At 66.1% G+C, this 57671-nt stretch carries 41 protein-coding genes and 1 tRNA gene (1 of these 42 cut by a window edge); 16 read left to right on the forward strand and 26 right to left on the reverse strand.

Going from position 1 to position 57671, the window contains the following annotated elements:
- Positions 1 to 217: 217 nt before the first annotated feature.
- The 10 genes from bcsG to ACSQ3O_RS06780 form a co-directional block, all read right to left on the reverse strand.
- Positions 218 to 1795, reverse strand: a complete 1578-nt coding sequence (gene bcsG / locus ACSQ3O_RS06735) for a cellulose biosynthesis protein BcsG (protein ID WP_436138286.1) — start codon at positions 1793 to 1795, stop codon at positions 218 to 220.
- Positions 1792 to 4311 (reverse strand): UDP-forming cellulose synthase catalytic subunit, encoded by a 2520-nt coding sequence (gene bcsA, locus ACSQ3O_RS06740; protein WP_436138287.1) that lies wholly within the window; start codon positions 4309 to 4311, stop codon positions 1792 to 1794. Before bcsA ends, bcsG begins: the two co-directional genes overlap by 4 nt.
- Positions 4308 to 5096: a cellulose biosynthesis protein BcsQ gene (gene bcsQ / locus ACSQ3O_RS06745; RefSeq protein ID WP_137746089.1), complete on the reverse strand. Its 789-nt coding sequence runs from the start codon at positions 5094 to 5096 to the stop codon at positions 4308 to 4310. The genes bcsA and bcsQ overlap by 4 nt, the downstream gene beginning before the upstream one ends.
- 25 nt (positions 5097 to 5121) lie before the next feature.
- A complete protein-coding gene (locus ACSQ3O_RS06750; RefSeq protein ID WP_137746090.1) occupies positions 5122 to 5301 on the reverse strand; it encodes a hypothetical protein in 180 nt (59 codons plus the stop codon).
- Positions 5298 to 7085, reverse strand: a complete 1788-nt coding sequence (gene bcsE, locus ACSQ3O_RS06755; RefSeq protein ID WP_436138288.1) for a cellulose biosynthesis protein BcsE — start codon at positions 7083 to 7085, stop codon at positions 5298 to 5300. The genes ACSQ3O_RS06750 and bcsE overlap by 4 nt, the downstream gene beginning before the upstream one ends.
- A 1-nt stretch (position 7086) precedes the next feature.
- Positions 7087 to 11007: a cellulose synthase subunit BcsC-related outer membrane protein gene (locus ACSQ3O_RS06760; RefSeq protein ID WP_436138289.1), complete on the reverse strand. Its 3921-nt coding sequence runs from the start codon at positions 11005 to 11007 to the stop codon at positions 7087 to 7089.
- Entirely contained in the window at positions 11004 to 12155 is a 1152-nt protein-coding gene (gene bcsZ / locus ACSQ3O_RS06765; RefSeq protein WP_436138290.1) for a cellulose synthase complex periplasmic endoglucanase BcsZ, read from the reverse strand. Before bcsZ ends, ACSQ3O_RS06760 begins: the two co-directional genes overlap by 4 nt.
- On the reverse strand, positions 12148 to 14532 hold the full coding sequence (gene bcsB, locus ACSQ3O_RS06770) for a cellulose biosynthesis cyclic di-GMP-binding regulatory protein BcsB (protein ID WP_436138291.1): 2385 nt from the start codon (positions 14530 to 14532) through the stop codon (positions 12148 to 12150). The genes bcsZ and bcsB overlap by 8 nt, the downstream gene beginning before the upstream one ends.
- 471 nt (positions 14533 to 15003) lie before the next feature.
- Positions 15004 to 15079: transfer RNA gene (locus tag ACSQ3O_RS06775), tRNA-Lys, on the reverse strand.
- Between the two features lie 87 nt (positions 15080 to 15166).
- Positions 15167 to 16051, reverse strand: coding sequence for an NAD(P)-dependent oxidoreductase (locus ACSQ3O_RS06780; RefSeq protein WP_436138292.1), 885 nt, complete (start codon positions 16049 to 16051; stop codon positions 15167 to 15169).
- A 147-nt stretch (positions 16052 to 16198) separates the two neighbouring features.
- Here ACSQ3O_RS06780 and ACSQ3O_RS06785 point away from each other — a divergent pair, with 147 nt between their 5' ends.
- Positions 16199 to 17080, forward strand: a complete 882-nt coding sequence (locus ACSQ3O_RS06785; protein WP_436138293.1) for an alpha/beta hydrolase — start codon at positions 16199 to 16201, stop codon at positions 17078 to 17080.
- Positions 17081 to 17135: 55 nt separating this feature from the next.
- Here ACSQ3O_RS06785 and ACSQ3O_RS06790 read toward each other — a convergent pair whose 3' ends face one another.
- Positions 17136 to 18113 (reverse strand): GMP reductase, encoded by a 978-nt coding sequence (locus tag ACSQ3O_RS06790; protein WP_137746096.1) that lies wholly within the window; start codon positions 18111 to 18113, stop codon positions 17136 to 17138.
- A 260-nt stretch (positions 18114 to 18373) separates the two neighbouring features.
- On the reverse strand, positions 18374 to 19081 hold the full coding sequence (locus ACSQ3O_RS06795) for a hypothetical protein (RefSeq protein WP_436138294.1): 708 nt from the start codon (positions 19079 to 19081) through the stop codon (positions 18374 to 18376).
- A 44-nt stretch (positions 19082 to 19125) separates the two neighbouring features.
- Here ACSQ3O_RS06795 and ACSQ3O_RS06800 point away from each other — a divergent pair, with 44 nt between their 5' ends.
- Both ACSQ3O_RS06800 and ACSQ3O_RS06805 read left to right on the forward strand, forming a co-directional pair.
- Positions 19126 to 21579: a UvrD-helicase domain-containing protein gene (locus tag ACSQ3O_RS06800; RefSeq protein ID WP_436138295.1), complete on the forward strand. Its 2454-nt coding sequence runs from the start codon at positions 19126 to 19128 to the stop codon at positions 21577 to 21579.
- Entirely contained in the window at positions 21580 to 22125 is a 546-nt protein-coding gene (locus tag ACSQ3O_RS06805; RefSeq protein ID WP_436138296.1) for an AAA family ATPase, read from the forward strand.
- A 196-nt stretch (positions 22126 to 22321) separates the two neighbouring features.
- On the opposite strand, the gene ACSQ3O_RS06810 is transcribed toward ACSQ3O_RS06805, so the two are convergent.
- The 9 genes from ACSQ3O_RS06810 to ACSQ3O_RS06850 all read right to left on the reverse strand — a co-directional run bounded on the left by ACSQ3O_RS06810 (position 22322) and on the right by ACSQ3O_RS06850 (position 33042).
- Positions 22322 to 23458 carry a DUF1513 domain-containing protein gene (locus ACSQ3O_RS06810; protein WP_436138297.1) on the reverse strand — a complete coding sequence of 379 codons (1137 nt, stop codon included), beginning with the start codon at positions 23456 to 23458 and terminating at the stop codon, positions 22322 to 22324.
- Positions 23448 to 24560 carry an imelysin family protein gene (locus tag ACSQ3O_RS06815; protein WP_436138298.1) on the reverse strand — a complete coding sequence of 371 codons (1113 nt, stop codon included), beginning with the start codon at positions 24558 to 24560 and terminating at the stop codon, positions 23448 to 23450. The genes ACSQ3O_RS06810 and ACSQ3O_RS06815 overlap by 11 nt, the downstream gene beginning before the upstream one ends.
- Positions 24557 to 26038 carry a di-heme oxidoredictase family protein gene (locus ACSQ3O_RS06820; RefSeq protein WP_436138299.1) on the reverse strand — a complete coding sequence of 494 codons (1482 nt, stop codon included), beginning with the start codon at positions 26036 to 26038 and terminating at the stop codon, positions 24557 to 24559. The genes ACSQ3O_RS06815 and ACSQ3O_RS06820 overlap by 4 nt, the downstream gene beginning before the upstream one ends.
- Before the next feature lie 2 nt (positions 26039 to 26040).
- A complete protein-coding gene (locus ACSQ3O_RS06825; protein ID WP_436138300.1) occupies positions 26041 to 27246 on the reverse strand; it encodes an imelysin family protein in 1206 nt (401 codons plus the stop codon).
- Positions 27247 to 27549: 303 nt separating this feature from the next.
- Positions 27550 to 29499: a PhoX family protein gene (locus tag ACSQ3O_RS06830; RefSeq protein ID WP_436138301.1), complete on the reverse strand. Its 1950-nt coding sequence runs from the start codon at positions 29497 to 29499 to the stop codon at positions 27550 to 27552.
- 260 nt (positions 29500 to 29759) lie between these two features.
- The gene (locus tag ACSQ3O_RS06835) at positions 29760 to 30575 is read right to left on the reverse strand and encodes an iron dicitrate transport regulator FecR (protein WP_436138302.1); all 816 of its coding nucleotides are present in this window, start codon (positions 30573 to 30575) and stop codon (positions 29760 to 29762) included.
- A complete protein-coding gene (locus ACSQ3O_RS06840; RefSeq protein ID WP_436138303.1) occupies positions 30529 to 31377 on the reverse strand; it encodes a BPSS1780 family membrane protein in 849 nt (282 codons plus the stop codon). Before ACSQ3O_RS06840 ends, ACSQ3O_RS06835 begins: the two co-directional genes overlap by 47 nt.
- 254 nt (positions 31378 to 31631) lie before the next feature.
- Complete coding sequence (locus tag ACSQ3O_RS06845) at positions 31632 to 32582, reverse strand: homoserine kinase (RefSeq protein WP_436138304.1); 951 nt, start codon at positions 32580 to 32582, stop codon at positions 31632 to 31634.
- A gap of 100 nt (positions 32583 to 32682) precedes the next feature.
- Positions 32683 to 33042 carry a hypothetical protein gene (locus ACSQ3O_RS06850; protein ID WP_137746107.1) on the reverse strand — a complete coding sequence of 120 codons (360 nt, stop codon included), beginning with the start codon at positions 33040 to 33042 and terminating at the stop codon, positions 32683 to 32685.
- A gap of 64 nt (positions 33043 to 33106) precedes the next feature.
- Between ACSQ3O_RS06850 and polA the strand changes: the two genes are divergently transcribed.
- The 5 genes from polA to ACSQ3O_RS06875 all read left to right on the forward strand — a co-directional run bounded on the left by polA (position 33107) and on the right by ACSQ3O_RS06875 (position 39760).
- Positions 33107 to 35905, forward strand: coding sequence for a DNA polymerase I (gene polA / locus ACSQ3O_RS06855; protein WP_436138305.1), 2799 nt, complete (start codon positions 33107 to 33109; stop codon positions 35903 to 35905).
- Positions 35906 to 36187: 282 nt separating this feature from the next.
- Positions 36188 to 37069 (forward strand): hypothetical protein, encoded by an 882-nt coding sequence (locus tag ACSQ3O_RS06860; protein WP_436138306.1) that lies wholly within the window; start codon positions 36188 to 36190, stop codon positions 37067 to 37069.
- Between the two features lie 117 nt (positions 37070 to 37186).
- Positions 37187 to 38092 carry a glutathione-dependent disulfide-bond oxidoreductase gene (gene yghU, locus ACSQ3O_RS06865; RefSeq protein ID WP_436138307.1) on the forward strand — a complete coding sequence of 302 codons (906 nt, stop codon included), beginning with the start codon at positions 37187 to 37189 and terminating at the stop codon, positions 38090 to 38092.
- 22 nt (positions 38093 to 38114) lie between these two features.
- Positions 38115 to 38747, forward strand: a complete 633-nt coding sequence (locus ACSQ3O_RS06870; protein ID WP_436138308.1) for a glutathione S-transferase family protein — start codon at positions 38115 to 38117, stop codon at positions 38745 to 38747.
- A gap of 86 nt (positions 38748 to 38833) precedes the next feature.
- Entirely contained in the window at positions 38834 to 39760 is a 927-nt protein-coding gene (locus tag ACSQ3O_RS06875; RefSeq protein ID WP_436138309.1) for a LysR family transcriptional regulator, read from the forward strand.
- Between the two features lie 64 nt (positions 39761 to 39824).
- Here ACSQ3O_RS06875 and ACSQ3O_RS06880 read toward each other — a convergent pair whose 3' ends face one another.
- Positions 39825 to 41048, reverse strand: a complete 1224-nt coding sequence (locus tag ACSQ3O_RS06880; RefSeq protein WP_436138310.1) for a D-amino acid dehydrogenase — start codon at positions 41046 to 41048, stop codon at positions 39825 to 39827.
- Positions 41049 to 41384: 336 nt separating this feature from the next.
- On the opposite strand from ACSQ3O_RS06880, the gene ACSQ3O_RS06885 reads away from it, so the two are divergent.
- Positions 41385 to 42275, forward strand: coding sequence for a transporter substrate-binding domain-containing protein (locus ACSQ3O_RS06885; protein WP_436138311.1), 891 nt, complete (start codon positions 41385 to 41387; stop codon positions 42273 to 42275).
- 12 nt (positions 42276 to 42287) lie between these two features.
- On the forward strand, positions 42288 to 43076 hold the full coding sequence (locus ACSQ3O_RS06890; protein ID WP_436138312.1) for an aspartate/glutamate racemase family protein: 789 nt from the start codon (positions 42288 to 42290) through the stop codon (positions 43074 to 43076).
- A 70-nt stretch (positions 43077 to 43146) separates the two neighbouring features.
- Here the strand turns inward: ACSQ3O_RS06890 and ACSQ3O_RS06895 are convergent, their stop codons facing one another.
- Positions 43147 to 45537 carry a PAS-domain containing protein gene (locus ACSQ3O_RS06895; RefSeq protein WP_436138313.1) on the reverse strand — a complete coding sequence of 797 codons (2391 nt, stop codon included), beginning with the start codon at positions 45535 to 45537 and terminating at the stop codon, positions 43147 to 43149.
- A 286-nt stretch (positions 45538 to 45823) separates the two neighbouring features.
- Here ACSQ3O_RS06895 and ACSQ3O_RS06900 point away from each other — a divergent pair, with 286 nt between their 5' ends.
- Positions 45824 to 46720: a dienelactone hydrolase family protein gene (locus ACSQ3O_RS06900; RefSeq protein WP_137746117.1), complete on the forward strand. Its 897-nt coding sequence runs from the start codon at positions 45824 to 45826 to the stop codon at positions 46718 to 46720.
- Between the two features lie 145 nt (positions 46721 to 46865).
- On the forward strand, positions 46866 to 47702 hold the full coding sequence (locus tag ACSQ3O_RS06905; protein WP_436138314.1) for a ZIP family metal transporter: 837 nt from the start codon (positions 46866 to 46868) through the stop codon (positions 47700 to 47702).
- Positions 47703 to 47867: 165 nt separating this feature from the next.
- Here the strand turns inward: ACSQ3O_RS06905 and ACSQ3O_RS06910 are convergent, their stop codons facing one another.
- The gene (locus tag ACSQ3O_RS06910) at positions 47868 to 48617 is read right to left on the reverse strand and encodes a LytR/AlgR family response regulator transcription factor (RefSeq protein ID WP_436141085.1); all 750 of its coding nucleotides are present in this window, start codon (positions 48615 to 48617) and stop codon (positions 47868 to 47870) included.
- Positions 48618 to 48625: 8 nt separating this feature from the next.
- Complete coding sequence (locus ACSQ3O_RS06915; RefSeq protein WP_436138315.1) at positions 48626 to 49885, reverse strand: sensor histidine kinase; 1260 nt, start codon at positions 49883 to 49885, stop codon at positions 48626 to 48628.
- A gap of 52 nt (positions 49886 to 49937) precedes the next feature.
- Here ACSQ3O_RS06915 and argH point away from each other — a divergent pair, with 52 nt between their 5' ends.
- The 3 genes from argH (at position 49938) to ACSQ3O_RS06930 (ending at position 54181) form a co-directional block, all read left to right on the forward strand.
- Complete coding sequence (gene argH / locus ACSQ3O_RS06920) at positions 49938 to 51428, forward strand: argininosuccinate lyase (RefSeq protein WP_436138316.1); 1491 nt, start codon at positions 49938 to 49940, stop codon at positions 51426 to 51428.
- Between the two features lie 167 nt (positions 51429 to 51595).
- Positions 51596 to 52588 carry a Bug family tripartite tricarboxylate transporter substrate binding protein gene (locus ACSQ3O_RS06925; protein WP_436138317.1) on the forward strand — a complete coding sequence of 331 codons (993 nt, stop codon included), beginning with the start codon at positions 51596 to 51598 and terminating at the stop codon, positions 52586 to 52588.
- 150 nt (positions 52589 to 52738) lie between these two features.
- A complete protein-coding gene (locus ACSQ3O_RS06930) occupies positions 52739 to 54181 on the forward strand; it encodes a diguanylate cyclase domain-containing protein (protein ID WP_436138318.1) in 1443 nt (480 codons plus the stop codon).
- Positions 54182 to 54222: 41 nt separating this feature from the next.
- Here ACSQ3O_RS06930 and ACSQ3O_RS06935 read toward each other — a convergent pair whose 3' ends face one another.
- Positions 54223 to 54825, reverse strand: a complete 603-nt coding sequence (locus ACSQ3O_RS06935) for a hypothetical protein (RefSeq protein WP_436138319.1) — start codon at positions 54823 to 54825, stop codon at positions 54223 to 54225.
- Between the two features lie 314 nt (positions 54826 to 55139).
- On the opposite strand from ACSQ3O_RS06935, the gene ACSQ3O_RS06940 reads away from it, so the two are divergent.
- Positions 55140 to 57671, forward strand: partial view of an alpha-2-macroglobulin family protein gene (locus tag ACSQ3O_RS06940; RefSeq protein WP_436138320.1) — the 5' end (the start) only. The gene runs 3465 nt beyond the window's last position; 2532 of the gene's 5997 nt are visible here — the first part of the coding sequence; it begins with the start codon at positions 55140 to 55142; its stop codon lies beyond the right edge, outside the window.

Raw genomic sequence — 57671 nt, forward strand, 5'->3', positions numbered from 1 at the left:
GCGGGATGCAGCATGTGCCTGTTGGCTCAACGCCAGCAATGCACGACTGAGGGCTTCGTGGGCCCGGAGGGGGTGGAATTTACCGAATCCAACGCCATCCTAGACCCCTGCGATGTGTGCACAGCCCTCGCCTGTAACGCCGTGCAAGCCGCGAAATAGCCGGCCCACCGCGAGGGCGCCGCCCTCTTTGGGGGACGGTGTGAAGCAATTCAGGGGCTTAGTAGGAATACGGAATCCACTCTCCGTTGCCTGATTTCATGAGGTACTTGCCCGCAGCGTTGCGCATCACGATCACATCGGCGTTCTCCGACACGAACGACGTTGTTTCGGGTGTCTGAAGTCGTTCGGACAGGGGGCGCGCAGAATCTGCGTAAGGGCTGTCACTCAACATGTCTCCGAGCAGTGTGAACAGGCCCAGGTAGCTCATGGGCTGGTTCACCACCAGGGGGGCAGGGGGCTCGGTGCTGGCGGGCTTTTTCAGGCCCACCAGTTTCACGGCGGCTGGCACCAGCGTGATCCGAGGCCCGGGAATCTCGCGCATGCCCGAGATTTGAATCTTGTCGCCACGCAGCGATGCGCCGTGCTCGGGCACCAGCACTACCACCACCGGTTTGCCCGCAGTTTCCAGCTCCGTTATGAACTTGTCGAAGTCAGCCATCAACTGGACCAGACGAGGCTTGTAGGTGTCCAGACTGCTGCGGGACGTCATACCCGGCACCCGGTTGCCGTCGTGCAGCGAGATGGTGTTGTAGTACAGCGCCACAGGGTTGTTCCCCCGCTCGCTGCTGCGCTTTTTCCACCATTGCGACAGTAGCGCATGGTCGTTGTAAATCGGCGATCCGTCGAAGTTCTGCATGTGGACTGGTGCACTCTGATTGGGTTGCAGCTTGCCAGTCAAACCGCCACGCTGCTCCAGCGCGTGGGCAAACTCCTCGTACACACCGTCGTGGTTGAGCAGTGCTGCAGTCTGGTAGCCCACTTTCTCCAGGTTGGGAAACACATAACACTGTGGGTCGATGCCTTCGTACAGCTTCTTGTGGGGCGTTTGCCCACAGGAGCCGTGCAGTACGCGCAGCGACGCCGGTCCGCTGTAGCTGGCGGCGCTGTTGAAGTTGGTGAACAGCACGTCAAAGCGTTTGAGCAACGGGTTGTCGCGTTGGCCCACAAACTCCATGTCGTCCCAGGAGAGTGAGCACACATGCAGCAGGATGATGTCGAACGGCGGCGCCCCACCCCCTGTGCTGAACTGCATCCGTTTCTGGCTTTCGCTGGCATAGAACTTCTGCAACAAGGCGTCGGGGTCCGCCGGGTCGGCTCCAGCCACGGGGGTGCCGTCGCCTGGATTGGCCTGCACGCGGCTGTCATTGCGGATCTGTGCTTCACGCTCCTGGAGGGTCGCCACCAGAGGAACGCTCAGGATGCCAGCCAGGGCAAAGGTGGCAAAGCGCACTCGACGTGCCAATGCTGCATACAGGAAGACAGCGGCTACAGCCACCACCACCGCGGTGGGGTTCACCAGACGTCCGGCCAACTCTATCCAGTAGTCCGCGCTGAAGCCCGCAAGGGCCTTGATCTGTGAAAGCACACGCCCCAGGGTGGGCAGGTAGGAGTCGTAGTAGAGCAGTGCAATCGCCGCCGGCCAGGTCAGCACGGCGCGCGTGCGCCGCAGCAGTCGGTGCTTTATGGTCGGTAGCAGCGCCAGCCACAGTAACAGGTTCAGCCACCAGCTAAAACCGATGTAGCCCGTGAAGTGCAGGCCGACTTTGACCAGGAAGTACAGGTTCCAGTAGCTCATGCGCCCAGCCCCTGCCGCCCAGGTTGGCGCCCCCGGTTCCAGCGGCTACGGGCAGCCTCCAGAAGCGAGCCCCAGAACTTGCGGTAACCGAGCACACCGAGCTGGGCGATCTCTTGCAGGCCGTGCAAGGGGCGGTCGATGTCATGGCTGTCGTTCCATTGCTGCCAGGTGTCGGGGCGGGCAAAGGTGCATTGCACCAGGTCGATTTGTTGTTCGCGGGTCATGGGATCGAATTGCAGGCCCGTGGCGCCCTGGCCCCGGTGCAGCATGATGGTGGCCGGAAAAGTGCATTCGGAATGACCGCGCCACAGGCCCACCTGGACTTTTTCGCCCACTGCCAGCCGGGTGCCCTCGGGTAGCTCCAGGCCCACACCCGTCATGGAGAAGTCGATGCAAACGGCCTGGAGCACCGTACCGTCATCCTGGTACAACGTGGCCTGCAACCGGGTGGCCACGCGGTGCATGCGGCGCACCTGGCGCGCCTCGGAGGCCACACCCAGTGCGGCACCCAGCATGAGGATGCTGTAGACCGTCCACAGCAAGTTCAGCAGCACGGTGGCCGTTTCTTCCGTATTCCAGAAGAACAGGCGCACGATTCCCATGCCAAAGGCTGCAAAGTTCAGCAGCACCAACACAGTGTAGGGGCGTGAGATGGCCCAGTCGAAATAGGGCTCGTCCACCAGCCCGCCCTTGGCCGTGACGTTGAACTTGCCCAGGCGCGGGTTGATGAGCGCCACGGTGGTGGGCAGGGCTACGTACCATGCCAACACCGTCTCGTAGACCTCTGCCCAGAAGGTGTGCCGGTGCTCGCCTTGTACGTGGGCGTTGGCGATGTTGGACTGCAGGATGTAGGGCAGCACGTACAGCGCGATCATGATGGCGCCCGCGTTGATGATGTGCCACTCGAAGAACAGGAAGGCCATGGGCGCAGTGAGGAACACCAGCCGGGGCAGCCCAAAGAAGAAGTGCACCATGGCATTGGCATAGCAGATGCGCTGCCACAGCGTGAGGCCTTTACCCAGGAAGGGGTTGTCCACGCGGAAGATCTGCGCCATGCCGCGTGCCCAGCGGATGCGCTGGCCCACGTGGGCGGACAGGCTTTCCGTCGCCAGGCCAGCCGCCTGCGTTTCGTTGATGTAGGCCGTGGTATAGCCGCGCCGGTGCAGCTTGAGCGCGGTATGCGCATCCTCGGTCACGGTCTCCACTGCGATGCCACCCACCTCCAGCAGCGGGCCGCGCCGTATTACCGCGCAGGAGCCGCAGAAGAAGGTGGCGTTCCAGAAATCGTTGCCGTCCTGGATCAAACCGTAGAACAGCGCGCCTTCGTTGGGTACACGACGGAAAGTGCCCAGGTTGCGCTCGAATGGGTCGGGCGAGAAGAAGTGGTGCGGCGTCTGCAGCATGGCGCACTTCGGGTCGCGCTGGAACCAGCCCACGGCCGTGGTCAGGAAGGAGCGTGTGGGGATGTGGTCGCAGTCGAAGATGGCAATGAGTTCGCCGTCGGTCTTGGAGAGCGCGTGATTGAGGTTGCCAGCCTTGGCGTGGTTGTTGTCAGGGCGCACGATGTAGCCCACACCCATGGACTCTGCGAACTCACGGAATTCCTCGCGCCGACCGTCGTCTAGGATGAAGACCTTGACCTTGTCCTTGGGCCAGTCAAGTGCCATGGATGCGAGCACCGTGGTTCGCACCACGCTCAGGGGCTCGTTGTAGGTAGGAATATAGACATCGACCGTGGGCCAGGATGCGGGCTGTCCCTGCAGGTCGGCCGGGCGGCGGTGCAGGGGCCAGGCGGTCTGGATGAAACCGAGCACCACCACCAGCCAGGTGTAGGCCTCGGCAGCCAGCAGACCGTAGCCCAGGAAGGATTCAATGGCCGATTCGAACTCGATGGACGAAGTGATCCGCCACCAGGCATAGCGCCCCATGGCCAGCAGGCTGATGGCTGCCAGCGCGAGCGAGGGGTAGCGCCCTGGCAGGCGGCGCAGTACCAGAGACAGCGCCCAGCAAAGCAACATGAACAGCGTCTGCCCGAACCAGTTGAACGGGGTAGTCATCACCACCAGCCCAGCCAGCAGGCCCACGGTGAGCACCACCCACCGCAGCCCAGGGATTTCCATGACAGGAGACAGCACCTGGTCGGCCAGGCGCATGCCTTTCTCCACGTTGACATGGGCGGCCAGCCTGTCCATCGCGCGCAGGAAGAGGCGGATGGGCCAGAACACACCCTTCAGCAGCAGTGTGAGGCCTTTCCAGCTCCAGCGCAGCACAAGCCCCAGCCCTGCGAGCAGCCAGGGCACCGGTTGCAGTAACCAAGCCAACAGGGCGCGCTCGGGCGTGGCCGGCAGCACGATGCAGCGCCACAACCACATCCACCACGGAGCACCAGGCGCCACTTCCAGCTGTTGTGCCAGCCAGTGTTTCCAGCGGCCGATCCAGCCTGGCCCGGAGCCCTCGTTTGCAGGCTCTGATGCGCCTGCGTGGGGTACTGCACCCGTATCGTGCAGGTGGGTCATGGTTGGGTGACGCCAGGAATCAGCATGGACGGAGGGGCCGCATGCTGGCCCATCAGCCAGTTGCATACGCCCTGCAGGTCGTGGGCGGACTGTGCCTGGGGCGCCAGGTGGCCCACACACATTGCGCGGGCCAGCGCGCGCGCGATGTTCTCGTCCTCATGCAAGGTGTAGGGGATGAGGCGATCGCCCCATTGTTCGCGCAGGGTCTGCAAGGCCTCGCGGTGGGAAACCCGGCGTGGGTCAAAGCGTGTGACCAGCACACCTTGCTCACTGGGAGCTGCTGCTGTGCTGCGCAGCAGGGTCTGCACGCCGTTCAGGGCCGAGCAGGCACGGGCAGAGGCTTCCAGTGCAACCAGCACGGTGTCGGCGCAGTGCAGTGCGGCCTGGGCCCACGGAGAGGGCCACAAGGGGGTGTCCAGCAGCACAACGCAATCGGAGGCAATGTCCAGCAGTTCGATCTGGTCCTGCAGCCAGCGTGGCTGCACCTGCAGCATCTGGTGCAGGGTGTGGAGAGTTTCCAGGGACGACTCGCCAAAAGGCAGGACTCGCACGCCGTCCGAGTTGTCAAATCCGCCATCGGCCCACCACTGCCCATTGGCGGCAGCGCGCGCCCAGCCCGTAGCGCTGGCCTCGCGCATGCCAAGGTGCCTACCCAGCAGGTTCTGGGCGCACAGTTCCACCGCCAGACTGCGCTGTCCCTGGCGTGCCAGGAGCGTAGCCAGGTGGGCGGTCAGGGTGGTTCGTCCCGCTCCTCCGAGTGGCGATACAACGGCAATCACACGCATGCAAAGTCTCTGTTCATTCGTTCATTCAGGAGGCGGGCGGCGCCGTTGGCGTGTCGCTTGCACCCGTCTGCGGCAGTCCAGGCCGGTAGGGTTTTACGCAGCGCAGTGGCTGGCGTGCACGTTGTGCTCTGCGCAGCAGCAGCCAGCAGGGCCAGGCCAGCAGGGCGCCCAGCAGCATGTAGAGCAGCAACATCAACAGCGTCATGCGATGGACCTCGTGGAAGGGCGTGGCACGGCTCGCCGTGCAATGGGGCGGTGCTGCACGCTGGGGCCTACCGCGACATGCGCGCCGCCAGTGTCCGCAGGCAGTGTGGGTGAAGAAGAGGGCGGCGCGGAGGTTGGCGCTGTAATAGCGACGGCTGCTGCCGCCGGGGCATGGTCCAACAGCGCACTGTAGTCTGGCAGGCCTTTGCGCAGGGCTTCTTGCAGGTGCCCTGTCATGGCTCGGATGCCTGTGTCCGAGCAGTCGATGGCCTCAGAAGAGAACAACTGGGCCAAGGGCAAGGCAAAAAGACGGTGCAATGCCAAGCCCACATCGGGTTCGCGGCAGGCGAAAAGGAAGACATAAACCGATTCATGGTCTGCTGTGAACAGATCGCCGTCGCGTGCGGTGTGGCACGCGCGCAGCGCATCCAGGTGCGGGATCTGCGCCAGCACGTTCAGTCGCACCAGGCTGTGCGACAGGCCAATCGCCTGCGTACGGTCCAGCATGCTGCGCACCAGGGCGCAGAAATGTGCAGGGGGTTGGTAGCCCCGCTCGCGTGCCGGCATGAAGCTGTCCAGTGCCTGCTCGTAGTCGGGGTGCACCTTGCGACTGTGGCTTTGGGCGTTGATGTCCTGCAGCAATTGCAAGAGCCGTGAAAACCCGACTTCCTTGTAGACCACGGCACTGGCACCCAGTTGCAGCAGGGCCTGCTCGCTGTGTGTGCGCAGCTTTCCCAGGTTTTCCCGCATCACTATCTTGAGTGTGAGCGGGCGAGACAGGCGCAGGTGGTGCACCAGGCGCGCACGTGGCTCGAAGTCCGATGCCTGGCCTGCATCCAGGAGCACTGTGGCAGCCACGCTGGCGGCGGCCGCTATCTCCATGTCGGCCAGACTTTCGACGATGCGCCAGTGGCCCGGCACGCCACGCTGGCCTTCGACCGAAGCGCGCGTGGCGATGACCTCGGACTGGTCCGCAGCTTCCACCAGTTCGCGCACAGCGCCCCGGGTGCGCGTTCCGTCCGCTGCGAGGCGGCCCGATGCCTCGTTGCGCAGCAGCCCAAAGGCCGTCTGGAAGAGGGCGCCTGCGTCCGTGTTCCAGCGCTCCAGGCCCAGGCTCCAGCGGTCGGCATCGGTGCGCAAGGTGGCAATGTGCATGGACATCTGGCACAGGTTGCGCAAGGCGGGCAGAAGCACCTCGGGCTCCAGCGGCGGGAAGAATCCCAGCACTACAGGGCGTGCGCGTTCGCGGCACAGGGTGCTGAGCTGGCGGCTCACCCGGGCCAGCTCTGTCACGCTGAGTCCGGCAAGCAGGCCCTGGGCGTCGCAGACAAACAGCGCATGTGCATCGCTCAATCCTGTGCGTTCCAGTTCCTGCATCAGGGACAGGAGCCCATGGCGCCGAACCTCGGCCTGCAGGCCGGGCGAGAGCACCCACAGCTGCAATCGGCCAGCATGGTAGGCGGCCCGCAGGGGGGGGCGGTGCAACAGGCCGTCCACCCACGATGCGTCGGACGCGGCCAGCCCCACGGGGCCTGCGGCGAGGGCGTCCTCCAGCAGCGCGGGGAACCAAAGCGCTGCACTGGGCGCATCGGCCGCAACCAAGGAGACAGGGACGTGCACTGGCAATTGACCAACGCCATCGGGCAGGCCCTCGATGCCGATCTGTGTGGCGGTTGCGTCACCATCAGGCCCTTGGCCGGATGCCAGGCGCAAGCGCCGGAGCCAGGCGCGCGCGCCCCCAAGGGACGGAGTGCCTTTGCGCGTGGAGGAAAGGGCGGTGGACATCTCAAAAACTCGAATAGGACTGGACGGGGCGTGGGCGGTTTTCCAGCGGCGCCAGCACCGGGTCAAAGCGGTAGCGGCCATACACCATTAGATTGGTGGGCGCGTAGTAGGCAGAGCGGTCCAGCTCCAGCTGGGCTCCGAGCGAAAGATTGCGTGTGACCTGGTACTCCAGCACGCCCCGGAACGACCGGCCAAACCCCGAGCCTGAACTGCCCGGGTACACCGGCACATTGCCGCTTTCCACCAGGCGCGTACGCGCCAAAGCCTGCAGCAGCGCGCTCTGGGGGAAAAAGTCGCTATCGGCGCTGCTGCTGCGCGATACCGATACCGAACCCCGCGCCAGCCAGGTGAGGGCACCGCTGCGACCGCTCCATTCCACAGGCAGCGCAATCGATGCGTAACTGCGTGGACTGTAGTAGCCGCCGTGGCCGAAGCTGTACTCCGACAGGTCTTTGCCGTAGTGCCACGCCGAGAACGTCACGCCCATGTTGACCAGGCTGTGGCTGCCGCGCCAGATGTCGCGGTCCACGGCCACACGCAGTTGGGCGCGGGTGTTGTTTTCCACGTTCTTTCCAGTGAGGGCTGCGAGGTTCAGGGCCACCGAGCTGCTGTAGGGACCGAAGTCGGTGGACAGGCGCGCGGCGGCACCCGTGGCCACGACTCCACCCCAGATCTCACCGGACACCGGGTCGCGGGCACCTGCATAGGACAGCAGGCTGCCTGTGATGGGTCGCCGGAAGGCTTCGAGCTTGTAGCTGTAGCGGCCCAGATTGCCAGTTTGGGCCAGTCCCCCCACCACATTGGTCACCGGGAAGCCAACGCCAGTGGTGCCGATGTCCCATTGAACATCGTCGCCCACAAAACCGAAGCCCAGGTTGGTGCCCGAGCCACGCTGGCGGCGGTAGGGCAGGGGCGAGCCCGGGGGCAGAGCGGCCATCTGGCCAAAGTCCAGCAGGTCCGAGCCGTCGGCAGGCAAGTCGCCAGCATTGAGCTTGACCCGATCCACATGCAAAAAATAATGGCCGTCGTAGCCACGTGGCATCCAGGCGACGAGGGGGCGTTCCCAGCCCCGCAGACTGGAAATGCCCTCGGTGGAGTTCTTGCGCAGACCGGTGTGTGCGGCCTCGATCCATACCTGTCGCCGAGCCTCGATGGCATCGATTTCGCCCTGAATCTTGGCCACCACCACTGGATCCACGGGCAGCGAAAGCATGTAGCTCTTTTGCAGCGCCAGTGGGGACTCGCTATCCATCGCCTCGGTGGGCGTGGGTTCGGCGGTGGCAGGGGAGGCACCACGTGTCTCCAGCATCAAAGCGCTGCGGAAGAACACCAGCGCCTGCGCATAGTTGCGGCTGGCGCGCTCCAGCCGCGCTGCATGCAGCAGGACGTCGCTGTCCTGCGGAAAAGCCTGCAGCAAACGTGTGGAGAGGGCACGGGCCTCTTCCATGCGGCCTGCGCGTTGCCAGATGCGCAGCAGCGCCAGCTGCTGGCTGGCGTTATCGGAGGGCAGATGGTCTTGCAGCCACAAAGCGTGCTCGGTGGTGCCGCGTGCATCGCCCAGGCGAGACAGCGCATCTGCCAGGGCCATGCGCAGGTCCAGGCCATCGGGCTGCGCTTGGACCAGCGGTGCAAGCAGCCGGGCTGCGTCGGCATACTCACCCGCAGCCATCAGCAGGCGGGCCTGCGTCTGTGCACGCTGTTGGGCCGCACTGGGAGAGGCGGCAGTGGCTGGCAGCTGCAGGGGTTGGCGCGCCATGCGCACGGCCTCGCTAAGGTTTCCAGACTGGCGCTGCTGTTCGATGAGCCGCTCGCGGTGGGCGGTGTAGAGGGCCACGAGGCGTGCTTCTTGTTCGATGCTCCAGCCCGGTGATTGCAATAGTCGGGTCAGGTGTTCAGCCAGTGTTGCATCGTCCTGCGCGCGGTTGAGCAACTGGGCATGGTCGAGCTGCGCCTCCAGCTCCATGCGGGACACTCGGGCTGCCAACCGGTTGAAGACAGCCACCCCTTGCTGGGGCTGCGCCCGGCGGAACCAGGCATTGGCCACGGTGTAGAGCAGCTCGGCATCGTTGCCTGCGGTTTGCTCGGCCTGGGCGAGTAGGGCCCGTGCCTCGGCGGGCTGGCCGCTGGCGGTGGCCTGCGCCACCAGCGACTTGATGGTGGCACGCTGGGTCAGCGCCTGCATCGATTCGGTGCGGTCGCCGGATGGAATCTGCGCCAGATCGGCCAACGCCCCTCGGTCGTCATCCACCGCAGAGCGGATCAACGCCCGCGCGTACAGCATGGAACTGCGGTCCGTTCCCGGTGGCGTGGCTGCGGAGCGCGCCATGCCCTCGTCCATGACATTGAGTGCTTCCTTGGGCAGGTTCAGCCGCAGGTACAACCGTGCCAGGCGATGCCGCACCCAGGCGTCGCCAGGGGTCAGTACCACGGCGGATTCGAGGGCGCGCAACGCAGCGCTGAGACGCTGGGCCTGCAGGTGCTCGTCGGCCTGGGCTACCAAGATGTCGGCCTGCGTGCCAGCCAGCTTTTCTCCCAGGGCTGTGTCACGGGTGGTGGCCTCGGTCAGCAAGGCCAGTGCTTTGGCCGATCGTTGGGTGCGGGCATACAGGCCAGCCAGCCCCTTGACGGCAGCGCTGCTGCTGGCTTCATGCCGCAAAGCGTCCAGATACAGGTTTTCGGCCAGCGCATGGTCACCTTGCAGGTCGCGGATGCTGGCCAGCGTGGTCAGTGCCTCTGCGCTGCCGGGTTGCAGGGCCAACGCCCGTTCCGCGAGGCTCGCTGCCGTGGACAGCTCGTTCTTCTCGATGGCCCGATCAGCCTGCCGCAGAAAGCCCCAGAACCGGGCTGTCTCCTGCAGCTCTTTCCATTTGCCCTGGCGGGTCAGCCCATAGGCCTGGCCAAAAAGTTCCTGCGCCTGGGCATGTTCGCCCTGGCGCAGGCGGATGAGCCCGAGGTTGCCCAGGCTGTCTCCGTCGCTGGGGCGCAATGCCAGTGCGGCCTGCAGCTGTTCTTCTGCCAACTCGGTGTTGCCCTGGTCCAGGGCTGTCCGTGCAGCATTGCGTGCCAGGTTGGCGGGGTCGCGGGCAGCTCGGGCAGCCCGCTCCGCGGCCTGTTGCATGGCGGCCAGGCGGTCTTCCATGGCCTGGTCGCCGGGGTAACGCTGCAGGAAGGCGCGTACGCGGGGCAGGTTGGCGGAGGTGTTGGCCAGCCGGTCCATGGCACGGCGCCACAGGTCCTGCAATTGCTGGGCGTTGATGTCGGGTTGCTTGGCCAGCGATTCGATTTCCTGTGCCACGGTGGTGGGGTTCTCTCCCTGGTACATGCGCATTTCGAGCTGCGCCAGGCGGTAGCGCGATTCCCCGGTTTCCTGGTACAGCTTGCCCAGCTGGCGCTGCGAGTCTGCATTGCGTTTGGTGCTGGACCCGAGGATCTGGTGGTACTCCAACGCCAGCCCACCCAGGGTGGGAGGGCCTTGGGGGAACAGCTCACGTGCCAGGTCGGCAGCCTCGGCCTTGCGGCCCGCGCGCGCCATGAGGCGCATTTGCGAAAGCTTCTCGCGGTCGCTGCCATAAACCCGCACGAGGGTTTCCAGCTCCTGGGTCACGGGATGGCCGGGATGGCGCGCACGCAAGGTGTCGAGGACGCGCTTGGCGTCGTCCATCTTTTTCTCGCGCAGTGCAAGGTCACCGAGCGCACCCAGGCCCTGCGGAGAGTTGGGGTCCATGGCCAGAACCTTATCAACCAGTTGGCGGGCCATGTCTGGGCGGTTCTTGGAGGCCCACATGCGCGCACCGCTGAGCAGTTCGGCTTCGACGGCCGACGGCGTGCTGGCGTGCACCCCCTGGGCAGGGGGAAGGCAGGCTGCTGCCAGCAGGGTGATGGAGGGCAACCAATAGCGGGAGCGGCGGGGGGCTCGGGTCACGGCTTCCACCGCGCCATGAGCTGGCCTGCCGCCGTAAAGCGGTACTGTCCGTCGAATGCACCCTGGCCGAACAGGGCCAGTACTTGTTCGTAGTAAGCCTTGGGCCGCAGGGGGCGTGCTTCCAGGCGCATGCGCTGCGATTGCAGCGCCTTGTCGTCGCCCGCCGCGCGCAGAAAAGGCAGCAAGGCAACCGAGAAACCCGAGGGCGCAGGGCCTGAAGCCTGCCCGGTCAGGATGTCGATCGACTCGGGGGGGTAGCCCTGGTCGCGCACGTAGCGGGCCATGGGAGCCAGGGTGTCGAGCAGCACCTTGCGGCCCGGGGCTTCGGCATGCATCACACCCGCCCAGAGGTAGACGCGGATGGCGTTGTAGGTGCCTTGCCCCTTCTCTTTGCCCTCGGTATCGACCAGAAAGCCCTGCCTGGCGTCGTACACCGTCCAGTCGGCGGTAAAACCCTTGGGCGAGGAGCCCTGAATCACCTTGATCGAGCTGTCCACCAGCTTCTTCCACTGCGGGTCCAGATCGCTGGCGGCCAGCCAGTGCATCAGGTGCATGGGCATGTAGCTTGCGTTCAGGCGCCAGCGGCCATTGGGCTGCACAAAGCCCTTGGGGGCAGGAAGCAGCGTAGGGCCCAGGCCCGGGATGTCGGCGGTTTCCTCGCGCAGCACCCGTGCGGCCAGCAGGGCTGCGAGTGCGCGGTAACTGCGCTCGTTCCACAGGCGGCCGGCCTCGCCCAGTGCGTAAGCGATCCACAGGTCGGCGTCCGAGGCCGCGTTGCTGTCGATCACGCCCCAGTTGCCGTCGGGGCGCTTACCCCAGAGCCATGCGGGAAGGCGCGCGGTCATGTCGCCTTCACAAAGGTTGTTTTCGGTCCAGCGCAGCAGCTTGTCGAACATGGGCCGGTCGTTGGCCACAAGAGCAAAGAAGAGTGCGTAGGCCTGGCCCTCCGAATAGGTTTGCCCGCCTCCATCATCGTCGGACACCACGCGGCCGCCCTCGTTGATGAACTGGGCCTTGAACGTGTCCCAGGCGGGCCATGTGGAGCGGCCTGTGCTGGTGGGTTGGGCTTGTGCACCCGCGAGGCAGGACAGGAGGGCGGCACCGGCGCCTGCTTGCAGGGCCGTGCGGCGGCGGATGGAATCAGTCATGGTGTGCAGCCAATCTGCGCCGTGCCATGCTGCGCAGCGCGGCATAAACAATGAAAGTCAGCAGCAGGCCGGTACCAATGCCCACCAGGGCCAGCAGCAGCGGATGGCTGTGCATGTGGAACCACAGGCGCTGCCACCAGGGCAGGTCACCCACGTAGTACACGGGCTTGATGCGGAAGCTTTCGATGGCGTCCCCGCGCATCAGGCCCAGGTCGCCACGCAGGCTCTTGATTTTGCCCGCGTCGTTCAGGCCCAGGCTCAGCAGGGACATGGCGTCTTTGTCAGTGGCCGTGAGGGCCACCACCGTGCGCCCGCTGCTCAGGGGCGACTCAAATCCCGTGACAGCCGCCAGCGGGCCCTTGCCCTGCAGGATGGCCTGGCCGCCCGAGGCCGACAGGCGCTGGTGGGGTTCAAGGTTGAAGAGGTCAATGAAAGAACCCATCGCGCGCTCCAGGGGCTGCACCGAACGTGCTCCCGCCGCGAGCAGAGCCGGCAAGTGGCTTTTCCACTTTTCGAGCAGGCCATCGCTGTCACCCTGTGAGATCACAAGGATGTCGGTATCGGCCGCCTTGTCGGCCTCGGCTGCGTGCAGCAGTGTGAAGCGCGTGCCAGGGTAGCCGGTAGAGGCGCTCATGCGGCCCATGGCCGTGAGGAACACTTCCACATCGGCGGGGGTGGGCTGGTTGGGCAGGATGACGGAGGTTTGCGCCAGATCGGCCACCCGGGTGAAGGGGAAACCGCTGTTGGCATAGGCCGCCAGGTTGGGCATGGCCAGGTAGTGGCGGAAGGCCGTAAGGTCGATGGTGGACTGGGGATCGATGGCGGCAAACAGCTCGGTAGGAGGGGCCGAGCGGCAGCGACCCAGGTCGTTGGGTGGGATCTGGAAGGCGAACTGCAGCTGGTTGTCGCCGCCGATCATGAACGCCGGAATCTTCAAGTCCGAACGGGTCTGGGCACTGCCATCGTCGAACAGCGGCAGCATGATGGTGCTCTTGCCGCTGGTGCGGTCCTCGCGCGACTGCAGCGGGTAGGACTGGATGAACTGGTTGTTGATCGAGATGTTCAGCGCGCCGTGGTCCGACACGCTGTTGGGCGTGTAGCGGTAGGTCAGGTCCAGTGGCACGCCCTTGGCATTCCAGGTGAACAGGTCGGGCGCCATGCGTGTGTAGACGTTCACCGTGTCGTTGAGCACCGAGCCGCGCAATTGCAGGTCGCCCGCGCCGGAAACCAGTTCGGCGAGCTTCACGGGCCGCTCGGTCGTGATCCAGCGGGGGGCATCGTACGGTTTGGCCAGGGCCGGGTACTCCAGCGACTTGACCGCGATGCTCTGCCCGGAGAGCACCGCCTTGCCCAGGGCCAATGCGTCGGCCGCCATTTGCAGCTGGGCATCGTCCTTGCCCATCACCAGCAGCAGCTTGGCTCCTGGCACATCGGGATGGGGCACGACAGACAGCGTGGGGTCTTCCACAAGGGGCTGGTTCTGCAGGAAGGCCGGGCGGTTGTCGTTAGTGGCCAGTACCACGGCGTGTTGGCGTGGCAACTGGTTCTCGAACACCGGGAACTGGTTACCACGGTAACCCGCCAGCATGCCGATCCAGCTGGCGATGGAGCCCGAGGCCTTGAGTGCCCCCTTGCTTGGCTTGTTGCCGTAGACGAAGGGCAGGTTCACCGGCCGGTTGTCGCGCGGGTCGAAAAACGGAGCGGGGAGCAGCGCCAGGTCGTCGCGCAGAGGAATCTGGCGCAGCGACAGCTCGATCTGGCTTTCGTTGCTGATCGTGGCCCAGAGGCTCGAATGGTTGGGTGTCTCGCATTCCATCGTGTAGTGGCCGATGAACTGGAAACGGAAGCGGTTGTAGTCGGTGAAGTAGCGCGGGTCGATGTTGAGCTCAACCGTTTGTGGTGTGCCCAGGCGCTCCTTGTCGAGCACCAGGGTTTGCAGTGTCTCGTCGTTGAGCATCACCTTGAGGTGCGACAGCGCAGGGATCAACGCAGGAGACAGGGTGAAAGTCAGGCGCAGCCGGGCTGTCTCCACCGCTTCATCGCGCCGCACACCCACACCCACACTGGCTTCGCTGTCCACGCCACGCAAGGCGATAGGGCGTGCCATGCCCAGGTCCTTGAGGCTGACCTTCCATTGCCGGGATGGCAGCTGCGGGAGCGTCGCCACTGCAGCTGCACTGGCACCGGGCTCGGCTGACGCTGGCTTGTTGCGCGTCCCGTCGCGCTCTGGCCTGGCCTGTGCCCTCTCCTTGGTCGCCGCGTCACGTGACTTGGAGGGCTGTGCGTTGGCAACGGGGGCGGGCAGCGAGATCAGACCGACGGCGATCAATGCAAGCAGGATGGAGGGGGCGCCGGTTGTTTTTGGGCTGGATGTCACGGTGTTCTGTGTGTCTCGTTCCGGGTGGGTGGGGCGTTGTGGGCCTATCTCACCGGTGTGTCAGGCGTTTGACAAAGTGTAGCCATACGTTTCTGCTGCGAATTGTGGGGAGACATTTGTTTGCAATTGCCGCAAAGCTTTGTTTGGCGCGTTCTCGCCATGGGTACGAGGCGGCGGCGCGCATGGATTCAACGGTTGAAAAATAGCCGCCCGAACCCGCGCCACACGAGGCCGCAACCTTTTGCGGCGGCAGTGTGGAGAGCGGGGAGGTGGGCCGTCTCGCGGGAGACGCATTCGTTGCCGCCTGGGGAAGGCGGACACCAAGGCCGTGTGGCCCGGAGGTCAGAGCATGCACCTGCAGGTGTCCGGGCGGTGCGCGCGGATTGGCTGCGAGACTGGGGCAGTCGTTCTGAAAACAAAAAAGCCTGCTACTTATAGGTAGCAGGCTTTATGTGCCTTGCGGCTTAGATTTGGTGGGTCCTGAGTGACTCGAACACTCGACCTACGGATTAAGAGTCCGCTGCTCTACCAACTGAGCTAAGAACCCAAATCTTTTTAAAATCTGTCTGCGTTGCTGCAGAGCCTCGAATTATGCACTAATTTTTTGGCTCTTGGCAAGTCGCGCCAAAAAATTTCACGGCATCGCGTTGCGGCTGGCGAGTTCGACGAAGAGACCGCTGTGGTCCAGATCGCCCAGGCCATGCTCGACGCCGTCGGCATAGAGCGCCTCGAACAGTGCGGTGATGGGGGCATCGAAGCCTGTCTCGTGGGCCGTGGCCATGGCGTTGCGCATGTCCTTGAGCTGCACGGCCATACGGCCCCGGGGGGCGAAGTCGCGCTCCACCATGCGCTGGCCATGCAGCTGCAGGATGCGGCTGTCGGCAAAGCCGCCACTGATGGCCTCACGGACCTTGGCCATGTCGGCCCCGCCCTTGGCGGCAAACAGCAGCGCCTCGGCCACGGCGCCAATCGTGATGCCCACGATCATCTGGTTGGCCAGTTTGGCCAGTTGCCCCGCGCCATGGGGGCCCACATGGGTGGCGCGGCCCAGGGAAGCGAACACGGCCTGGGCCCGCTTGAAGTCTTCGGGGCGGCCGCCCACCATGATGGCCAGGGTGCCCGCTTCGGCGCCCACGGTGCCGCCGGAGACCGGGGCATCCAGGTGCGCTACACCCAGCTCCCCCAGGCGCGCGGCATGGTCGCGCGCTTCGCTGGGCTGGATGGAGGCCATGTCGATGAACAGGCTGCCTTTGCGCATGGCCCGGGCAGCGCCCAGGTCAAACAGCACCTGGCCGACCACGGGGCCGTTTTCGAGCAGGCTGATCACGATGTCGGCGCCTTGTACGGCTTCAGCCGGGGTATTGAGCACGGCGATGCCGTGGGAGGCCAGGGGTTCGGCCTTGGCGCGGGTGCGGTTCCAGGCCCGCACCTGGTGGCCCGCTTCGCTCAGGCGGCGGGCCATGGGCAGTCCCATCATGCCAATGCCGAGAACGGCGATGTGCAGGGGTGTAGTGGTCATGGCGTGCTTCTTTTTTGCTGGGATAAAAAGATGTCTCTGCTGCCATCATGTGCCTTTTTGGTGCATCAGCCTGTCACGGAGCTTGCAGCCTGGGGCGAATGCAAAGATGATGGCCCAAGCTGCTTTTGCCCCAAGGAGACACAGCCCATGACCTTGCCCCTGAACGACCCGGCCTGGCTGGAGCGCATGTACAACAACCGTGCGTTGGTTCCTGATCACATGGACTACCTCCAGCGCTGGGCCCGCGATTCCGCGCAGGTCCGCGCGCAGGCGCCATGTGTGCTGGATGTGGCGTATGGCACGGGCACTGGGGAAACACTGGACATTTTCCCGTCCACGCGGGCCGCCGGTGCCCCGGTGCCGGTGCTGGTGTTCATCCACGGCGGCTACTGGCGGGCCCTGGACAAATCCGACCATTCTTTCATCGCCCCCCCGTTCACCCAGGCGGGCTTCTGTGTGGTGGTAGTCAACTACGCCCTGTGCCCGGGCACGCCCGAGGCACCGGTCACCATTCCCCACATCGTGCGGCAGATGGAAAAAGCGGTGGCCTGGGTGGCGCGCCATATCGAGGCCCATGGTGGGGATGCCCGGCGCATCACCGTGGCCGGGCACTCGGCGGGCGGGCACCTGGCGGCCATGCTGCTGACCAGTGTGTGGCCGCTGATCGGCGCGGGTTTGCCGGACGGCCTGGTGCGCAATGCGCTGTCGATTTCGGGGCTGCATGACCTGGAGCCCTTGATGCACACCCCTTTTCTGCAGGAGGCGCTGCACCTGACCGACCAGCATGTGCTGCAGGACAGCCCAGCGCGCCTGCTGGCGCCCGAGCACGGCATTCTTTACTGCGTGGCGGGCGGGGACGAGAGCGAGGAATTCCACCGCCAGAATGGCCTGGTGCAGCAGGCCTGGGGTGTGCACTCGGTGCCGCGCTGCCAGGTGCTGCCGGGGCTGCACCATTTCAGCATCCTCGACACCCTGGCGCAGCCCGGCAAGGACCTGCACCACATGGCGCAGAACCTGCTGCGCATGTAGCGCCTGTCAGCTGAGCGGGCCGTGGCGCGGCGCACGGCCCCGGCTGGCGCAGGCTCTACATCAGCAGGTGCTCGCCCGCGTTGTCGCCGCCCAGGATCACGTAGTTCACCTTGCGGATGTCCATCAGCTTCTTGCCCCCGGCGTAGCTGATGGAGCTTTGCACGTCCTGCTCCATCTCGATGAGCGTGTTGGCGAGCTGGCCCTTGATCGGCTCCAGGATGCGCTTGCCTTCGACATGCTTGTACTCGCCCTTGTTGAAGTCGCTAGCCGAGCCGTAGTACTCCTTGTAGAGCGCGCCATCCACTTCCACCGTCTGTCCGGGCGATTCCTCGTGGCCTGCAAACAGCGAGCCAATCATCACCATGCTGGCGCCAAAACGGATGCTCTTGGCGATGTCTCCATGGCTGCGGATGCCGCCGTCGGCAATGATGGGCTTGGTCGCCACGCGGGCGCACCACTTCAGGGCTGACAGCTGCCAGCCGCCCGTGCCAAAACCGGTCTTGAGCTTGGTGATGCACACCTTGCCCGGGCCCACGCCTACCTTGGTGGCGTCAGCGCCCCAGTTCTCCAGGTCGATGACGGCCTCGGGCGTGGCCACGTTGCCCGCGATCACGAAGGATTGGGGCAACTTCTCCTTGAGGTAGCCGATCATGTTCTTCACGCTGTCGGCATGGCCGTGGGCGATATCGATGGTGATGTACTCGGGCGTGAGGCCCAGTGCCACCAGTTGGTCCACCGTGTCGTAGTCGGGCTGCTTCACGCCCAGCGAGATGGAGGCATAGCAGCCCTGCGCGTGCATGTCCTTCACGAACTGGACGTTGTCCAGGTCAAAGCGGTGCATCACGTAGAAGTAGCCGTTCTTCGCCATCCAGGTGCAGATTTTTTCGTCCACCACCGTTTTCATGTTGGACGGCACCACGGGCAGGCGGAACGAGCGCCCGCCCAGCTCCACGCTGGCGTCGCATTCCGAGCGGCTTTCCACCCGGCACTTGCGCGGCAGCAAAAGGATGTTGTCGTAGTCGAAGATTTCCATGAGATTCCAAGCTCCTTTGAAAGGCGCTGCCAAACCATTTCAGCAGCCTGGGGCGCTTGGCTTGGGACCGGCTTGGTTTGTGGGCGGGGCCGTGGTGGCCGCTCCGAACCCCGCAATGCGCGGGCACAAAAAACCGGGCGACAAGAAACTTGGGCCCGGTGATTGATTCTACCCGCCTGGGTGGCAGACCCTATAACGCAGGCGGTATTACCGGTATTACCGGTATTGCCTGCACCACTGGCGCTGACGGTGCCGTGTTGTCACCGGCAGCGGGACTGTGCGGTGGCTACCACATGGCCCTGGGCGTCCTGCACCCAGCCCACCAGGCGCAGGCGTTCTGGCTTGGCGCCCTCGGGGATGCGCATCGGGCGCATCTCCTGCTGCTTGAATCGCTCTGTTTTTGGTAGCGAATTGCCCTTATCCCATGTGCCGGAAAGCATGTTTCTGACCACATTTCTGGGCGCTGCAGTGCCATCGGTCCCGGCGGGCACGGATTCGACCAGCACCAGGTGAAAGCGCCAGGGGCCCTGCTGCCCGGTGCCGCGCGCCGGGGTGAAGGTGATGGCTGCGCCTGCATAGTCGTTGAACGTCGGGCCCTGGGCCACGCGCAGTTGCGCAGGGGCCGCTGATTCAAGGGCAGTGATGTGCACGTCGGTGCGCGCAGGCACGGGGCGGGCCAGCGTGTCCAGGCGCGCCAAAGCATCGGTGGTGGCGGCGGCCGACAGGGGCGCATCGTCGCCCAGGGCGCCAGGCACGATCCAGTCCAGCACCACGGCCTGGCCCTGCGCGGAAGGGGCGGGGGCGGCCGGGTCGGTCCAGCAGGCCTCGCAGTCGGCGTTGATGAACCGCTCGAACACCACCGCAGGCCGGGGCACGCCGTCGCTGCTGCAATTGGCCTGGGCCCAGGCGCCGGGGGCGGAAGAAAGGGCTAGCAGCAGGCTGGTCAGGGCGGGGGCAATGTTTTTCATGGGCAGAAGGGGCAGGGGTGGGGGGCGCTTTCTACAATGTCCGGATGTTCCCACAAGACCTGTTTCCGGGTGCGCCGTCGCCTTCCCCCGCCGGTGCCGGCCCGGCCCCTTCGCATTTGTCCCCCCTGCTGCAGAACCTGAACGACGAGCAACTCGCCGCCGTCACGCTGCCCGCAGGCCACGCGCTCATCCTGGCGGGGGCGGGCTCGGGCAAGACGCGGGTGCTCACCACCCGCATCGCCTGGCTGCTGCAAAACGGCCACGCCACGCCCGGCGGCATCCTGGCCGTCACGTTTACCAACAAGGCCGCCAAAGAGATGGTGGCCCGCCTGTCGGCCATGCTGCCCGTCAACGTGCGCGGCATGTGGATCGGCACCTTCCACGGCCTGTGCAACCGCTTGCTGCGTGCCCACCACAAGGCGGCGGGCCTGGCGCAGACCTTCCAGATCCTCGACACGCAAGACCAGCTCTCGGCCATCAAGCGCCTGTGCAAGCAGCACAACGTGGACGATGAGCGCTTTCCGCCCAAGCAGCTCGCGTACTTCATCGCCAACTGCAAGGAAGAAGGCCTGCGCCCCGCCAACGTGGAGGCGCACGACAGCGATGCGCGCAAGAAGGTCGAGATTTACCAGCTGTACGAAGAACAATGCCAGCGCGAAGGCGTGGTGGACTTTGGTGAGCTGATGCTGCGCAGCTACGAGCTGCTGCGCGACAACGACCCGATCCGCGAGCACTACCAGCGCCGGTTCCAGCACATCCTGGTGGACGAGTTTCAGGACACCAACAAGCTGCAGTACGCCTGGCTCAAGCAGCTGGCGGGCAACGACGTGGGCGGGCGCTACGAGGCACGCGGCAGCGTGATCGCCGTGGGCGACGACGACCAGAGCATCTACGCGTTTCGCGGCGCGCGCGTCGGCAACATGACCGACTTTGTGCGCGAGTTTGACGTGCAGCGCCAGATCAAGCTGGAGCAGAACTACCGTAGCTACAGCAACATCCTCGACTCGGCCAACCACCTCATCAGCCACAACAGCCGCCGCCTGGGCAAGAACCTGCGCACCACGCAGGGCGCGGGCGAGCCCGTGCGTGTGTACGAGGCCAGCTCCGACCTGGCCGAGGCGCAGTGGATGGTGGACGAGATCAAGCAGCTGGTGCGCAGCGATGGCTTTGAGCGCAAAGAGATTGCCGTGCTCTACCGCAGCAATGCGCAAAGCCGGGTGATCGAATCGGCGCTGTTCAATGCCAGCGTGCCCTACCGCGTGTACGGCGGCCTGCGCTTTTTTGAGCGTGCCGAAATCAAGCACGCGCTGGCGTATTTGCGCCTCTTGGAGAACCCACACGACGACACCAGCTTCATGCGCGTCGTCAACTTCCCGCCACGCGGCATCGGCGCGCGCAGCATCGAGGTGCTGCAAGACGCCGCCCGCGCCGCAGGCTGCTCGCTGCACGATGCGGTGAGCGCCGTGCCCGGCAAGGCGGGCGCCAACCTGGGCGCATTTGTCGCCATGGTCGATGTGCTGCGGGAGCAGACGCAGGGGCTGAACCTGCGCGGCATCATTGAGCAGATGCTCGAATCCACGGGCATGGTCGAGCACTTCCGCACCGAAAAGGAAGGCGCCGATCGCATCGAGAACTTGCAGGAACTCGTCAACGCCGCCGAGAGCTTTGTCACGCAAGAAGGCTTTGGCCGCGACGCCGTGGCCCTGCCGCTGGATGAGCACGGCACGCCGCTCACCCAAAGTTCCGTCAGCCAAGGGCTGGACCCGAACGCGCCCGTGCTCGACGAACCCCTCAAACCTGCCGTGCCGGGCATCGTGGACGCCGACACCGGCGAAACCCTCTCGCCCCTGGCCGCGTTCCTCACCCACGCTGCGCTGGAGGCGGGCGACAACCAGGCCCAGGCCGGGCAGGACGCCGTGCAGCTCATGACCGTGCACGCCAGCAAGGGCCTGGAGTTTGACGGCGTGTTCATCGGCGGCATGGAGGAGGGCCTGTTCCCGCACGAGAACTCTGCCAACGACCGCGACGGCCTGGAGGAAGAGCGCCGCCTGATGTACGTGGCCATCACCCGCGCGCGCAAGCGCCTGTATTTGAGCCATTCGCAAACGCGCATGCTGCACGGCCAGACGCGCTACAACATCAAGAGCCGGTTCTTCGACGAGCTGCCCGAAGCCGCGCTCAAGTGGATCACGCCCAAGCAGCAGGGCTTTGGCTCGTATGCTCCTAATATGGGAGCTTCAAACCCATATGCAGCAGGCGGAAGAGGCAGTTTTGGCTTGAAGTCAGAGACCTTTGCCAGCCCCCCAGTGCCCGTGCAGAAGGCCGCGCCCTCGCACGGCCTGCGCGTGGGCATCGCCGTGTTCCACACCAAGTTTGGTGAAGGCAAGGTGCTGGCCATCGAAGGCCAGGGCGACGATGCGCGCGCGCAGGTCAGCTTTCCGCGCCACGGCACGAAGTGGCTGGCGTTGTCGGTGGCCAAGTTGACGGTGGTGGACTGAATGGGCGGGCCCAGCGCACCGGCCTTGGTGGTGCTGGGCGGATTGCCCGGCGTGGGCAAGAGCACCGTGGCCCGCGCGCTGCTGGCGCAGTGGCAGGCGGTGTACCTGCGCATCGACACCATCGAACAGGCGCTGCGCGATTCCGGCGCCGAGGTTGGCACCGCAGGCTACCGGGTGGCCTATGCGTTGGCGCGGACCCAGTTGGCGCAAGGCCTGCCGGTGCTGGTGGACGGTGTGAACCCTTTGCCGGTGACTCGCGAGGCCTGGCACAGCGTGGCCCGTGGCGTACCGGTGCCGTGGCTGGATGTGGAGGTGGTCTGCTCGGACCTGGCAGAGCACCAGCGCCGCGTCGAGACCCGCAGCAGCGACATTCCCGGGCTCACGCCGCCTCACTGGCAAGCCGTGCAGCAGCATGACTACGCGCCCTGGCCTGCATTGCAGGCCGCGCGTTGTGTGGTAGACACCGCGCGCATGGCGCCGGAGCAGGTTGCGGCCGAGGTGTTGGCTGCGTTGCGGCGGCGCCAGCTTGATACGTCCGGTGAATAGGTCGCCCGTAGCTCGGGTTCGCTCACGAGGGCCTGACCTGGCGGAGCACCAGGGGGCGCGTGGGCGGTGATGTCGGGTCACGCTGCGCCAACCCGACCTGCGGGTGCGCAGCACCTGGGTGGGGCTTGTTTGCTTCTCTTTTGATAGCTAATAGCGCTTGTCCATAGCGCGGAAAAGCCAGTTTTTCCTTGAAATTTCAGCCTTGCAGCACCACCCAGTGGTTGTCCAGCCGCGCGCCTTGCAACCTTGTCCCATGCGGATGCGCCAGCGGTGCCGCAGCCTGCGCGTTCTGCAGGCTGCTTGCCAGGCCGCCTGCCCACAGCGCGCCGCTGCGCACGGCCAGCGGGCACACCTCGGGCAGCGGCACCAGGCCTTGCCAGTCGCCGTGCAATGAAAACGTGGCGATGCCATGGGCACGCGGGCAGCTCACCGCCCAGCCAGTGGGGGTGGCGGCCATGCTGCCGCCGTAGCCGCGCAGGCTCTGGGCCACAGGTTCTGGTGCGGCCACACCGCGCAGCGTGGTGCCGTCGAACAGTGCGAGCACGGGCGCCGCATTCTTGACCGCAGGGTTGTCGTGTTCGGCCTGCAGGGCGATGCCCAGGGTGGTGCCGTCGGGGCTCCAGGCCAGGTGGCGCAGGCTCAGGCGTGGGTCCTGCAGGCGCCATTGGCCCAGCAGGTGGCCGGTGCGGGCATCGAGCCGCACGAGTGACGGGTCCATCGCGCCCAGGTCGCGTTTGACGCGGCCGGTTTCGGGGGCGGTGGGCACGCCGCCGTTGGCGACGATGAGGGTGGGCACGCCGCCGTGTGGAGTGCGCAGGTCCCAGATCAGCTCGTGCGCGTCGATGCCGTGGGTGGGCCAAGCGGCGATGGCAGCGAGCGTGCGGGTGTCGCGCACCACGATCCAGCTCGCACCCGTCTCGGCATCGGTTTCGGTGGTGTACAGCCGCTGGCCGTCGGCACTGGCCAACACATGGCCGTTGAAGGAACGCTCGCCCTCTTGCCACAGCCATTGCGGCTTGGCGCGGCGGTCGGGATGCCAGCGCACCAGCCAGTCGCCAGGGCGGCGGGCGGTGGCAATCACCGACCCGTCGGGCAACACACACAGGCCATGTGCGCGGGTCGGCACTTCCAGCACAGCGTGGATCTGCAGCGCCTGCCCGGCGCCGTCTTGCGTGGACAGCACACCGATGTGGAAACTGCCCTGGTGTTCCCACGCGGCCGCCAGGTGCACACGATCACCTGTGTTGGCGAAGGCTGCTCTGGGGGCGATCACGCAGGCGCCCAGGCCCGCGAGAGCGGCCAACGCTTGGCGGCGGTGCAGGTCAGTCGCCATCGGCGTCCGAGAACCCAATGCTCACCTGCAGCGCGGGCGCCACTTCGGATTCGGCCAGGAACTTCAGCGCGGCCAGGTCGCGCGCGGTTTGCTGGATGGCGGCCTTGTCCTTGATGCCGTTCTTTTGCACCTGCGCCAGCGATGCATCGACCTTGTCCGTGGCCCGGCGCAGCCTGTCGGCCAGCGGGTTCAGGCCCTTGCCGCGCAGGTACATCTCGAGCGGCACCAGGGCCTCGCCGGCGGCGGGGATGTCGGCGCTGGCGGGCAGGGTGGTCACGCTGCGCAGGCCGTCCCAGGTAGCGGCCCAGGCGGCCAGCGTGTTGCCGCTGGCGGTGCGGGGGTAGTCGGGCGTGCGGGCGCCAGATCCCGACCCGGCGGCGCGCAGCGGCTTGTCCATCTGCGCCCAGCGCAGGCGCTCGATGCCGCCCACCCACTGGTTCACGAATTCGCTGATGGCCTGTGTGGAGCGTTCCTGCTCGTCCTCGGCGCCCCAGTCGGTGCCCGAGGCATCGGCAAAGGCTTTTTCGAGCGCGGCGGATTCCCGGGCCAGGTCCTGCGCCACCTCGTGGGCGTAGCTGCAGGCGGGGCTGCCGGGCTGGGCCGGGCGTGTCCACAGCAGCCATTCCAGCGCGGGCAGGCCCTTGGCGGGCGTGCCGATGCGCTCGAACGCCCTGGCGCCCTGGGGCTGGGCGGCGATGGCCTTGTCGATGAGCACCGGGCGCGTGGGCGCGAAGTCGATGGCGCGCTGGCTGCGGCGGCTGATGACGGGGCCCACGGACACGGCCGCCAACTGCTCCCACGCGCGGGTTGTGGCCTGCCAGGTGCTGCGTGCTGCGCTCAGCGCGGCCTGGCCGTCCGCCGCCGGTGCCTGGCACAGCGCCGCCACAGCGGGCACCAGCGTGCGTGCGCTGCGGTCAAAGTCCTGTGCGCGGGGCAGCGCCCAGTGGCCGTAGATGCCTTGCAGCGCGTGCACCGTGTCGTAGAAGGGCACGGCGTTGCGCTGCCAGGCCGGTGCCGTGGCGGGCACCTGCGCCTGGGCCGCCAGGGGCGCCAGGGCGGCCAGCCAGAGGCTGGTGCGCAGCATGTGTTGAGCGGCTGTCATAGAGATTCCACAAATTTCACCAGCGCATCGCGGTCGGCCTTTTTCATCTTGAGCACCTGGTTTTTGGCCTCTTCGGCCTCGCCTCCGTGCCACAGCACCGCCTCCAGCACGCCACGCGCGCGGCCGTCGTGCAGCAGGCGGGTGTGGCCGTTCACATCCTTGATCAGGCCGGTGCCCCACAGCGGCGGGGTCTTCCACTGGCGGCCGTTGGCGCCAAAGTCGGGGCGGTGGTCGGCCAGCCGCTCACCCATGTCGTGCAGCAGCAGGTCGGTGTAGGGCCAGATGCGCTGGCCGTTCAGCGCTTTGCTGGTCAGCTGCGGGAACGGCCCGCCTTGCGTGATGTAGCTGGGCCGGTGGCAGGTGGCGCACTGGGCTTGCGCAAACAGGGCCTGGCCGCGCAGCACCTGGGCATCGTTCACATTGCGGCGGGCGGGTGGGGCCAGCGTGGCCTGGTAGAAGACCACGTCGGCCAGGGTCTTGTCGTCGATTTCCACGCCGGGCTGGCCCTGCTCACCACCACTTTGGCCGCTGGGGGCGGCCAGGCAGTCCTTCTGCGCGGGCGTGCAGGCCTCTTGCGCAAAGTGGCGCGAGGTGATGCCCATGTCGCCCAAAAACGCACCTCCCGTCTGGTGCGCGATGGTGGCCACATTGGCCTTCCAGCCAAAGCGGCCCAGCATCATGCGGCCCGAGGGGGCATCCCACACCTGGTTGGGGGTGCCCTTGATGGGGCCGGGGGCGGCTGCCTGGTCGGCGGCATTGGCGAGGATGTCGGCCTCGGCAATGGCTTCGAGCAGACCCACGCCGATGATCTGCGGCGCAATGCGCGGGCTTGTCATGACTTGAGGGTGCATGGGGCCGTAGCCCAGGTCGGCAAAGCCGTAGGTGGGCTTTTGCAGTGTGTAGGGCGTACCGTCGGCGAACTTGCCTTTGATGGTGTCGTAGCGCAGGGTCACGCGGCCTTCGGGCTTGACGCCCTGGATGGCCGCGTTGTTGAACTGGTCGCCGTACACCGGGTCGTGTTTGGGCCCGCCGTGCGCGTCGGTGCCAGGGATGGACAGGCGGATCAGCAGTGCGACCGTGGGGTCCTTGGTCTCGCCAAGGCGGTTGAAGATGGCTGGCGGCTCACCGCGCCCGTCCTGCACATGGCAGCCGCCGCAGGACCGCGCAATGAAGTGCGGGCCCAGCCCGTCGCGTGCCTTGGTGGAGGCGGGCGCTTCCACCCAGTTGCGGCGGAAGAACGAGTTGCCGATGACAAAGCGTGTGCGCTCCTCATCGCTGAGGTTGGCGGCGGGGAAGGAAAAGGCATTGCGCCCGGTGGCGAACACGGTGGTCTCGCCGCCGGTCTTCTCACCCTGCGGGTCGGGCTGTGGCGCAGCCGTCAGGGCGCCAAATCCGAGGCCTCCCACGGCGGCGATGCCGATGCTGGCAGCCGCCAGGCGCAGGGCGCGCTGGGGGCGATTGGCTTGTGGTCTCTGCATGCTCAAGGCTGGACCAGGGTGAGCTTGGTGATGCCGATGGCGTTGGCCGCGGCCACCAGGTCCTTGCTTTGCTGCGTAAGGCTGTCGATGGTCTTCTGGATGCGCTGGCGGCCCGGGGCGTCCTTGCCGCCGATGATCTCGCGGTCAAACGGCGCCTGGATGCCTTCGGCGGCAGCCACCGAGGCAGCGATCTGCTTCGTGGCCTTGTCGGCCAGCGCCGCGTCCTTGGCGGCCACCAGGTCGCGCAGCGACGGGCCTTGCAGCACGCTGCCGTCCGCGCGCTTGTACTGGCCCAGCCACACGTTCTGGATGCCCTTCGCGTTGGTCACTGCGTCGCGGTGGGTGTTGTCGGAGAAGCACGAGTGTTCGTCTTCCTGGTCCTGGCTGTTCAGGGCCACTTCCAGGCGCTCGCCGGCCAGTTCGCCGCGCGAGAGCGAGCCCAGGCCCACCAGCATCTTGCGAATCGACTCGTTGCCGCCGCGCATGAACCTGGCGCGGTAGTTGTTCTTGGCGTCGGGTGCCCAGGCCTTCACCAGCGCGGTGAGGTCGTCGATGAGCAGGTCGGTCACCACGTTCAGGTACTGGCGGCGTCGGTCGGCATTGGGGGCCTTGCCATCCACAAAGTCTTCAAAGTTGCGGTCGCCCGGGCCGGTGTCCGACAGGTCCTGCCCCCACAGGAAGAACTCGATGGCGTGCCAGCCGGTGGCAATGTTCTCCTCGCCACCGCGCTCGTTCTGGGCCGACAGGCTCTTCTTGGTGATGGCGAACTTGCGGTTGTTGACCAGGCCAGCGTTGGCCTTGCCCTGCACGCTGTCCACAAAGGATTCATCCATGGGCCAGGCATTGATGCGGCCTTCGGGGCCGTTGTCGTTGTCGATGGGGCCGCCATAGAAGCGGAAGGCCTCGGTCTGGCCATAGAACTCGCGCGCGGCCAGCCACTTCGTGCGGGCGTCGGCCAGGGTCTCGGCCGATGGCTTGGCTGTGAAGGCTGCCACCGCTTCGCGCAGCGCCTGGGCGCTGGCCAGCGCGTCGCTGTAGTTGGCATGCACGAGCTGGGCATAGTGTGTGGCCACGGTGTGGGCGGTGGCCGCATTGGCCGTGCTTGCCCCAGGCGTTGCTTCTCCCGCCTGGGCCAGTGCCTGGGGCGCCAGAAAGCCTGTGGCCAACAAGGCAGCCAGTACGGCGGCGGGAGCAAAGGTGGGGTTCATGCGCGGTCTCCTGTGATCGGTGAAAGGGCGGGCCTTGCCACACATCGCAGGGGTGTGGCCGTGGTACGCGGTGGTGTGGGCGGGGAGCCCTTGGGGGTGGCGGCGGGCCCAGATAACTTGAGCGCTGGCTGTTTTAATTATACGAATGAGATTGATTTCTATTAACTATTGTCAAGAGGAGTGCGGGGTATTTGCGCCGGGTGTGCCCGCCATCCCGTGCAGCGCCAACAACAACGGGGCCTCGAAGGGCCCCGTTGTTGTTGTGGGCGGCGTGCTGTGAAGCAGCTCGCCGGTGTTTGGCCTTTAGACCTTGGCCAGGGCGGGCTGCTTGATGGCACCCGTGAGGTAGCCCACGGCCGCGCCAGCCTTGTTCTTGTAGTTGGCCTTGATCAGCGGATCCAGCGTGTCCTTCACCACGCTGTGAATCGAACCCCAGTCTCCTGCGTGCTGGAAGTTGCTCATGATGTAGGTCCAGCCGTTGATCTCGTCCACGGCATGCAGGCCCGTGGATTCGCCACCCGCTGGGATGGACATGATGCGCGATAGCTGCTTGGTGTCTACGTTGTAGGCCCACAGGAAGTTGTTCACGTGCTGGCCGCTGTCCTCGCCAATGAACAGGGTCCGCATCTTCTCGGAGAACTTCAGGTTGTCCGGGTTGGCGATGGTGTTGGGGTTGGCGGTGTTGCCCAGCGCATCGGCCGCGATGTCTTCACCGGCCAGCAGGGCCTTGGTGTCCACGGGCATCCACTCGCTGTTGATGGTGGCACCGGCCGTGTCCTTCTGTCCGCCCTTGAGGTTCAGTGCCATCACGGCACCGGCCACTAGCTGCTTGGGCACCGAGATACCGTTGCCGGGGACGTTGGCTGCGTTGCCGGCCACCATGGAGGACTGGATGTTCTGCAGCGCAGAGTAGGCCACCTTGTCCTTGATGTTGACGGTGGTGCCTTCCATCTTGGTGAAGCCCAGGCTGGCGCCCAGGAAGGCGGCGTAGCGATGTGTTTCGAGGAAGGCGGCGGCCTTTTCCATGCCGGCATTGATCTTGATCCACTCGGTCTTGCCGTTGGCCACGATCTTGGTGTAGCTGGCGTCGGCCGGGTCTGCGCTCTTGACGGTCATGATGTCCGTGGGCTTGAGCGTGTTGGCCAGGTTCTCGATCTCGGCGCTGGTGGCCGAGCCCATCTTGATCCAGGTCAGCGGTGCAGCCGCCGTGGCCTTGGGATCGATGGAGAAGCCGGCGCCCACCTTGGCCACGTACAGCGTGCCGGACGACAGATCCTTTTCCTTGTCGGCCACGAACACGAAGTAGCCGCTGTTGGTGGCGTCGTCACCCATCAGCGCGGTGCGGTTGTCGGGCATGACCTGCACCAGCTCGTGCGAGATGCGGCCCATGCAGTAGTGCTTCTTGATGCTGCCCGTGCCATCGGCGTTCACCGTGACTTCGGGCATGTGGCCGTAGTGGTAGGGGTTGGCGGTGGCTTCATCGCCGTACAGATTTTTGCTGTAGGCCTTGAACATGGCGTTGCTGGCGATGCTGAAGGCATCGGGCTCGTATTCTTCACTCGACAGATGGGTGCCCCAGGGCGAGAGGCTGGCGCCGCAGGTGATCCACAGGCCGTGCACCTTGGAGGTGTCTACGTTGTGGTACTTCACCAGGCTGAGCTTGCCTGTGGCGGGGTCCTGGTCCAGTGTGAGCACGGCGATGGGCGAAGGCAGCTTGCCGTACATGTCGGTCTTGCCGTCTTGTGCCCAGGTGGTGTATTCGAACTGCACCACGGCAAACACTGCTTTGCCCTTGAGGCCCGTGACAGTGGGGTTGGCCACGGTGAGCAGCGAGGTGCCATCGGGAGCATCCGAGAAGAAATGGCGTTCGCTGCCCGCCACCGTGCTGTCGATGATGGGCTTGTTGTTGATGTCGTAGTAGCCGCCCGACAGGATCTTTCCACCCTTGCCATCTGCCACCAGGTCGCCCGTCACGAAGAAGGGCTGGTATGCCAGCTGGTAGGACTGCACGGAGTCATCGCTGAGTTTGATGTTCAACGTGGAGCCCACCGTGGTTGTGGCCATGGCCGCAGCCGACGCCAGCGTGGGTGCCGCCATCGACGTGAAGCTGGCAGACACGTAGCCAAGTGCAGAGTCGCTGCCACCACAGGCAGACAGCAGGGCTGCCGACGCGCTGGCGCTGAGCGGAAGCATGGGAACGCCCGCCAGCAGTTGCAGGGCTTTGCGGCGGGTGGGCATCGTCGGTTGGGTCATTTTGGGGGAGATTTCCAGGTTGGTATGCAAACGATCAGGAAATGCTCAGGCCCGCCGGCGTACCCCATGGCAAGGGGCCGTGGACGGGTGGCATTGATTCCAGCCGCCGATGCTAGAAATGCCCCGTGACAGTGGTTTGACGGTTGTGTGACGGTTTGATGTTGGCGAGGCGGGCAGGCAGGCCAGGGCGTTGTCCGTGCCAAAGCCCGCTCCCCGCCGGCCTGCCTGGTGGCAAGGCACGCGGTGCCTTTGTGGGGGCGTCAGTAGGTGTCGCTGCCGGGCGGCGGGGTCACCGGTTTTGGGGCTGGCGCTGGCACCGATGGGGCCGGAGCGCTGCCGGGTGCCGAATAGTCCATCTGCCCGCGCCCGTCCTTGACGCCTTTGCGTCCCGCTATTTGCCAGGCCGTGCGCTGGCTTACCAGGCCCGCCAGAAACTCCAGCTCTTCGTCGGTGTGGTTGATGGCGCCCGCAGGCGTCAGCAGCCGGCCATTGCGAGGCGTGGGCTCGGCCCAGAAGGCCTGGTGGTAGGACGATTGGCTCACCAGGCTTTCATTGCCTGCCGCCAGGTCCACCGTGCCGTAGCAGTTGCAGAAGTAGCCGCGCATTGCCTGTTCCGGGAAAACTTCGGCATAGACCCCGGTGCCCCGGATTCCGGCTGTGGCGGTGGGCAGCGCGATCTGCCGGTCGGCGCCCTTGCCCCACACGCTGGCCACGGCGCCGCTCAGCACACGCAGCACCTTGACGGCCGTGGGGGTGTCGCTCTCCAGCGCCACACGCGAGTTCTGGCGCACCATGAAGGCGCTGTCGCCCACGGTGAACACGGCGGTCGAGCCTGGGCCGGTCTCGATGCGGTCGTTGGCAGTGATGGTGTGCTGGGCCGTCAGGGGCTCGCCGTTGCGCAGCACATCGCCGCGCAGTTCCACGATGTTGCTGCGGCCCTGCGCCTGGGCGGCCACCCAGCCGCCAGACACCATCCACAGCGCGGCGGCCTGCACGAGGCTGCGCCGCTGGAACCAGGCCAGCTCTTCTTCAGAGCGGCCCTGGAGTTGATGGGGGGGATGGTGGTGTCTTGTCATGGGGCGCCTCGTGCACGGTGGCCGTGGATGGGGGGTCGAAGCAGTCACGGAAGGTGAAGACCACCGACGTGAAAAACATGGCCGCCAACATCATGGCGCCGCCCACCATGATGCCACCGGCCGCCGAGCCAGCAAGCCCCGCCACCGCCAGCAGCGCTGACACGATGCTGACCACCAGGCCGCCGAGCAGGAAAACCCCCAGCCAGCCCAGCCCATAGACCACAAACGCGCCAAAGTTGCGCACACAGGCCACGATGCTGAAAAACAGGGCCTTGACGGGTGGCACACCGTGCCAGTGCACCAGCCCCGGCGCATGCCAGAACAGCAGCGACAGCGGCAAGTACAGAATCATGGACAGCCACATGGCGCTCTGGAAGGCCGGGTCCTGCGCCACCTCTTGCGTCAGCTTGGCGCCGCCCAGGTACACCTGGGCAAACTGCCCGCCGTCGATCAAAGCAGACAGGCCCATCACACCGAGGAAACCCACCGCATACAGCGCGCCCAGCACCAGCATGTCACGCAGTCGCTGGCGGCCAGTGCGAAACGCCACCAGCAATACCGTGGGCATCGGAAACCGCCCCTGCGTGGCCTCGGCGGCTGCCACCATCATGGCCAGCGTGGCCGACGGCAGCAGCGCCAGCGCAATGGCCGGCCCCACCAGGGGCACCATGGTGGCCAGCGACATGGAGGCCATGGTCATGAAGAACAGCGCAGCCAGCGCCATGGGCTGCCGCCAGAACGCCCGGATGCCAAGCTTGACCCAGGCCATGCCAGTGCGGGCGGGGACGATGTGGAGTTTCATTGAATGGGGTGCAGGAGAGGATGGGCCCGCTCAGGGGCTGAGAATTTTTGCGTACAAGGCGAGCGTGGACAACAGATTCTCAGCCTCTCAGGCCGCCTTTGCCACCGCGCCGACGGTGCGAAGGCGCAGGCAGGGCTCGGGCGTGCTGCGGACAATAGGCAAGAGGAAATAGGCGGGAATTTACCCCAGCAGCCCAATTCCGCAGTGGCGCAAGGGCAGGAGGGCCGCCGTGCCCGATGGTGTGGGTCAGAAGATCAGGCGTGTACGGGGTGCGCCACGCGGTTGCGCAGCACGCGCTCGAAGTGCGTGGGGTCGTGCGGCGTGAGCATTGATGCCTCGCGCGGCAGGTAGAAGTCCCACAGGCGCGAGATCCAGAACCGCAGCGCGCCTGCACGCAGCATGGCAGGCAGCAGTTCACGCTCTGCGGCCGTCAGCGGGCGCACGGCCTGGTAGGCGTCCAGCATGCGCGTGGCGCGCTCGGCATCGTGGGTGCCGGTGGGCAGGTCAATACACCAGTCGTTCAGGCACACGGCCAGGTCAAACAGCCAGGTGTCCACACCCGCAAAGTAGAAGTCGAAGAAGCCGGTCAGCTCTTCGCCGTCGAACATCACGTTGTCACGGAACAGGTCGGCATGCACAGGGCCGCTGGGCAGGGCGGCATAGGCCGAACTGGCGGCCACATGGTTCTGGTAGGCCAGCTCGGACCGCAGCAGTGCCGATTGCGCTTCGCCGATATGGGGCAGTACCACGGGCACGGTTTCGTTCCACCAGGGCAGGCCACGCAGGTTGGGCTGGCGGCGCTCAAAGTCGCGCCCCGCCAAGTGCATGCGCGCGAGCATGGTGCCCACAGCAGCGCAGTGGGCACCCTGGGGCGCCAGCTGGCTCTTGCCACGCAGCTTGTTGACCACGGCGGCGGGCTTGCCACACACAGTGTGCAGGATGTCGCCGCTCTTGTCGGCGCGTGGGTCGGGCACAGGCACACCGCCGTGCGCCAGGTGCTTCATCAGGTACAGGTAAAACGGCAGCTGCTCGGCCGTGAGGCGCTCGAACAGCGTGAGCACGAATTCGCCCCGGTCGCTGGTGAGGAAGTAGTTGGTGTTCTCGATACCGCCTTCAATGCCACGCAGCTCTACCAGCTCACCCAGTTGCAAACGGCGCAGCAGCTCGCGCGCCTCGGAGTTGGAGACTTCGGTAAAAACAGCCATCGCTCAGAAGGTATCGAAGAAAAAGAGGGGTTTGGCGGGAAAGCCGGAAGGACAGGGCGGCGCGCTACCGCAGCGGGCAGCAGGCACGGCCGCTACGGTCTCAGAACTTCAGCACGTTCCAGACACGCGGTGCGGTGGTGGTCTCTGCGCCACTGTTGCTGCCCGCACGGCTGCGGGCGCCGTCGGGCGACTGCACTTCGTAGCTGGGCATGCTGCCCGCCTTGGGTTGCACCGAAATCGTCTGCGTTTGCCCGCCGATGCGCAACTCGTCCACACGGCTGCCCGCGTCTTCGACCTGGATGCGCTCGGTGCGCTGGTTGGTGCGGCCCGCAGGCTGCTCTGTATTTGAGAGCGCCTCGCGCTTATCTGTTGCGCCAGGAGGGGCATTTTGGCTTGTATTCTGAGCCAGGACGGTGCTGGAGGCCATGCCCAGCAGCAAGAGGAGGTGAACAGCGCGCATCGGCCGATTGTAGAGCGCTGCCTGGCCGGCGCCGTGGCGCTGCCCAGCCGTGCACAATTGCCGGATGACTGACAAAAAGACCCTGGTGCTGGTGGACGGCTCCAGCTACCTCTACCGCGCCTTCCACGCCATGCCCGACCTGCGGGCCGTTCCCGGCGACCCTGGCAGCCCTGCCACAGGCGCCATTCGCGGCATGATCAACATGATGCAGGCCCTGCGCAAAGAGGTGACGGCCGACTACGCCGTGTGCGTGTTCGACGCCAGCGGCCCCACCTTCCGCGACGCGCTGTACACCGAATACAAGGCCACGCGCTCGCCCATGCCCGACGACCTGCGCAGCCAGATCGAGCCCATCCACGAGGTGGTGGACCTGCTGGGCTGGAAGGTGGTGGCCGTGCCCGGCGTGGAGGCCGACGACGTGATCGCCACCCTGGCCAACGTGGCCGCAGCGCAGGGCATTGAAGTCATTGTGTCCAGCGGCGACAAAGACCTGAGCCAGCTGGTCAACGAGCACATCACCATCATCGACACCATGAGCGGCAAGCGCCGCGATGTGGCGGGCGTGACGGCGGAGTTTGGCGTGCCACCTGCGCTGATGGTGGACTACCAGGCCCTGGTGGGCGACACCGTGGACAACGTGCCCGGCGTGACCAAGGTGGGCCCCAAGACCGCCGCCAAGTGGCTGGAAGAATATGGCTCGCTCGACAACCTGATCGTCAATGCCGACGCCATCAAGGGCGTGGCGGGCAACAACCTGCGCGAGGCGATTGCCAGCGGCCAACTGGCCTTGAGCCGCCAGCTGGTCACCATGAAAACCGACTGTGCGCTGGCAGACTACATCCCCGGCTTGCCCGCGTTTGACGACATCACGCTGGACGCGCCAGACAACACCGGCCTGCTGCCGTTTTACGAAAAATACGGCTTCAAGGGCCTGGCCAGCGCGATCAAGGGTGCAGCGGCCCCCGCCGCTGCCGCCCCCACCGTCGCCATGCCCGGCCAAAGCGGCGATCTGTTTGCCGACCACTCCGCCAGCACCGTGGCCGAAGAGGCCCAGCACCGCACGGTGGTGTACGACACCATCCTGAACTGGGCCGACTTTGACCAGTGGCTGGAGCGCCTGCACAAAGCGCCGCTGGCGGCCATCGACACCGAGACTGACTCCCTCGACGAGATGCGCGCGCAAATCGTCGGCATCAGCTTCAGCGTGCAGCCCGGCGAAGCCGCCTACATCCCCCTGCGCCACGAAGGCCCCGATGCGCCCGCGCAACTGCCGCTGGATGAAGTGCTCGCCCGCCTCAAGCCGTGGCTGCAAGACCCCAAGCACCACAAGCTGGGCCAGCACATCAAATACGACCGCCATGTGTTCGCCAACCACGGCATTGAGGTGCAGGGCTACGCGCACGACACCATGCTGCAAAGCTACGTGCTCGAAGTGCACAAGCCCCACAACCTGACCAGCCTGGCCGAGCGCCACACCGGCCGCAAAGGCATCACCTACGAAGACCTGTGCGGCAAAGGCGCGCACCAGATCCCGTTTGCGCAAGTGCCGGTGGACAAGGCCGCCGCCTACTCGTGCGAAGACTCCGACCAAACTCTGGACGTGCACAACGCCCTGTGGCCCCTGCTGCAGGCGGACGACAAACTGCGCTTCATCTACGAGCTGGAGCTTGCGAGCAGCGAGGCCCTGTACCGCATCGAACGCAACGGCGTGCTGATTGACGCCCCCACGCTGGCCGCGCAAAGCCACGAGCTGGGCCAGCGCATCTTGCAGCTGGAAACCGAGGCCTATGAGATTGCAGGCCAGCCCTTCAACCTGAGCAGCCCCAAGCAACTGGGCGAAATCTTCTTCGACAAGCTGGGCATGCCCGTGGTGAAGAAGACCGCCACCGGCGCCCGCAGCACCGACGAAGAAGTGCTGGAAAAGCTGGCCGAGGACTACCCCCTGCCCGCCAAGCTGCTGGAGCACCGCAGCCTGGTCAAGCTCAAAGGCACCTACACCGACAAGCTCGCGCAGCTGGCGCTGCCACGCACCGGCCGCGTGCACACGCACTACGCGCAGGCCGTAGCCGTCACCGGGCGCCTGTCCAGCAACGACCCCAACCTGCAGAACATCCCCATCCGCACCCCCGAAGGCCGCCGCGTGCGCGAAGCCTTTGTGGCCCCCGCAGGCCGCGTCATTGCGAGCGCCGACTACTCCCAGATCGAGCTGCGCATCATGGCCCACCTGAGCGGCGACCACTCGCTGCTGCACGCCTTCCACGCCGGGCTGGACGTGCACCGCGCCACCGCCGCCGAAGTGTTTGGGGTGGAGGTCGATCAGGTCACCAGCGAGCAACGCCGCTACGCCAAGGTCATCAACTTCGGCCTCATCTACGGCATGAGCAGCTTTGGCCTGGCCAAGAATTTAGGCATCGAAACCAAGGCCGCGGCCGCCTATATCGACAAATACTTCCAGCGCTACCCCGGCGTAAAGCAGTACATGGACGACACCAAGGCCGCCGCCAAGTCCATGGGCTATGTCGAAACCGTGTTTGGCCGCCGCCTGTACCTGCCCGAAATCAACTCCCCCAACGGCCCCCGCCGCGCCGGGGCAGAGCGTGCGGCCATCAACGCCCCCATGCAGGGCACGGCCGCTGACCTCATCAAGCTGGCCATGGTGGCCGTGCAAAAAGAGCTGGACGCGCACAAGCCCAACATCCAAATGATCATGCAGGTGCACGACGAACTGGTGTTCGAACTGCCCGAGGGCGAGGTGGACTGGCTCAAGACCCACATCCCGCGGCTGATGGCGGAAGTTGCGGCGTTGAAGGTGCCGTTATTGGCTGAGGTGGGGGTGGGGGCTAATTGGGATAAGGCGCATTGAGCCGGTGAGTGCGCTCGTTGCAAGCTACTGGACTACTGTTTTCGCCGAACGCACCAAAAGCCATGATTACAGTACCGTTGCAAGCCAGATAGGAAGACTACGTGCGAGACTTATTGTGGGAATAAATGCGTTACTTTGGGTCAGGTGTCCATGAAGGCGAACTGTCACGAGCTGTGGCTCCAGCTCCCCGTCCTGAAGGACTTGCCTGGGCTTTCTCCTCGACAGGACCGGTCAGCGCAAGCAAGAAGCGACTTCCTAGATGCGCTGGGATCTTGTCTGCCATTGTTGGAGCCCACCGTATCGGAGTGCAGCGGGACGTTGGGTCATCCACCAGAAGCAGTGCTGGAAGCGTTTCAACTGCAATCTCCAGGCCCATCTTTGAAAGATGATTGCTTTGTCCGCATTCAAGCTAAATCTGAGGTGATGATCCCCGATGAGTCAATGCCAAAGTCGATCTCGCGAGAGTCTTTAGCGCAACTCATCGGTGCATCAAACTTGCGCGATGCAGTGTCGCGGATGCTTGTACTCACCGAGCTTGCCTATCCCAGTCTGATTGCCGTTGCCGCTGGTCATGTCGTTGGACCCACTGTTGGTACGACCATACGTCTAGAGAAACGGCCCTTGTATTGCCTTGGCGAAGACTCCGAGCCGAAGCTTGAATGGCCGCAATTGCAGACCCTAACCTTCAAGGAGGTCGTCGGTTGGGCAGTGAAGGCTGGATACGATCAAGAGGGTGTAGCGAAAGGCCGCGTGCATCGAGCGTTCGCTGCCTTTACTCACTGTGTTGGACTCTCAGACAGTCGTCTGGGTGAGGTTCTTTTTCGGTCAATGCAAGGGTTAGAAGCCTTCTATTGCGATGGGAACGGCGATCTTAGAAAACAGCTGGATGACAAGTCTCAGCTGTGGTTGGGAAGAATGTCGGCCGGAAATATGAGCATCGGCAAGCTGTACGAGCAGCGCTCAAAGGTCGTCCACGGAAGTGCCTCAATCTCATATTGGCCAGAGATTTTCGATGCCGCGCCTGGCTTCTCTGAAGTGGAGTCAACGCTCTCAGCTGCCGCAGGCTATGCACTACGACTCCTTGTTGCCACTCTTCAAAAGGCAATTCGGCATGGTGTTCATGAAGTCACATGGTCTTACTCGGTGGCAACTGATGCCAACTGATCCAAGATTCGCCAACGTGCGTTCGCCCAGACCAAGGCTTGATTCAACCCAATAGCTAAACTCATTTAGCGACCTCTGGCCCAAGGCCAGCTTTCTACTCTCAGTATGGAGTTCTGAATGCCCGACCCCACCCCCTACGCTCCCCCCGCCATCTGGCAATGGAACAAAGAAAACGGCGGCCAGTTCGCCAGCATTAACCGCCCCATCGCCGGGGCTACGCACGATAAAGAGCTGCCTGTGGGCAAGCACCCGTTGCAGCTGTATTCGCTGGGCACGCCGAATGGCGTGAAAGTGACCGTCATGCTGGAAGAGCTGCTGGCGCTGGGCCACAGCGGGGCGGAGTACGACGCGTGGCTGATTCGTATCAACGAGGGGGCGCAGTTTGGCAGCGGGTTTGTGTCTGTGAACCCCAACTCCAAAATCCCCGCGCTGCTGGACCGCACCGACCCTACCAACCCCGTGCGCGTGTTCGAGTCGGGCGCCATCCTGATGTACCTGGCGGAGAAGTTCGGCAGCGCCTTCTTGCCCAAGGACGGCGCGGCGCGGGCGGAGTGCTTGTCTTGGCTGTTCTGGCAGATGGGCAGCGCGCCGTTTGTGGGCGGCGGATTCGGACATTTCTATGCTTATGCCCCGGTCAAGATCGAGTACGCGATTGACCGCTATGCGATGGAAGCCAAGCGCCAGCTCGATGTGTTGAACCAGCGCCTGGCCGTGACCGAGTACGTGGCGGGCGATGAATATACGGTGGCCGATATTGCGATCTGGCCCTGGTACGGCCTGCTGGTAAAGGGCCAGGCCTACAACGCGGGCGAGTTTTTGCAGGTGCACGAATACACGCATGTGGTGCGCTGGGCCGAGCAGATTGCCAAACGCCCGGCGGTGCAGCGAGGGCGCAAGGTGAACCGTGTGCAGGGCGACCTGGCCAGCCAGTTGCGCGAGCGGCATGATGCGAGCGACTTTGACACCAAGACGCAGGACAAGATCGAGGCAGCGGCGGCCGCGTCTTCGCCGTCCGCCGCCTGACTGGATCGCAAGGCGCCACACCATGATCACCTTGTACGACTGCGCCACGGCGCCCAGCCCGCGCCGCGCGCGCATCCTGTTGGCGGAAAAGGGCGTGCCCCACAACACCGTACAGGTGGACCTGCGCAATGGCGAGCAACTGGGCGAGGCCTACCGCCAGATCAACCCGCAGTGCACCGTGCCTGCGCTGCGCACTGAAGAGGGGTTGCTGCTGACCGACAACGCTGCCATCACGGCGTATGTGGAGGCCCGCTACCCGCAGCCCGCCCTACTGGGCGAAACGCCCGCGGAAAAGGCCGAGATCGCAAGCTGGAACTGGCGCATGGAGTTCGAGGGTCTGCAGGCCATTGCCGAGGCGCTGCGCAACAGCGCGCCCGCCATGGCCAACCGGGCGCTGCCCGGAGCGGTGGACTACCCACAAATCCCAGCCCTGGCCGAGCGTGGGCTGGTGCGGGTGGGGCAGTTCTTCCAGCTGCTCAACGAACGCTTGGCGGGTCGCGACTTCATTGCCGCTGACCGCTTCAGCGTGGCCGACATCACCGCTGTGGTGGCGGTGGACTTTGCGCGGGTGGTCAAGCACAAGCCGGGGGAGCAACACCCGCATTTGCTGCGCTGGCGCGCGGCCATGGCGCAGCGGCCGTCGATGTCGCTCTAGCTATCGCGCTGCTCCAGTCCCCGTTTTAGTCGCAATGGGTGGATGCAAGGATTGCGCATCGGGCCTGTTCCTTGCATTGTTAGTTGATGCGCCTTCGCCACATAGAAGTCTTCAACGCCGTCATGCTCACCGGCAGCGTGAGCGCGGCTGCCCGCCTCATCAACGTCACGCAGCCTGCGGTCAGCCGCATCCTGGCGCATGCTGAATTGCAGCTGGGCTTTCCGCTGTTTCACCGGCTCAAGGGCAAGCTGGTGCCCACCACCGAGGCGCAGACGCTGTACCCGCACATCGAGCGCCTGTTCACCCAGCTCGACGATGTTCAGCGCCTCGCCAACAGCCTCAAGAGTGACCAGCGCGAGGGCGAGTTGCACATCCTGAGCGTGTTGGCCCTGAGCTACGAGGTGTTGCCGCGTGCGCTGCGGTTCTTTCGCCAGAAGCACCCCGATGTGAAGGTCACCATCGATGCGCTGCACTCGCCACAGATCGTCTCGGCCCTGGTGCTGCAGGAGGCAGACGTGGGCTTTGTGTTCAGCGCCATTGCCCACCCGGCGCTCACACAAGAGCACTTGGCTGATGGCCGCATGGTGTGCGTGGCGCCCAAGGGCATGCTGGGTGCGGCGCTGCTGGTGGCGGGTGTGGTGCACCTGTCTGACCTGGCAGATACCCCTGTGGTGCGGCTGGATGTGCGTGACCCTATCGGCACGGTGGTCAACCATGCCTGCCGCGAAGCGGGGGTGGGGCTGCAGACAGCGATCACGGTGCAGACTTATCACGCTGCGCTGGCATTGGCGCACCATGGCCACGCAGTGGCGGTGGTGGACAGCTGCACGGCCGCGTCGGCCGACCGCAGCAAGGTGGAGGTGCTGGCGCTGGCGCCCCACATTGCTGTGCCCATTAATTCGCTGCGCACTGTGAACCGGCCCAGCTCGCTGCTGGCCAGCGCCATGACGCAATGCATGCGGCAGGCGGTGGCAGAAACCATGGCCTCCGTCGATTTACCCGACGTGGAGTAGTGCGCGCCGGGCCGTGTTGCGCAGGGCTTGTTCGCGATCCCTCACGAGATCGTGAGCAACGATCTCAGGCGGGTGCCAGCAGTTCGGCGACCTGTGCCGCTGTGCCAAACGCCAGCGTGAAGCCCAGCGAGCCATGGCCGGTGTTGAGCAGCAGGTTGTCGGGCCCACTGGCGTGTGGGCCCACCACGGGCAGGCCGGTGGGTGTGGCGGGGCGCATGCCGGTCCAGGGGCGCAGCTCCTCAAACTCGCTGCAGCCCGGGAACAGCGCGCGTGCGGCGTTGCACAGGTTCTCGATGCGTGCGGGCGGGATGCGGGCGTCATGCCCCACCAGCTCGGCCATGCCCGCCACGCGCAGGCGGTGGCCAATGCGTGCAAAGACCACCTTGCGGGCGGCATCGGTCACGTTGACGCGGGGCACCGTGCCAGGGGCGGCGTTGGCCCCGGTGGTATCGAGCGTGATGCTGTAGCCCTTGAGCGGATACACCGGCAGGCGAAGCCCCAGCGTGCGGGCCACCGCGTGGCTGTGGCTGCCCAGCGCCAGCACAAACTGCTGGGCTTCGACCAAACCGGTGCTGGTCTGCACGGCCGCAATGCGACGGCCCTGGCGCACAAAACCCCGGACCTGTGCCCCCAGCAGAAACCGCACGCCACGCGCGGCCAGCACGGCCTGCAGCCCCTGGCACAGCTTGAGGCAGTCGGCTGCGCATTCGCTGGGGGTGTAGATGGCACCGGCGATGCGGGATTGGTAGTGGTGCAGCGCGGGCTCGATCTCAGCGCAGCGGGTGGCCGACACGGCCTGCTGTTGGCTGCCCCAGGCCCGTTGCAGCTCCATCTGCCTCTGGGCGGCGGCCAGACCGGCGGGCGTGTCGTACAGCACCAGCTTGCCGGTGCGGGAGAAGTCGCAGTCGATGGACTCGGCCTGCAGCATGGCTTCGAGCCCGTGGCGGCTCAGTGCGGCCAGGGCCAGCAGGCGTTCGGTGCTGCGTTCGGACGTGTGCCGGTTGCATGCGCGCAAAAAGGCAAGGCCCCAGTGCCACTGGTGTGTGTCCCACTGCGGACGCAACTTGAGCGGGGAGCTGGGCGACAGCAGCAGGCGGGGCAGCTGGCGCCAGATGCTGGCGTCGGCCAGAGGTTGCACATAGCTGTAGCTGAGTTGGGCGCCGTTGCCGCCACTGGCGCCCATGCCAGGCCGGGCCTGGTCGATGACGGTGACCTGCAAGCCGCGCTGCTGGAGTTCATACGCCGTGGCCAGGCCGACAATGCCTGCGCCCAATACACATACCTGCATCTTGTGGGGAATGGATGGTTGACTGATTGCAGGCCAATGTAGGGCGCGGTCTGCGCTTTGAACAATGCCAATGCCGAGCCTGCCTATGCCGGTAAGTTATGTGCTTCAGCCTCCATCGCCCCAGGCCTGGCCTTTGCGTGGGGCGTAGCGCAGATGGTGCGTGCTGAAGCAATTTGGTGCAGTGTTGTGCACCGCAAAAGGGCCATAACTTTTCATCATGACGCACCCCCGCGAATGAATTGTTCAACGGCGCCGCGAGTTTTTACAGTGCCCCTGCGTTCTGTTTTTCCTCAACCCGCGTACCCGCTTACCTGCTTTTTTTGCAAAGGGATCCCCATGAAGCTCTCCGCCGTCACGTCTGCTGCCCTGGTGTGGGTTGGCCTGCTGTCCTGCACCGTGGCCCATGCCGACACCCTCAAGAAGATTGCCGACTCGGGCAAGATCACGCTGGCCTACCGTGAGTCGTCGGTGCCCTTCAGCTACCTGTCGGGCCCGGGTGTGCCCGTGGGGTTTTCGGTGGACATTTCCAACGCGGTGGTGGACGCGGTGAAGAAGCGCCTGAACAACCCGGCCATCAAGGTGGAGCTGCAGGCCGTGACATCGCAGAACCGCATTCCGCTGCTGACCAACGGCACCATTGACCTGGAGTGCGGATCGACCACCAACAACACGGTGCGTGGCAAGGATGTGCAATTTGCCATCAACTACTTCTACACCGGCACACGCCTGCTGACCAAGAAGACCTCGGGCGTCAAGAACTACGCCGACCTGGCCAGGAAGAAGGTGGCCAGCACCTCGGGGACCACCAACGCGCAGGTCATCCGCAAGTACAACCGCGACAACAATCTCGACATGGACATCGTGCTGGGCAAGGACCATGACGACTCCCTGTTGTTGGTGGATTCGGGGCGGGCTGAGGCTTTTGCGATGGACGACATCCTGCTGTTTGGCCTGATGGGCAATCAGCGCAACCCTGCCGAGTGGACGGTGGTGGGCGATTCACTGCAAGTGGAGCCCTACGCCTGCATGCTGCGCAAGGACGATCCGCAGTTCCAGGCGCTGGTCAACGGCGTGATCGGCGGGATGATGAAGTCCGGCGAATTCGACAAGCTCTACAGCAAGTGGTTCATGTCGCCCGTGCCGCCGCGCAACCAGAATCTGAACCTGGCCATGAGCAAAGAGCTGCGCGAGAACCTGGTGGCGCAGAGCGACAAGCCCGCACAGTAAGCCGGAGCGCGTATGTCTTTGGTGTCTGCAAGCCCCACGCACGTCCCGCAGGTGGTGGGCATCCTGGGCGGGATGGGCCCGGCTGCCGGGGCGGATTTTGTGCGCCTTTTTGTGCAGGCCTGCACAACACGCATGGAGGTGCTGGGTATTCCGGTGCGTGATCAGGCCTACCCCGAGCACTGGCTGGCGCAGGTGCCCATCCCGGACCGCACGGCCGCGCTGAACGACACGCGCCCCGGTGCCCACCAGCCAGCAGACCCGATGCTGCAGGCCACCGGGCGGCTGGCCGCGCTGGGGGCGCGGGTGGTGGCGATTGCCTGCAACACGGCCCACGCGTGGCACGGCATCCTGCAGCAGCGGTTTCCGCAGATGGTGGTTTTGCACGGTGTGCAGGAGGTGGTGGCCGAGCTGTCGGCGCGCAAAGTGCAGGGCGTGGGGCTGCTGGCCACGCGCGGTGCCTACGATGCCGGTCTGTACCAGCGCGAGCTGGAGCGTGCACGCATCGCCTGCTTTTTGCCCGAAGACCCCGAGCGCGAGCAGCTGATGCAGGGCATCTATGAAGGTGTGAAGGCGGGCAACTACCCCTTGGCGCGCCAGCGCTTTGAAGCCGTGTCGATGGCGCTGCAGGAGCGCTACGGCGTGTCCACGCTGATCATGGGCTGCACCGAGATTCCGCTGGCGCTGTCAGAGCACCCCCGGCTGGAAGGGATAGCGCTGGTGAACCCCTCGGTGGTGCTGGCCTCGGCGCTGGCCCGGCATGCCTACTGCGATATGGTCACCGTGGGCATTGCCCAGGCCTGAAAGTTTTCAGTCCGGGAGCCTTGAGGGTCACCGCAGGCGGCGTGTGTGGCGCATTGGGCCCCCAGCAGGATCAGCCCGCCTCGTCAAACACCTCCAGCCGGTTGCGGCCGCCATGTTTGGCGCGGTACAGGGCCGCGTCGGCGGACTGCACCAGGCTGTCTGGCTGGGCCCCAGGGCGCGGCACCACGCTGGCCACCCCCGCACTGAGCGTGATGATGGGCGCCGTGGGCGAGCGGGGGTGGGCCAGGGCGGCTGCGCGCAGGCTGTCCATGCAGCGCTGGGCGGCCGTCACCGCATCGGCCACGGTGGCGTCGGGCAGCAGCAGCACAAATTCTTCGCCGCCATACCGCGCAGCAATTTCGTCCGCACGGCGGATGTTGCCCTGCAGCAGCTGGGCCACGCGGCGCAGGCATTCATCGCCCGCCAGGTGGCCGTAGTGGTCGTTGTAGAGCTTGAAATGGTCGATGTCGATCAGCACCACGGCCAGTGGCAAGTGGTGGCGCCCGCAGCGCATCCACTCGGCGGCCAGCCGCTCGTCAAAGCGGCGCCGGTTGCTGATGCCGGTCACGCCGTCGGTGGTGGACAGCAGGGCCAGCTTGGCGTTGGCGGCGGCCAGTTCCTGCTCCTTGCGCACCAGCTGGGTCACATCGGTGCGCACACCGGCGATGCCGCCTTGGGGCGTGCGCCGCTCGTCGGCCTGCAGCCAGCGGCCCTCGGGCAGGCGCTGCAGCACGGCCTGGTTGGCGGCACGGTGGTCGGCCACGCGCTGGGCGACCCAGCCCTCTTCGTTGCCCACGGCGTCCAGGTACTGGCCCCGCTCGGCGCCGTAGCGTGCAATCTGCTCGAAGGTGCTGCCTGGCACGATCACCGGTGCGGAGATGGGGTAGAGCCTGCGGTACTGGGCGTTGCACACCACCAGCCGGTCGTCTGCATCAAACAGGGCAAACCCTTCGGGCAGCGATTCGACGGCGTCCTGCAGCAGCTCGCGCGCCTGCTGGGCGGCTTCCTGAGCGCTTTCCAGGGCCTGGCGCTGCTCGATCAGGTCGGTGATGTCCAGGCGCACGGCCACCACGTAGTTCTCGGGGGTGCGGGTTTCGTAGATGTTGATCCAGCGCCCGTCGGCCAGGCGCTGCACCAGGGTGGATGTGCGACTGCCATGCTCGGACAGGCGCTCGGCAATCCAGGCTTCCTCGCGGCCCTGGGCCGAAGGGATCAGGCCCCGCTCCACCGAGTAGCGCAGGATGTCGGCAAACCCTTTGCCCAGGTGCTCCGGGTAGTTCATGTGCGGGTACATGCGCGAGAGCTGCTGGTTGAAGAGCACCAGCCGGTCCTGCTCGTCAAAGATCTCGATGCTCACGGGCAGGGCCTCGACCGCACGCTCCAGAAGCTGCCGGATGCGCTGGTTTTCCTGGCGCGCGGCATCGACCTGGTGGCGCTGCTCGATCAGGTCGCTGATGTCCAGGCGCACCACCACCGTCATGCCCGAGGGCGTGCGGCTTTCGTGCATGTGCATCCAGGCGCCATTGGGGTAGTGGCGCACCTCGGGGCCGGGCCGGTGGCCACGCAGTGCCATTTCGTGTGCCAGCCACAGCTCTTCCTGGCCGCTGGCCTCCTCGGGGATGCCGTGGCGCAGGCCCGCGCGCAGCAGCTCTTCGTAGGTCTTGCCCAGCGAGTCGGCCACGGGCAGGTGCGGACGCAGGCGTGCCATCTGGTCGTTGCACAGCACCAGGCGGTCTTCTTCGTCGTAGATTTCGAGCCCGGCGGGCATGGCGTTGACGGCCTCGCGCAGGCTGCGTTCGGCGCGCTCGGCGTCGTGCAGCGCCTGCTTGAGTGCGCGCTCCTTGTGCACCACATCGGTGATGTCGGCACGCAGCACCACCACGCCGCCGCCTTCGGTGAGTCGCTCGGTGATCCGCATCCAGCGGTCGCCTTCGACTTCCTGCACCTCGGGCAGGTTGGGGGCGCGGTGGCGGGCCATGCGGTGGGCCAGCCAGGTGTCCACGTCGGGCCGGGCGTCCACGATGTGGCCGGAACGTGCGGCGCGGCGCAGCACATCCTCGAACAGGGTGCCGTAGTCGAGGGCCATCGAGGTGCCCGTGTTCACCTCTCGGTACTGGGCGTTGCACAGCACCAGGCGGTCGTCGGCGTCATAGATGGCCAGCCCGTCCGGCAGGATGTCGAGCGTGGCCGACAGCTGGGTGTTGGCGCGCTGTGCGGCCGCCTGGGCATCGTGGGCGGTGGCGCGCAGCGCCTGCACCTGCCGCACCAGCCACCATGACAGCAGGGCGCTGGCCAGCAGACCGGCGCCTGCGGTGGTGAACGCGATGCGGGTGACCAGGTCCATCGACCGGCTGGCCAGGGCCCAGGTCAGCAAGGCCAGGCCGCCGCTGCCACAAGCCCCCGCCACCAGCAACGCCAGCAGGTGTCCGCGCGGCAGGGTGGAGGGCGTGGTGCGGTGCATGCGGTGGGGCAGTCGCGGCTAGGGGCTGAGGGGCTGGTTTACCTGGCGGGTATGGGGTGGGTGGGTGGGGCGCACGCGGCAAAAGCCGGGCAGTTCGAAGAAAGTCTAGCAGTGCTGCCCCAATTTCGATACCCGAAAATGCCGCCCTGCGGTAAACCCCAGCAGGCTGCAGACGTCGCCTTGAGCCCGCTCCGGGGGCTGCCGCAAGGCGGCCTGCAAAACCCCGCAACAAGCCCTAGACTGCGGGGCTCGTCCCCTTCTTGGCCCCCTTTTTTGGAGAACCCCCATGTTCAATGACGACCTCCACGCCGATGCCCACGCCCTGTTGCCCGGGCGCACCACCGACGCGGGCGCCACCCGCCGCACCGCGCTGCAGGCGGCGCTGGGCCTTGGTTATGCGGCTGCAGCCGCGCCCATCATGGCCCAGACGGCCATTGCCACACCCGCCGATGGGCTCACGGTGGGGGAGGTGAGTTTCACCGTCAACGGCTTCAAGGTGCCCGCCTACCGCGCGGCGCCCGCGGGCAAGACGGGCCTGCCGGTGGTGCTGGTGGTCCAGGAGATTTTTGGCGTGCACGAGTACATCGCCGACACCTGCCGCCGGTTCGCCAAGGCGGGCTACCTGGCCATCGCGCCGCAGTTGTATGCGCGTCAGGGCGATCCCTCGCAGTACACCGAAATCGCCAAGCTCATGGCCGAGGTGGTCTCCAAGGTGCCCGATGCCCAGGTGATGGCCGACCTGGACGGCGCCGTGCAGTGGGCCGCCGCCAACGGTGGCGACGCGGCGCGTGTGGGCATCACCGGCTTTTGCTGGGGTGGCCGGATCACCTGGCTGTATGCCGCACATGGCCCGGTCAAGGCCGGTGTGGCCTGGTATGGCCGCCTGGTGGGCCAGGCCAGCGAACTCACGCCCAAGCACCCCGTGGACATCGCCCCCATCCTCAAGGCGCCGGTGCTGGGCCTGTATGGCGAAAAAGACACCGGCATCCCTCTTGACACGGTTGATAAGATGAAAGCTGCCCTGGCCGGTGGCTCGCCGCAGGCCAAGGCATCGGATTTTGTGGTGTACCCCGACGCGCCCCACGCCTTCCATGCCGACTACCGCCCAAGCTACCGCAAGGAAGCGGCCGAGGATGGCTGGAAGCGTGCGCTGGCCTGGTTCAAGGCCCAGGGCGTGGTGTGACCCCTCCCGCGTGACCGAGTCCGGCGCTGTGCCGGTGGGTTGACAGCAGCCGCCCCCACGGGGGCGGCTTTTTTGTCGCGGGTTGGGGTGTGTTTTTTGAAGAGAAAAATAGGCCTTTGCGCCTATCTATAAAGCGTATTTAGCTATGACTTTGGTAGCAATCATCCTGGCCACACTGGCCGCAGGCATTGGCAGCGTGTGGTTGGCCGCGCTGCTCATGCGGCTGGGCCTGGGCGGGCGGGCCGACAGCGTGGGGCCCCAGCACCTGCTCAGCCTGGCGGCGGGCGCGCTGCTGGCCACGGCCTTCATGCACCTGCTGCCCGAGGCGTTCGAGAGCCAGGCGGGCGCGCACGACCTGTTTGCCACGCTGCTAGTGGGCGTGGTGTTCTTCTTTTTGCTCGACAAGGCCGAGCTGTGGCACCACGGGCATGAACACAGCCACCCGGAGCCCGCACCGCAAGGCCACGGGCATTCCCACGATGCCCACCACGGCCATGACCATGGCCACGCCCACCATCACCACGGCCCGCGCTCGGGCGGGTGGGCCGTGCTCACCGGCGACAGCGTGCATTGTTTCGGCGACGGCATCCTGATCGCCTCGGCCTTCATGGCCGACCTGCGCCTGGGGGTGATTGCTGCCGTGTCGGTGCTGGCGCACGAGGTGCCGCACCACATGGGCGACCTGGTGGTGCTGCGCCAGACCAGCACCAACCGCCGCATGGCGCTGGTCAAGGTGTCGCTGGCCGGGGCGGTGACAGCGCTGGGCGGCGTGGTGGGCTACTTCCTGGTGGGGCAGCTGCAAGACCTTTTGCCCTACTTCCTGGCGGTGGCGTCCAGCAGCTTTGTGTATGTGGCGCTGGCCGACCTGATCCCCCAGCTGCAAAAGCGCCTCACGGCCAGGGAAACCATTGCGCAGATCACCTGGCTGATCGCGGGCATGGTGATCGTCACGCTGGTGAGCGGGGCGGCGCACGCGCATTGATGTTGCGGGTGGGTACCGGTGGGTGCCAGCCGGGCCTGGCCCCGCCTTTTCAGAGGGAGTAGCCCCCGACTACCGCCCCGGCAAGCCTATATTTGTCGATTGCTATATTGTTTGTAGCTAACTTCTTTTGATGGTAGCGCGGAGGGGCTCTAAAAAGCTTCCAATCTACCGCGCCAACTCTTCCCGCACCGCCGCCACCTGCCTGCGCGACACTGCCAGCAGCTCGGTCGATCCCTGCAGCCGCACGGCCCAGCCCTCGCCTTCTTCGGGGTCGTAGTGTTTTTCGAGCGCGCGCACGGCGCGGCGAGCCACCAGGGCATTGCGATGGATGCGCATGAAGCGTGGCGCGAACTTGATCTCGATCTCGCTGAGCGAGCCATCCATGATGTAGCTGCGGGTGGGGGTGCGCACGGTCACGTACTTTTGCTCGGCCTTGAAGTACAGCACCTCGGCCAGGGGCAGGCGCTCGGTGCGGCCCCGGTCCTGGATCAGCAGGGTTTCGCCCTCGGGTACGCTGGGGGCTGCGGCCGGAGCCGGGGCGCGGGCGCTGCGCTGCACCTTGGCCAGCGCCTGCTGCAGGCGCTCGCGGCGCACGGGTTTGGTGAGGTAATCCACGGCATCCAGCTCGAACGCGCTCACCGCATGGTCGGCGTGGGCCGTGACAAACACCACCGCCGGGGGCTGGGGCAGGGCCTGCAGCGCATGCGCCAGCGAGAGGCCGTCCTGCCCCGGCATGTGGATGTCCAGCAACACCAGGTCGAACGCGCGCCCCCCAGTGGGCCCCAACTGCGCCAGTGCCTCGCCCGCGTTGGCGGCCTCGGCCACGGAGATGCGCTGGGTGTCGGCGCAGTCGGACAGCAGGGTGCGCAGGCGGCTGCGGGCCAGGGCTTCGTCGTCAACGATGAGGATGTTCATGGCAGCGGTCATGGGGAGTGGGGATCGTCCGGGAGCGGATGCTCGTCAGGGGCTGCAACCGCCCCCCGGCGCAGCGGTGGCGCCCCCCGGCGCAGGGGGGGCCGCACGCGGGCCGGCTGGCCGGGGCGTTGTCTGGATTCGGGCAACGGCAGCGAGATGCGCACCTGGTACAGGCCATCCTGCACGCCCGCCGTGAATTCGCCCTGCACATCGTGCAGCAGCGCCAGCCGGGCCCGCACATTGGCCAGCGCAATGCCATGCCCTTTGCTACTGCCCGCGCCGGTGTCGTCGTGCGCGCCATGGCGGTTTTCCTTTGGAGGCAGGGTGTTGGTGATGCGCACCACCACGCGGCTGCCACGCAGCTCAGTCAGCACCCGCAGCTTGCCGCCGCGCGCACTGGGCTCCACGCCATGTTTGACGGCGTTCTCGACCAGCGGCTGCAGCAGCAGTGGGGGCAGGCGGGCGTTGTCGGTGCGCGGGTCCAGGTTCCACTGCACCTGCAGGCGTTTGCCAAAACGCACCTCCTCGATGGCGAGGTAGCGGCGCGCCAGCGTGATCTCTTCGGCCAGCGTGACCGATTCACCTTGCTCCACCAGGGCCACGCGGAACAGGTCGGAGAGGTCCTCCAGCAGCGATTCGGCCTTGGCGGGTTCTTCGCGCACCAGGGCGATGGCGCTGTTGAGGGTGTTGAACAAAAAATGCGGGCGGATGCGCGACTGCAGCTCGGTCAGGCGAGCCGTGGTGGCCGCCGGAGTGCGGCCCCGTGCGCGCAGCACCAGCGCGGCCACCAGCATCGCGGCCAGCAGGGCGCCCGTGGCCGCACTTGCCAGCCAGGGGGGCGAGGCGGCCATGCCCACCAGCGCCAGCATGCCGCAGCCATAGGCACCGGCCAGTGCGCCCAGCAGCACGCCGGCCGCATACTGCTGCGCGGTGGACAGGCGCTGCAGCACGGTCTTGAGGCTGCAGGCCGTGATCAGCCACACCAGCGTGGCGGGCAGGGCGCCGCCCGTGAGCAGCGCCAGGCTGGCCAGCCACTGTAGCGGGCTGCTGGCGCCATACATGGCCCCCACGCCCACCACCACCTCCACAAACAGCACGGCCCGCAGCACCACGCCGACCTGGCAGGCGTCAAACACCAGGGCCCGACCACGCGGCGGCTGCCCGCCCGGCCAGGCGCCCGCAGCGGCCCGCACGCTGCGCACGGACCGTTCTGGAGGCGCAGAATCCGGCAGCGGGGGCGGGGTCGATAAAATTTGCGTGTTTTGCATTGCGGCGCCCGGGTTGTCCGGGTGTCTGAACTTCCGGATTATTGCCCTCCTTATGTCCAAAGCCCAAGCCACCAGCGCTGACTCTGCGCCGTCCCACAACCAGCTCGACACCAAGGCCCAGGCCTGGTCGGCGCTGTTTTCCGAGCCCATGAGCGACCTGGTCAAGCGCTACACCTCCAGCGTGTTCTTCGACAAGCGCCTGTGGCAGGCCGACATTGCGGGCAGCCTGGCGCACGCCGAGATGCTGGCAGCCCAGGGCGTGATCTCTGCCGCCGACCACGCCTCCATCCAGAAGGGCATGGCACAGATCACCGCCGAAATCGAGTCCGGCGCCTTTGAATGGAAGCTGGACCTGGAAGACGTGCATCTGAACATCGAGGCGCGCCTGACCCAGCTGGTGGGCGACGCGGGCAAACGCCTGCATACCGGCCGCAGCCGCAACGACCAGGTGGCCACCGACGTGCGCCTGTGGCTGCGCGGCGAAATTGATTTGATCGGCGACCTGCTGAAAGAACTGCAGGTGTCGCTGGTGGATGTGGCCGAGCAGAACGTCGAGGTGATCCTGCCCGGCTTCACCCACCTGCAGGTGGCCCAGCCCGTGAGCTTTGGCCACCACATGCTCGCCTATGTGGAAATGTTCAAGCGCGACGCCGAGCGCATGGCCGACGTGCGCCGCCGCACCAATGTGCTGCCGCTGGGCAGCGCCGCGCTGGCGGGCACCACCTACCCGCTGGACCGCGAACGCGTCGCAAAAACCTTGGGCATGGTGGATGTGAACGGGTTCCCCGTGGTGTGCCAGAACAGCCTGGACGCAGTGAGCGACCGTGACTTTGCCATCGAGTTCACCGCCGCCGCCAGCCTGTGCATGGTGCACGTGAGCCGCCTCTCTGAAGAACTCATCATCTGGATGAGCCAGAACTTCGGCTTCATCAAGATTGCCGACCGCTTTACCACCGGCTCGTCGATCATGCCGCAGAAGAAGAACCCCGACGTGCCCGAACTCGCGCGCGGCAAGACCGGCCGCGTGGTGGGCCACCTGATGGGCCTCATCACGCTGATGAAGGGTCAGCCCCTGGCCTACAACAAGGACAACCAGGAAGACAAGGAGCCGCTGTTCGACACCGTGGACACGCTCAAGGACACGCTGCGCATCTTTGCCGAGATGGTCGGCGGCCAGTTGAACCCTGCCACCGGTAAGAAGGAAGGCGGCATCACCGTCAATCCGCAGGCCATGGAGCAGGCCGCACTCAAGGGCTACGCCACCGCCACCGACCTGGCCGACTACCTGGTGAAGAAGGGCCTGCCGTTCCGTGACGCGCACGAAACGGTGGCGCACGCGGTGAAGGCCGCCACCTCGCACAACTGCGACCTCTCGGAGCTGCCCCTCAACGTGCTGCAGGGTTTTCACCCGCAGATCGAGAAGGATGTCTACGAAGTGCTGAGCCTGCGCGGCTCGCTCAATGCGCGCAACACGCTGGGTGGCACCGCGCCCGCCCAGGTGCGTATCCAAGTCGCCCGCCACCGCGCGCGCCTGGAAAAATAAGGGCGGCGCCCTGAGGCGCTGCGCGCCGTCCTCCTTCCATCGCATGGCTGCGCAATGCGAGAAGGGGGATTCCGCCGCCGCAGTGCGGTGGCCGCTGGCCCGGGTCGTGCTTGGTGCACGGGCGATCCCCGCAGCCCTTTTTTTGTTGAATCAACCTGAGTTCTGCCATGACAACAACCTCCCGCCGCAAACTGCTGTCCCGCCTGGTGCGCACCGGTGCCTTTGTGGGCGCCGCACTGGCTGTGGGCCTGGCATCGGCCCAATCGGCCAAACCCATCCGCCTGCTTGTGGGTTTTCCACCCGGCGGCGGCACCGACGCCATTGCGCGCACGCTGGCCGAAAAACTCAAGGATGAGCTGGGCCAGCCCGTGGTGGTCGAGAACCGTCCCGGTGCGGGCGGCCAGATTGCCGCGCAGGCGCTCAAGGCCTCGGCGCCAGACGGCACCACGCTGTTCCTCACGCACGACCACACCATCTCCATCCTGCCCCAGGTGGTCAAGAACCCCGGCTTCGACCCCGCGCGCGACTTTGTGGCCGTGGGCGGCTTTGCCACCTTTGTGAACGCGTTTGCCGTCTCGGGTGGCACCCCCGCCAAGTCGTTCACCGAATACGTGGGCTGGCTCAAGGCATCGGGCGGTGGCAAGGGGGCGGTGGGCATTCCTGCCCCGGCGTCCACGCCGGAGTTCCTGGTCAAGCTGGTCGGGCAGAAGTACCAGCTGGACCTGGTGTCCGCACCCTACCGGGGCAGCGCCCCCATGATGGCTGACATGCTGGGCAACCAGATCAGCGCGGGCGTGGCCTCGGTGCAGGATTTCATGGAAAACCACAAGGCGGGCAAGGTGCGCGTGGTGGGCGTGCTGGGCACCAAGCGCCAGGCTGCGATGCCCGACGTGCCCACGTTCGATGAGATGGGCCTCAAGGGCTTTGAAGACCTGCCGTACTACGGCATCTACGCCCCCACTGGCACGCCGCAGAAGTTCGTCACCGACTTCTCGAATGCATTGGCCAAGGTGGTGGCCCAGCCCGATGTGCGCGACCACCTCACGGCCATGGGCCTCACGGTGGGCCATATGTCGCCCCAGCAACTGGCCGCGCGCGAGAAGGCCTACACCGAGGCCTGGGCGCGCATCATCAAGACCAGCGGCTTCGTGGCGCAGTAAGCCGGCCCAGGCAGGCCGGGGCTGGCGCCCAAGATGCGGGCGGGCCTGCCGCGCGCAGGCTGCGTTCGCTTATGCTGTGCCCGGCCTCCGCGCTCCGGGCGCAGTTCCGGTGTGCGAGGGGTCGCATTTTTTTGCACTCCTTCTTTTCCCATGCCCACCAGCCGCCTTCCTTCCAACTGGATCCAGCATCGGTACCTGCCCCTGGTGGTGGGGGTGTGCAGCGGCGCGCTGGCCGCGCTGCTGGCCTGGGTGGTCATCGACATTTCGCACACCAAGGCCCGGGCCGAGATTGCGGCCCAGGCGCAAAGCCACCTGCTGCAGATCCGCGATCGGCTGGACCGGCAGCTGCAAAGCACCTTGTCGGTGCCTGAAACGGTGGCTGCCTTCATTGCCGCGCAGGGCAGCATGGCGCCCGACATCTTTGCCACCGTGGTCGGCCGCCTGCTGGAGCACCAGCGCAACATCCGCAACCTGGCGCTGGCGCCCGACAACGTGATCGCCGACGTGTATCCGCGCGTGGGCAACGAGCGCGCCATCGGCCTGCGCTACCTGGACAATCCACAGCAGCGCGGCGCCGTGGAGCGGGCCATCCAGTCCCGCCGCACGGTGGTGGCGGGCCCCATCCCCCTGGTGCAAGGGGGGCTGGGCATTATCAGCCGCACGCCCGTGTTTCTGGCCCACCCGCCCGAGCGGCCGCCCGTGGGCGGGCCGCAGTACTGGGGCATCGTGTCGCTCACGGTCAATGCCGACACCCTGTTTGCCGACGTGGGGCTCAACTCCGAGCAGATGGGCTTTCAGGTGGCGGCGCGGGGCCTGGACGCCATGGGCGCGCAGGGCGCAGTATTTGTGGGCCGCCCCCAGCTGTTTGACGAAGCCCCGGCCACGCTCGATGTGCCGCTGCCCGGCGGCGGCAGCTGGATTTTGGGGGCTGTGCCCACGGGCGGCTGGGGCGCCGCAGGCCGTGCGCCCGCATTGGTGGTGATGCTGGCCTATGCCTTTGCGCTGGTGCTGGGTCTGCTGAGTGCGCGGCTGGTGCGAGCGCACCAGCAGGTGCTGGCCCTGGCCAGCCACGACCGCCTCACGGGGCTGCCCAACCGGCGCCTGTTTGAAGACCGCCTGTCGCAAGCCGTGCTGGCGGCCTACCGCGACCACCGCGCCGGTGCGCTGCTGCTGGTGGACCTGGATGGCTTCAAGGCCGTCAACGACAGCCTGGGCCATGGCAGTGGCGACCAGGTGCTGGTGCGTGTGGCGCAGCGCCTGACGGGGCTGGCGCGCGCCAGCGACACGGCGGCCCGCCTGGGGGGCGATGAATTTGCGCTGGTGCTCAACGCCGTGGCCTCGCCCGAGGCCGCCATGGAGCAGGCGCACAAAGTGCTGGCGGCGCTGGTGGCGCCCATCGGGCTCGACAACGGCCAGCATGTGCTCACGGGGGCCAGCATCGGTGTGGCGCTGTTCCAGGGCCCGGCGGTGGAGTCCCTGTCCGCGCTGATGGACCGTGCGGACCGCGCGCTCTACGCCAGCAAACATGGCGGCAAGGGTCAGGCCACGTTGGCCGATGCACCGGCGGGCGGTGTCACGGCGCAGCCGGGCTGACCGGCTGGGGCGTGCGCTGGCGCACCCCCATCGCTCATTCGTCAGTGCAGGGCCACCTGGGGTTCGCTGCGGGGCGTGCCGCCCAGGCCCATCTTCTTGCCCGCCTCGGGTGGTGGCAGCACGGCGGGCAGGCCCAGCGCCTGAATAGCCAGTTCGCGGTGCCAGCCCTGGATGTGCTGCAGGTGGTGCTCCTCGTTTTTCTCCACAGCCTTGTGGGCGGCCTTCAGCGTCTGGCCCACGTCGCCCACGGCCACCCGGGCCACCCGGCCCAGCAGCTCCCAGTTGGCGTGGTCCTTGGTTTCGGCGTGCAGCACACATTCGCAGGCCACGCGCTGGGCGGTGTCCGGGTCGCTGGTGCGCTGGGCGGTCTCAATGGCTTGCACCCAGGCGTCGCCCAGTTGCCGGACCACGGCCCGCGCGGCCGTGGGGGCCTGTGGGTCCAGGCCCAGCGCGTCGCACATGCGGCGCACCACGCCCTGGTGCGCCTGGCTGTCTCTCAGGTAGCCCTGCCATTCTTTCTTCAGGGCGGGGTGGTGGGCGCAGGCAAGGGCGGCGCGGTACACCCTCTCGCCCACCTGTTCGGTCTCCATCATCTGCAGCACCAGCTCGTCCAGCTGGTGGCTGTCGTAATGCACGCGGTTCATGGCATCTCCTTGCAGTGGGATTGGCGTGGGCCGCGCGCTAGGCAGGGGGAGGGCCGCGCAACGCAGCAGCTTGGAACAGGTTTTTTTGCCAGTGTGCGCACTTTGGGCGGGCCTGTCCATCGGGAGAAAAGCCCGATGGCTACCCCAGCTGCCTGCATCGCGGACCCTATACGTAAGCGCTTGCAACGCTGCGCTGGCCCAGGTGCCGTTTTGTTACGCTCGCAGGTCGCGCCAATCCCCTTCCCCGCGCGGGGGCACTGGGGACGCCTGCCCTGGGCAGCCCGACAGGCTCCCAGTTCCTTCGGAGGGGAAAAATGAACAAGAAACAATGGATGCTGGCGGTCAGCCTGTCGCTGGCGGCCTGGGGGGCGCAGGCCCTGCAGATCAGCAGCTTCTCGCCGCAGGGCGAGGTGGCGCGTGTGCGCCAGGTGGTGGCCAAGTTCGATGCCGCTGCGGTCAACTTTGGCGACCCCAAGGCCCCCGCGCCCCTGAGCCTGAGCTGCAGCGACGCCAACGCCGCCAAAGGCACGGGCCGCTGGACGGGTGAGCGGGAATGGGTGTTTGACTTCGAGCGCGACCTGCCGCCCGGCGTGCGCTGCACGGCCACCGTCAAGATGGGGTTCAAATCGGCCCTTGGCGCTGAGCTGACGGGCACCAAAAGCTATCAATTCAATAGCGGTGGCCCGTTTGTGCAGGTCATCCGCCCCAACCCCTACGAACAGATCGACGAAGAACAGTTCTTCGTGCTGCAGCTCAACGGCCCTGCCACCGTGGCCAGCGTGCAGGAGCATGTGTGGTGCACTGCCGAGGGAGTGGGCGAGCGCATTCCCGTGCGCTTGATCGAGGGTGCGCAACGCGCCGAAATCCTCAAGGCGCTGGGCCTGGAGAAAAGCGCGCAGCAGGACCCGCTGCAGTACGCCACGCTGGCCTGCAACCGGCGCTTCACCTCGGGCTCGCGCATGCAGATCGTGTTTGGCAAGGGCGTGGCCACGCCCAGCGGGGTGCCCAACACGGTAGAAAAGCGCTTTGACTTCAAGGTGCGCGAGCCGTTTTCGGCCGAGTTCAGCTGCGAGCGCGAGAACGCGCAGGCCGCCTGTCTGCCCATCCGGCCCCTGCAGCTGTCCTTCAACACGCCGGTGCCGCGCAGCCTGGCCACGGCCATCCGCCTCAAGTCGGCCAAGGAAACCCTCAAGCCCCAGACCGATGGCGGCATCGAAAGCCAGAAGGGCGATGCGCTGGTCAACAGCGTGCAGTTTGCGGCGCCCCTGGCCGAGAACACAGCCTTCACGCTGGAGCTGCCCAAGGACTTCAAGGACGCCTCGGGCCGCCCGCTGCGCAATGCAGACAACTTCCCGCTCAAGGTGTCCACCGGCGGCATGCCGCCCCTGGCCAAATTTGCAGCGGCGCCGTTTGGCATCGTCGAGCGTTTTGCCGAAGGCCCCGCATCAGACAAGCCGCCCGCGCTGCTGCCGGTGACTTTGCGCAATGTGGAGGCCGCCCTGCGCGTGCAGGGCCTGCAGCCGGGCACGCCCGGTGCAGCGGCACCGGCAGGCAAGGTCAGCACGCTCCAGCCCGGCACCGATGCCGAGATCATTGCGTGGTTCCGCAAGGTCAAGCGCTATGACAACTACCTGGTGGACCGCAAGCAGGCCCGCCAGGACGTGACCGGCCCGCTGCCCAAGGTGCTGGACGACGACCGCAGCCATGTGCAGACACGCATGCTGTCGCTGCTGGCGGGCAAGGGTGGCGTGAAGACGCTGGACCTGCCCAAACCATCGAGCAACGACCCGCGCCCATTCGAGGTGGTGGGCATTCCGCTCTCGCCCGGCTTTCATGTGGTGGAGATCGCATCGCAAAAACTCGGCGCCTCGCTGCTGGACGACCGCCATGGCGAAGGCCGCACGATGTACGTGCGCACCTCGGCCCTGGTGACCAACCTGGGCGTGCATTTCAAGCTGGGCCGCGAGAACGCGCTGGCCTGGGTGACCACGCTGGACAAGGGCCAGCCCGTGCAGGGCGCCAAGGTGCGCGTGTCCGACTGCCGGGGCAACGAGGTGGGCACCGCCACCACCGACGCCCAGGGTGTGGCCCGGATCGAGGGGCTGTCGCCCGAGGCACCCACCTGCAGCGGCGATGACTGGACCCAGGCCTATTTCGTGAGCGCACGCTCCAAGGGGGCCGACGGCGTGGAAGACATGGCCTTCACCTGGAGCGACTGGCAGCGTGGCATCGAGCCCTGGCGCTTCAACGTGCCCACGCACACCGGCCCGCGCCCTACCGAGCGGGCCCACACCATTTTCGACCGCACCCTGCTGCGCGCAGGCGAAACCGTGTCGATGAAACATGTGCTGCGCACCGAAACCCGCAAGGGCTTTGGCCTGCCCAAGGAGCGGCCCGAGACCCTGGTGATCACCCACCTGGGCAGCGGCCAGCAGTTCACCCAACCGCTGGCCTGGCGCGACACCGCCACCGGCGGCCTCAGTGCGCAAAGCAGTTTTGCCATTCCGCCTGCGGCCAAGCTGGGCGTTTACCAGGTGGAGCTGCGTAACGATGCGGACAACGAACGCAGCTTCAGCTCGGGCGAGTTCCGGGTCGAGGAGTTCCGCCTGCCGGTGCTGGAAGGCCGCATCGCACCTGCCGACAAGAAGGCGCTGGTGCGCGTGCGCTCCGTGCCCACCGACGTGCAGATCAACTACGTGGCCGGTGGTGGCGCGGCCAACCTGCCGGTGCGCGTGTCGGCCATGGTGCGCGGCAAGTCGCTGAACTTCAGCGACTACGAGGCGTTCAGCTTCACCCCCCCGCGCAAGCGCGACCAGTCCAACGCCAACAGCGATGACGAAGAAGCC

Source organism: Acidovorax sp. LjRoot74 (assembly GCF_964254355.1).
GTDB lineage: Bacteria > Pseudomonadota > Gammaproteobacteria > Burkholderiales > Burkholderiaceae_C > Acidovorax.

Bases quoted from the DNA above. Each gene is read 5' to 3' on its own strand.
- bcsG (WP_436138286.1), bottom strand. From the start codon at position 1,795: ATGAGCTACTGGAACCTGTACTTCCTGGTCAAAGTCGGCCTGCACTTC.
- bcsA (WP_436138287.1), bottom strand. From the start codon at position 4,311: ATGACCCACCTGCACGATACGGGTGCAGTACCCCACGCAGGCGCATCA.
- bcsQ (WP_137746089.1), bottom strand. From the start codon at position 5,096: ATGCGTGTGATTGCCGTTGTATCGCCACTCGGAGGAGCGGGACGAACC.
- ACSQ3O_RS06750 (WP_137746090.1), bottom strand. From the start codon at position 5,301: ATGACGCTGTTGATGTTGCTGCTCTACATGCTGCTGGGCGCCCTGCTG.
- bcsE (WP_436138288.1), bottom strand. From the start codon at position 7,085: ATGTCCACCGCCCTTTCCTCCACGCGCAAAGGCACTCCGTCCCTTGGG.
- bcsZ (WP_436138290.1), bottom strand. From the start codon at position 12,155: ATGACTGATTCCATCCGCCGCCGCACGGCCCTGCAAGCAGGCGCCGGT.
- ACSQ3O_RS06780 (WP_436138292.1), bottom strand. From the start codon at position 16,051: ATGACCACTACACCCCTGCACATCGCCGTTCTCGGCATTGGCATGATG.
- ACSQ3O_RS06785 (WP_436138293.1), top strand. From the start codon at position 16,199: ATGACCTTGCCCCTGAACGACCCGGCCTGGCTGGAGCGCATGTACAAC.
- ACSQ3O_RS06790 (WP_137746096.1), bottom strand. From the start codon at position 18,113: ATGGAAATCTTCGACTACGACAACATCCTTTTGCTGCCGCGCAAGTGC.
- ACSQ3O_RS06795 (WP_436138294.1), bottom strand. From the start codon at position 19,081: ATGAAAAACATTGCCCCCGCCCTGACCAGCCTGCTGCTAGCCCTTTCT.
- ACSQ3O_RS06800 (WP_436138295.1), top strand. From the start codon at position 19,126: ATGTTCCCACAAGACCTGTTTCCGGGTGCGCCGTCGCCTTCCCCCGCC.
- ACSQ3O_RS06805 (WP_436138296.1), top strand. From the start codon at position 21,580: ATGGGCGGGCCCAGCGCACCGGCCTTGGTGGTGCTGGGCGGATTGCCC.
- ACSQ3O_RS06810 (WP_436138297.1), bottom strand. From the start codon at position 23,458: ATGGCGACTGACCTGCACCGCCGCCAAGCGTTGGCCGCTCTCGCGGGC.
- ACSQ3O_RS06815 (WP_436138298.1), bottom strand. From the start codon at position 24,560: ATGACAGCCGCTCAACACATGCTGCGCACCAGCCTCTGGCTGGCCGCC.
- ACSQ3O_RS06820 (WP_436138299.1), bottom strand. From the start codon at position 26,038: ATGCAGAGACCACAAGCCAATCGCCCCCAGCGCGCCCTGCGCCTGGCG.
- ACSQ3O_RS06825 (WP_436138300.1), bottom strand. From the start codon at position 27,246: ATGAACCCCACCTTTGCTCCCGCCGCCGTACTGGCTGCCTTGTTGGCC.
- ACSQ3O_RS06830 (WP_436138301.1), bottom strand. From the start codon at position 29,499: ATGACCCAACCGACGATGCCCACCCGCCGCAAAGCCCTGCAACTGCTG.
- ACSQ3O_RS06835 (WP_436138302.1), bottom strand. From the start codon at position 30,575: ATGACAAGACACCACCATCCCCCCCATCAACTCCAGGGCCGCTCTGAA.
- ACSQ3O_RS06840 (WP_436138303.1), bottom strand. From the start codon at position 31,377: ATGAAACTCCACATCGTCCCCGCCCGCACTGGCATGGCCTGGGTCAAG.
- ACSQ3O_RS06845 (WP_436138304.1), bottom strand. From the start codon at position 32,582: ATGGCTGTTTTTACCGAAGTCTCCAACTCCGAGGCGCGCGAGCTGCTG.
- ACSQ3O_RS06850 (WP_137746107.1), bottom strand. From the start codon at position 33,042: ATGCGCGCTGTTCACCTCCTCTTGCTGCTGGGCATGGCCTCCAGCACC.
- polA (WP_436138305.1), top strand. From the start codon at position 33,107: ATGACTGACAAAAAGACCCTGGTGCTGGTGGACGGCTCCAGCTACCTC.
- yghU (WP_436138307.1), top strand. From the start codon at position 37,187: ATGCCCGACCCCACCCCCTACGCTCCCCCCGCCATCTGGCAATGGAAC.
- ACSQ3O_RS06870 (WP_436138308.1), top strand. From the start codon at position 38,115: ATGATCACCTTGTACGACTGCGCCACGGCGCCCAGCCCGCGCCGCGCG.
- ACSQ3O_RS06875 (WP_436138309.1), top strand. From the start codon at position 38,834: ATGCGCCTTCGCCACATAGAAGTCTTCAACGCCGTCATGCTCACCGGC.
- ACSQ3O_RS06880 (WP_436138310.1), bottom strand. From the start codon at position 41,048: ATGCAGGTATGTGTATTGGGCGCAGGCATTGTCGGCCTGGCCACGGCG.
- ACSQ3O_RS06885 (WP_436138311.1), top strand. From the start codon at position 41,385: ATGAAGCTCTCCGCCGTCACGTCTGCTGCCCTGGTGTGGGTTGGCCTG.
- ACSQ3O_RS06890 (WP_436138312.1), top strand. From the start codon at position 42,288: ATGTCTTTGGTGTCTGCAAGCCCCACGCACGTCCCGCAGGTGGTGGGC.
- ACSQ3O_RS06895 (WP_436138313.1), bottom strand. From the start codon at position 45,537: ATGCACCGCACCACGCCCTCCACCCTGCCGCGCGGACACCTGCTGGCG.
- ACSQ3O_RS06900 (WP_137746117.1), top strand. From the start codon at position 45,824: ATGTTCAATGACGACCTCCACGCCGATGCCCACGCCCTGTTGCCCGGG.
- ACSQ3O_RS06905 (WP_436138314.1), top strand. From the start codon at position 46,866: ATGACTTTGGTAGCAATCATCCTGGCCACACTGGCCGCAGGCATTGGC.
- ACSQ3O_RS06910 (WP_436141085.1), bottom strand. From the start codon at position 48,617: ATGAACATCCTCATCGTTGACGACGAAGCCCTGGCCCGCAGCCGCCTG.
- ACSQ3O_RS06915 (WP_436138315.1), bottom strand. From the start codon at position 49,885: ATGCAAAACACGCAAATTTTATCGACCCCGCCCCCGCTGCCGGATTCT.
- argH (WP_436138316.1), top strand. From the start codon at position 49,938: ATGTCCAAAGCCCAAGCCACCAGCGCTGACTCTGCGCCGTCCCACAAC.
- ACSQ3O_RS06925 (WP_436138317.1), top strand. From the start codon at position 51,596: ATGACAACAACCTCCCGCCGCAAACTGCTGTCCCGCCTGGTGCGCACC.
- ACSQ3O_RS06930 (WP_436138318.1), top strand. From the start codon at position 52,739: ATGCCCACCAGCCGCCTTCCTTCCAACTGGATCCAGCATCGGTACCTG.
- ACSQ3O_RS06935 (WP_436138319.1), bottom strand. From the start codon at position 54,825: ATGAACCGCGTGCATTACGACAGCCACCAGCTGGACGAGCTGGTGCTG.